This window comes from Herbaspirillum sp. SJZ099 (assembly GCF_007828355.1).
Classification (GTDB): Bacteria; Pseudomonadota; Gammaproteobacteria; order Burkholderiales; family Burkholderiaceae_D; genus Herbaspirillum.
This window is the reverse complement of sequence record NZ_VIUO01000001.1, coordinates 1-55,926: the sequence shown is the minus strand read 5'-3', so window position 1 is coordinate 55,926 and position 55,926 is coordinate 1. Positions and strand designations below refer to the sequence as shown.

Sequence of the window (55,926 nt, the reverse complement as noted above, 5' to 3'; positions counted from 1 at the left end):
CGGCGCAGGATCGCCAGGTACTCGTCGGTGCGCGCATAGCGCTGGTCATGGTCGAGGTAGTCGCCGTCGCGCCGCTGCTCGGCATCCGAACCGCCGGAGATGATGTGCACGCCCAGCCGCCCGCCGCTGAACTGGTCGAGAGTGGCAAGCTGGCGCGCGGCCAGCGTGGGCGCGACGAAGCCGGGACGGTGCGCCAGCATCAGCTTGATGCGGCTGGTGGCGGCGGCGGCCTGGGCGATGGTCAGGATGGCGTCCGGCCCGGTCGAATGGTAGGGCACCAGCACGCGGTCGAAACCGGCGTCCTCATGCGCCCTGGCAAAGCGCAGCAGGTAGTCGTGATCGATGGCGGGGCCGGTCGAGAGATGGATTTCCGAGTTCTTGTGGCTGGTGATCATGCCGATGAAATTGACGCTCATGATGTGCCTTTCCGTAGATGATGCGGTTTCTCAGACATTGACGATGTAGTCGGTGACTTTCACTTTTTGCGGCAGGATCTTGCGCTCCGAGAGCCAGTCCGCCGCGCCCTGGAAGGTGGCGATGAATCTGGCGTCGCCGGCGCCGTGGAACTCCCAGCGGCGCTGCAGCCGGATCAGCGAATCGCGCACGGCGTCGGAATAGCCCGCGTCCTTCTGCACCAGTATTTCCGCCTCCTTGGTGTTCTTTGTGATCCATTCCCCTTCGGCACGGTAGGCGGCGTTGACGGCGCGCACGATGTCGCCGTTCTCTTCGGCGAACTTGCGGTGCGTGACGTAGGAATTGAAGTCGATCAGGAAATCGAGGTCGCGCCCTTCGAAGAACACGTCATGCGCCTTGTATTCCACGCGCGCGATGTCCACGCCCGGGCTCCACATCGACCAGGCGTCGACCTTGCCCTGCGAGAATGCCGGGCCGGCATCGGGCGGGTTGAGATAGACGAACTTCACCTTGCTGCGGTCGATGCCATGCTTCTCCAGCGCCGCCACCAGCAGGAACTCTCCCAGGCCGGAACGGTTCACCGCCACGCTCTTGCCCACCAGGTCGGCGACCTTGTCGATGCCGGAACCGTCGCGCGCGATGATGGCGGTGCTGCGCGGTTCGACCACGGCGAACTGCGTAAATACCAGCGGCGATCCGGCGATCATCGCCGCCAGCGCCGGCGTGGTGCTGCCGCCGAAACCGAAATCGGCGCTGCCGCCGGTGACCGCCTGCAGCGACGGCGCATGGTTGGGGAACGGGCCGATCCATTGCACCTTGATGCCGTCCCTGGCCAGGGTCTTTTCAAATTCGCCGCGGGTGCGGGCAATGCCGGGCAAGCCGCCCTTGCCCCATGCCAGGCGCACGGTGTCGGTATTGCGCGACTTGCCCGCTGCAGCCAGCGCCGTGCCGGCAAGGCCGGCGGCGCCAAGCGCGGCGCCGGCGAAGGCGGCCTGGATCAGGTGGCGTCGTTGGGAATTGGCAGGCTTGTCGTGTTCGCTCATGATGAATGCTTGGTTGAGAAATGAATGGAAAAGGAAGGCCCATGCCGTCGCTCGAGCGGCGACACGAAAACACCCGGCCGGGAAATGCGTTCAGGCTTCGGCCGCCACGCCCAGCTCGGCCAGCAACTGCGCGCGCAGGGCCTCGGCGGCCGGATGCGAACGATTGTGCGCGGCCTGCGGCGCGACCGTGTAGTCGCTGGCGATGGCGCCGTCGCGCATGACCAGGATGCGATCGGCCAGCACGATGGCTTCGTCGACATCGTGCGTGACCAGCAGCACGCCGGGCCGGTGGCGCGCCAGCAATTGGCGCACCAGCGCATGCATGCGGATGCGCGTCAGCGCGTCGAGCGCGGCGAAGGGTTCATCCAGCAACAGCAGGCGCGGTTCGCGCACCAGCGCGCGGGCCAGCGCCACGCGTTGCGCCTGGCCTCCGGACAGGTTGCGCGGCCAGTCGTCGATGCGCGCGCCCAGGCCCACTTCTTCCAGCGCCGCCTTGGCCAGCGGCTTGCCAGCCCGGTCGTCCAGCCCCAGCGCGACGTTGCGCCACAGCGGATCCCACGGCACCAGGCGCGGTTCCTGGAACACTACCGCCGGTTGCGCCGGGCCGTCGATGCGCCCGCCGTCGGTGGCATCCAGCCCGGCCAGCGCACGCAGCAGCGTGGTCTTGCCGCAACCGCTTTCGCCGAGCAGGGCGACGAACTCGCCGCGCGCGATGCGCAGGTTCAGCCCCTTGATCACGCTACGCTCGCCATAACGGCGCTGCAGGCCGCTGACGGTGACGGCGGTTTCCTCGAAACCCGCCGGATGCATGGTATGGGTGGGGATCGTCATCATCGGCCGCCCTTGGCGTAGTTGGGATGCCAGGCCAGCAGCCGGCGCTCCAGCGCCCGCGCGATGCCGTCCGAGACGACGCCGATGCCGGCATAGATGACGATGGTCAGCACGATCACATCGGTCTGCAGGAACTCGCGCGCATCCATGGCCAGGGAACCGATGCCGACATTGGTGGCGATGGTTTCGGCGATCACCAGCGCCAGCCAGGCTACCGCCAGCGCATAGCGCACGCCGGCCAGGATCGACGGCAAGGCGCCGGGCAGGATGATGCGGCGAATCAGCGCCCAGTCCGACAAACCCATGACGCGGCCCAGCTCGACCAGCTTGGGGTCGACCTGGCGGATGCCAAGCACGGTATTGATATAGATCGGGAACAGCACGCCCAGCGACACCAGGAACACCTTGCCGCCCTCATCCACCCCGAACCACACGATCACCAGCGGCAACGCCGCCAGGAAAGGGACGGCGCGCACCATCTGCACGCTACGGTCGAACAGCGCTTCGGCCAGGCGCGAAAAACCGACCAGGGTGCCCAGGGCGAAACCGATGCCGCCGCCGATGACAAAACCGGAGACGGCCCGCAGCAGGCTGGCGGCGAGATCGCTCAGCAGACGGCCCTGGCCGACCAGGTTCCAGGCGGTGACGGCAACCTTGCTGGGCGCAGGCAATACCTGGGGCGACAAAAAACCGAGGCGGGCGAAAATTTCCCACGCCACCAGCGCGACCACCGGCGCCAGCCATGAAATGGCCAGCAGCGCATGGGGATCGGCCAGCCGCGATAGGCGCGCCGCGCTTGTCGACGGCGGCGGCCCGGCCGCTGCCGCCTTGGGCAACGACAGGCGATTGACCACTTCTGGCATGGGTGCATCCTCCACATTGGCTGGCGGCGAAGTGCCGCGATGTGGAAAATCCTAAACAAATCTCATGAATTATTTAAATAATTATTTCGATCTAACATATCTGGAACTCATTTCATCAATAGGCGTGAGTGCGCGACGCATCGCGCAATCGGTGCAACAGGCGCTACACCAGCCCGGTGCCGCATGCGCCCACCCGGATAAGCCATACGGACGGCGAACCGACTCATCCGTGGACAGCGACGGCCCCACGCATCAGCGCATCAACGCAATTCTGACTCCGCCACGCCCGGCACGCCCTGCCGGATGGCCTTCGAATAATCCGCAGCGTGCGCTGCCGCCAGCGCACGCTGCGTGATGCGGCCTGCGGCCTTCAGTTCATCGAAGGAGCGGCCCGGCGCCAGGCCGCCGTGGTCGTAGGCATATTGCGCGAAATATCCCGACAGCAGCAGACGGTAATCCAGCGGCAGCGAGGGCGACAACCGGCGCGCCAGTTCGAACACCATGGTGGTGCAATTGCTGGTGAGCGTATTGTAGAAACGGGGCTCTTGCCGCAACTGGGCAGCCCGCTCCAGGTAACCGAGGAAGACCTTGCGCAACTGCTCCGGCGCCAGCCGCAGCCGGTACAGGTAGACGTCTTCGCCGCGCGCATTGGTGCGGGTGCGGATGATGTCGCTCTCGTCGGCCGCCACGATCACTGTTTCAAACCGGCGGAAGAAGCCGCCGATGGCGGAAAAGCTCTCGCCCCGCTCCTTGCGGATTTCCAGCGAGAACACCAGGCGCCGGCCGTCGTCGAAACCGAACGACACCAGCGTGTGCGCGATCGCCGGCCCCATCCAGTAAGACAGGAGCAGATCGGCCGAAACCAGGTGCGCCAGGTCGTAACGGCGGGTCTCCCAATGCACGTCGTAATCGGTTTCGCTGCGCCAGCGGAAGTTGCGCACATTGGCCAGCGTCACCTGATCGCCCTGCACCTGCGGCTCCAGCATGCGCGCGACATCGTCGGCCCAGATCCGCTCATGCGACGGCCGGATGCCATGCCACCATGCCAACAGCGCCACCGCGCACAGCAGGAACGCCGCCAGGCACCAGCGCCAACCGGCGCCGGCCACACCGGCCAGGGCGGCCAATGCCGCCAGCGCCAGCAACGACCACGCGGCAATCGCCGCGCCGCGCGCCCACGGCGGCGCCGGCAGCTGGAACCACAACGCGCACGCGCCCCATGCGGCCAGGCCGGCCAGCACGCAAACCGCCAGCAGCAACAAGGGCCAGCGCAGCCACAGGAAGGAAGTCAGGAACGCCATCAGGAAATCGCATTCACAAAGAAATGGAAAAAAGCGGGAGGTCGGTTCCCCCTGCGCCAAACGGCATTGTAGCTGCCGCATACGTATATGTTTATGCAGATTTATTCGTGGCCGGCGCCGGGGCCGCGGCACAGAATCTTCCGATTGCCATCCCGAGGAAATGCCATGAGCCGCGACCTGTTGCTATTGCTTGAATACGGTTTCACCGATCCCGCCCATCCGGGCGAACGTTTCATCTGCCCCGACGGCGCTCCCATCGAAGGCTTGCTGGCCGGCGGCCCGGAACGCGCGGCGCAGCTGGACATCAAGCGCCTGCCGTTCGCGCGGCCGCGCGCCGAAGTGGTGGCGGCGCTGGATGCGCAACACCAAAGCCTGCCGGTGCTGATCCTGGGCGACCGGCTGCCGCCGCCGGACGATGCGCAACGCCTCGACGGCAAGCGCTTCGTCACCGATACGCGCCGCATCCTCGAACTGCTGGCGCAGCGCCACGGCTTCCCGCGCGTGCATTGAGGCGGCGCCAGGTTCCCCGATGAGCGTGCCCCCTCGCCAGTTGCACCTGAACGTCAACATCCTGCATTCCGGGTTCATCCCTTCGGCATGGCGCCTGCCCGATGCCGACCCGCTGGCCTTCATCGACGCCGCCCACTACGTGAAGGTGGCGCAGATCGCCGAAGCCGCCAAGTTCGATGCGGTGTTCCTGGCCGACAATGCCGCCATCATCGAACAGATCGACTTCCGCCCGATCACCGCGCTGGAGCCCACGGTATTGCTGGCCACCGTGGCCGCCGCCACCACCCGCATCGGCGTCATCGGCACCGCCTCCACCAGCTACAACGAGCCCTATAACATCGCGCGCCGCTTCGCCACGCTGGACCATGTCAGCGGCGGCCGCGCCGGCTGGAATATCGTCACCACCGCCGATGCCGGTTCGGCGCGCAACTTCGGCCTCGACGCCACGCCCGACCATGCCGGCCGCTACGCGCGCGCCGACGAATTCACCGAAGTGGTCAAGGCGCTGTGGAACAGCTGGGACGACGGCGCCGTCATCGGCGACAAGCAAAGCGGCCGCTTCATCGATGAAGCCAAGGTCAAGCCGATCGCCCACCGTGGCCGGCATTTCAGCGTGCAAGGCCCGCTCAACCTTCCGCGCACGCCGCAGGGCCAGCCGGTGCTGGTGCAAGCCGGCGGTTCCGGCGACGGCCGCGAGCTGGCCGCGCGCCACGCCGAAGCCGTGTTCTCGGCCGCGCATACCCTGGAAGAGTCGCTGGCCTACAGCCGCGCCATCAACGAACGCGCCGCCGCGCTGGGGCGCGGCCCGCACGCGGTCAAGATCCTGCCCGGCCTGGCCACCATCATCGGCGCCACCGAAGCCGAGGCCCTGCGCCGACGCGACGAGCTGGTCGACATGATCCCCTGGCGCTACAGCCTCAAGCGCCTGGCGGGCACCCTCGGCATCCCGGCCGAACGCCTGCACCTCGACCAGCCACTGCCCGCCGACCTGGCCTTGCCGGCGGGCGGCAATGGCAACCACACCTTCTTCCACGCCACGCTGTCGCTGGCGCAGGGCCGGCAGCACACCGTGCGCGACCTGATCCGCGCCCTCTGCGGCGGCGGCGGACATCGCGTGCTGGTGGGCACGCCGGAACAGATTGCCGGTGAGATCGAAGCGTGGTTCAAGGCCGGCGCGGCCGACGGCTTCAACCTGATGCCGGACGTCTTGCCAGGCGGCCTGCAGGACTTCACCGATGGCGTGGTGCCGATCCTGCAACAGCGCGGATTGTTCCGCAGGGAATATGCGGGGCGCACCTTGCGGGAGCATTTCGGGCTGGCGCTCCCCGGCGCCGACGCCGGCCAGCGCGCGCGGGTTGCCTGAGACGCTATGGCGCTATGGCGCTGCGGCGTCATGCGCCGCGCGCCGGATCCGACAGGGTGATCAGTTGCGCTTGCCGGTAGCGGCAAAGTAATCCGGCAAGGTAAATCCATCGTAAAACCGATCGCCCCGGATCGCCTTCTGGAAATTCTCCGAGCGGTACGCCTCCGCCAGGTCCCGCGCATAGGCATCGGACTGGCGCGTCTTCTTCACCGCCACCACGTTGATATACGGCGGCTTCATGTCTTCCAGCGCGAACGCATCCGACAGCTTCAGCTTGGCGAAGATGGCGAAGTTGCCCTGGACCGCGGCGAAATCGGCATCGTCCAGCGCCCGCGGCCCCTGGGCATTCTCCAACGGCACCAATTTCAACCCCACCTTGTTTTCCACCACATCGAGTTCGGTCACATCGACCGGCTTGTTCTCGCGGATGCGGATCCAGCCCAGCCGCTGCAAGATCCACAAGGCCCGTTGCAGGTTGACAGGGTCGTTGGGCACGGCCACCGTAAAGCCCTTCCTGAGGTTGTTGAGATCCTTGTGCTTCCTGGAATACAGGCCCATCGGCGGCGTGGGCACCTGGACGATGCCGACCAGGTCGGTCTTGTTGCGCTCGTTGTAGGAATCGAGAAAGACCGTGTGCTGCATCACGTTGGCGTCGATGTCGCCCTTGAAGACGGCGCTGTTGGCTTCCAGGCCGGTGGTGAATTCGTAGAAGCGGATCTTGTAACCCTTTTTCTCCAGCTCCGGCTGCACGCCCAGCTTGAATTCGTCGATGTAAGGGCCGGGCACGAAGCCAATCTTCAGCTCGCGTTCCTGTGGCGCGGCATGGGCAAGGCTGATGGCAAGGGCAGGCAACAGCAGCAAGGAGAAAATTCGTTTCAGCATGGTCGATATCGCTTCCGGCAGAGTGGTGGAAAAATCAAAAAACGCTGCCGAAAGTGTATTGACCGTGCCGCCTCAGTTGAACGAACGAATACGCATGAGGATATTTGCTGCCTGGTGGGATCAGGCGTAGCCGTTGCCGAAACGCTCGTCATGCGGCCGGCCGTTGAGGTGGTAGTTGCCGATGGCCGCCTCGCGCTGGATCGCCGGATTGTGCGAAGCCAGCGTGCGCGCGTTGCGCCAGTGGCGGTCCAGCCGGCGGGTTTCGCTGGTGGCCGAGGCGCCGCCCACTTCGAACAGCAAGGTGGTGGCTTCCAGCACCTGGCCGATGACGATCTGCTGCGCTTCGAAGGTCTTGATGTCGAGCGCGTTGTAATCCTCGGTGGCGACCGTGCCGGCGCGGCGCGCGGCATGCAGCGCATCCTGTTCGCGCGCCACGGCCAGCGTCAGTTGCTCGGCCGACCACGCCAGGCTGGCCAGGCGGCCGACCACACGATGCACCAGCGGATTCTCGCGCGGGCTGGAGTTGCCTGGCACGCCGAAGGTGCGGGTGCGCGGCTGGGTGAATGCCACCGCATCGCGCAGCGCGGCGCGCGCGATGCCCGACAGCGCGGCCAGGTGGAACGTCTGGTAGAAGGAGGTGATGATGGTGTTGCGGCGCGGCTGCGATGCATGGTAGCGATCCAACACCTGGGCGTCGTCGACCAGCACGTTGTGGAAACGCGTGGTGCCGCTGCCGGTCAGGCGCTGCCCGAAGCCGTCCCAGTCGTCGACGCGTTCGACGCCCGGCGCGTCGGCGGGCACCAGCACATTGAAATCGGATTCATGGTCGTGCGCGCGCACCAGCACCCAGTCGGCATACAGGGTACCGGTGGAATAGTACTTCTCGCCGTTGAGGCGCCGGTGGCCGTTGCCGTCCTTTTCCAGCAGCACGGAATTGCCGGTGGCGGCATTGCGCTCGGACGTGGCCGCGCCGAAGGTCTTGCCGCTGCCGATCACATCCAGCCAGCGGCGCGTGTCGGCGTCGTCCTTGCGTTCCAGCAGCAGCTCGGTGAAGCCGGCGTTCACGCGCAGGATCTGCGGCAGGTTGGATTCGGCCTCGCCCAGGCGGATCAGCAGGTAGAAGTAATCCTCCAGGCTCACGCCGGCCCCGCCGTGCGCGACCGGTACGCGCAGTGCGGAAAATCCCGCTTCCTTCAACTGGCGCACTTCCTCGAAAGGCAGGCGGCGCTCGGTCTCGCGGGTGATGCTGTCTTGCGCGATCAGCGCAAACAGGTCGGAAAAGCGTTGATGCAGCGCGTGAGCGGATGCGTTGGCGGATGTGCTCATGATGTCCTCGGATGATAGATCCCGAGGATTATCTGGCAGCCGCCCCATCCTGCTGAAGGAAGAAAAACGGATATCGATATGCGGCCGCGAGTCAGCCTGCGGCCACCGCCGGCACCACCAGCGGCACGCTCTTGCGAATGGCCGCGATCATGTTCTTTACCGCCGGCGAACGTTCGAAGCGACGAAACACCGCGGCCACTTCGGAACCGATGGCCGCGCCCGCCAACGGCCGGTAAACCACATTGGGCAAGTCCACCACCTGGGTCAGCACGCCCGGCACCACCGCCACGCCGGCGCCCACCGAGACTTCGGCCAGCACCGCCAGCAGGCTGCCGGGCCGGCTCTCGCTGCGCGGTGTAAAGCCGCCGCGGCGGCAGACTTCATGCGTGCCCAGTTCCTGCTCGGGCAGGATAAAGGCTTCGTCCGCCAGCGACCTGGCCTTGACCGCCTGCCCCGCCGCTGCCGGCTGGGCCAGCGCGTGGTCGGCCGGCAGCGCCAGGCAAAAGCGGTCGCGCAGCAGCACATGCGTTTGCAACGACGGCGCCAGCGCCAGCGGCATGCGCACGAAAGCGACGTCGACGCGCCCTTCTTCCAACGCCTCGGACAAACGGTGCATCGGCCACTCCCGCGCCTGCACCTCGGCATCGGGCCACTGGCGGCGAAAGGCGCTGATCTGTTGCTGCAGGATTCCGCCGAACACCGCCGAACCGACATAGCCGATCTCCACCCGGCCCAGTTCGCCGCGCCCGGCACGGCGACCGACATGCAAGGCTTGCTCGAATTGCGCCAGCACGCCGCGCGCTTCCTCGGCAAAGGCCTCGCCGGCGGAAGTGAGCGCCACCGAACGCTTGGTGCGCACGAACAGCTGCACCTGCAGCTTGCGTTCCATTTCCTGGATCTGCACGCTCAGGGTGGGCGGGGCAATGCCGAGCATTTCCGCCGCACGGGCGAAATGCAGCTGCTCCGCTACGGTCAGGAAGTAACGCAGATGGCGCAGCTCCATGGCACACCTCTTTCATTGAATTAGGTATTAACTAATTAATTTAAAAAACTCATGTATTGAACTGAATTATAGGCACTGATTGAATGGATAGCTCACTTCCATCCTTTATCAAGGAGCAACACATGTTCAAGAACACGCTTTCCCTCGCCATCGGCGCCGCCGCGCTGGCCGCCGCACAACTGGCCGGCGCCGCCAGCCTGCCGGTGCAGCCGGTGCTGACGCTGGCCGCGGCGCAGCAAGTGATATCAGCCGCGCAAGCCAAGACACAGGCCGAGAACTGGCCGTGCGTGATTTCGGTGGTCGATGCCGCCGGGCTGCCGCTGGCGCTGGTGCGCATGGACAACGCGGCGGTGCCGGCCGGCGTCGAGATCGCACCGGGCAAGGCGCGCACGGCGGCGCTGTTTCGCCGTCCCAGCGGCGCGCTGGAAGATGCGATCAACGGCAACCGGCCGGCCGTGGCGACCGCGCGCGGCTTCGTGCTGATGCGCGGCGGCTTGCCGCTGGTGGCGGACGGCCAGATCGTCGGCGCCATCGGCGTATCGGCCGACACGCCGCAGCACGATGAGGAAATTGCCAGGGCCGGCGCAGCTGCACTGAAGTAAGAGCCCCAACGGGCGCCAATGGCCATCGACAAGGAGCCAGGAGGAGACACCATGCGCACCCTGTTTTCAAGCGCCGCCGGACGGATATTGCTCAGCGGCTCGCTGGGCTGCGCCATGACGGTGCTGGACACCAACGTGGTGGGCATCATCCTGCCGACCATCGCACGCGAACTGGGCGCCTCCTTCACCGACATCGAATGGGTGGTGAGCGCCTACGTGCTGTGCTTCGCCGCCCTGCTGCTGCCGGCCGGCTCGGTGGCCGACCGTTATGGCCGCAAGCGCATCTTCCTGTGCGGCATCGCGGCGTTCGCCCTGGCCTCGCTGGCCTGCGCGCTGGCGCCTTCGGCGCAGGCGCTGTATGTGGCGCGCGCGGCGCAAGGCATCAGCGCGGCGTTGCTGCTGGCGCCGGCGCTGGCCATCATCGGCCATGCCTTCCACGATGAAGCGGAACGCACCCATGCCTGGGCCGTGTGGGGCGGCATCATGGGACTGGCCATGGTGCTCTCGCCGCTGGCCGGCGGCGCCATCAATGCGCTCTTGGGCTGGCGCTGGGCCTTCGCCATCAATATCCCGATCTGCCTGTTGCTGGGCGTGGCGGTGCTGCGCCATATCCCGGAGTCGCGCAATCCGTCCGTGCGCCCGCTGGACCTGCCGGGCATCCTGTCTTTCTCCAGCGCTATCTTCATGCTGACCTGGGCCCTGATCACCGGACCCGAGCGCGGCTGGGGCAGCGTTGTTTTCGCCGTCCGCGCTGCGGGCGGCGTTTTTTTATTCGCATCGTTCATCGCCCTCCAGCGCAAGGGAGCACATCCCATGCTGGACTTGTCGCTGTTCCGTTCGGCCGGATTCATCGGCGCGGTGGCGGCGATGTTCGCCTATGCGGCATCGGCGCAGGTGATGGCCTCGTTGCTGCCGCTGTTCCTGCAGAATGCGCGCGGCATGCAGGCCGGCGCGGCGGGCTTGGCCATGCTGCCGTTCGCGCTGGCCATGCTGCTGTTGCCGCAAATCGGACGGCGCCTGGCGCGCACCTGGCCTGCGGCGCGCATCCTGATGCTGGGGCTCTGCACCGTGGCCTTGGGCAACCTTTTCATGGCGCTGGCCGCACATACGGGCAGCGGCGCGCTCACCATGATCGGCATGGCCGTGCTGGGCAGCGGCGGCGGACTGCTCAATGGCGAAACGCAAAAGGCCATCATGGGCAACGTGCCGCGCGAACGTGCCGGCATGGCCTCGGGCATCAGCACCACGTCGCGCTTTACTGGCGTACTGGCCGGATTCACGGGGTTGGGAGCAGTCCTGGCGGAAGGCGCGCGGCAGGCCATGGCGCGCGCGCTGGCGACGCTCGGCACAAACGGCACAAACGGCACAAACGGCAACAACGGCGCAAACGGCGCGCATGCCAGTGAATTCATCGCGCGCGCCATGGCAGGCGACTTCGGCGGCGCGGCGCAGCTCTATCCGCAGCAGCGCGAGGCCGCCGTCGCCATCGCGCGGCGGGCCTACGGGCTGGGCTTCTCGCATGTGTTCACGGCGGCGGCGCTGCTGGCGCTATGCGCGGCCGGCATCGTGGCCTGGTCGGTCAGGCGCGCCGCCCTTCCAGCACCAGCGACATCAGCCGCGGCAGCACCGATTCGGCGGACGCCGCGATCTTGAACGCCAGCAGCGGGTCGGCGCGCGTGAGGCCGCGATTGATGGCCGCCACCGGCTTGCCCGCTTGCGCCGCCATGCGGACAAAACGAAATCCCGACAGCACCATCAGCGACGATCCCACCACCAGCATGGCATCGCAAGCATGCGCCGCCTGCTCCGCTTCGGCGGCGCGCGCGGCGGGAACGCCGTCACCGAAGAACACCACATCCGGCTGCAACATGCCGCCGCACAGATCGCACGACGGCACATGGAAATCGGCATCGGCGTCCGGTTCCAATTGGGCGTCGCCGTCCGGCAAGACGGCGGCTTCGGCGTCGGCCAGCGCGGGGTTGAGCCGCTCCAGTTCGTCCTGTATCCGGGCTCGCTCATACAGGGCGCCGCAAGACAGGCAGCGCACCGCGTGGATGCTGCCATGCAGTTCCATCACCCGGCGGCTGCCGGCCTGCTGGTGCAAGCCGTCGACGTTTTGCGTCAGCACGGCAGCCACTCGCCCCGCCGCCTCCAGTTGCGCGATGGCGCGGTGCGCGGCGTTGGGCCGGGCTTGCGCCAGGCGCGGCCAACCCAGCATGCTGCGCGCCCAATAGCGCTTGCGCGCCGCTTCGAAAGCGCGAAATTCGGCGCCCTGGATCGGCAGGCGGCCGCGGCGCACGCCGTCTTCGTCGCGATAATCGGGAATGCCGGAAGCGGTGCTGATGCCGGCGCCGGTCAGCACCAGCACGTTGCTGCTGGCCAGCAGCAGGCGCGCCAGCGCCTCCAGTTCTGCCTCGCTGGCGATGTCGGTGTCGCTGTCGATGTCGGCGGGCGTTGCCGCTGGCAGTGAATCGTTCATGGAAACCGGGCTGGTGATGGGAACAGGGTGCAGCGTAAGCCATTTTCGCGCGTCTTGCCGGCCGGACGCTCCCCGGCCCTGCCGGCGGCAGCCAATACCATCACATGGTGATATATTCATGCGAAATGCCTCCCCGTACATATCGGCCGCACAAGACATCGTAACCGGGCCGACGACATTCCCCATTTCCCCATGGATATCAATCTCGCCCGCACCTTCCTGGAAGTCGCCGCCAGCGGCAGCTTCATCCTGGCCGCTGAACGGATGCACCTGACGCAAACGGCCGTCAGCGCGCGTATCCGCACGCTGGAGGAACAACTTGGCCGGCAGCTTTTCATCCGCAACAAGGCCGGCGCCAGGCTGACCGCGGCCGGCGAACGCTTCATGCGCCATGCGACGACGCTGGTGCAGGTCTGGGAACGTGCGCGCCAGCAGATCGCGCTGCCGCCGGGACGCAAGGACGGCATCAGCCTGGGCGGGGAGCTCAGCCTGTGGCATCCTTTCCTCGCCGACTGGCTGATCTGGATGAAGCACTGCGCTCCCGACATCGCCATCCGCTCCGAGGTCGATATGCCTGCCCGGCTGCTCGATCGCGTGCAAGACGGCTCGCTGGACCTGGCGGTGATGTACGGCCCGCCGCCACGCGAAGGCCTGGTGTCCGAATTGCTGCTGGAAGAAAAGCTGATCATGGTCAGCACCGAAAAGAACGGCGTCGTCGATCCCGAGCGCTATGTCTATGTCGACTGGGGGCCGCACTTTGCCATCAACCACCAGGCCGCCCACCCCGAACTGAGCAATCCCTCGCTGACGATTTCCCTGGGGCCGCTGGCGCTGACTTACCTGCTCAGCGTCGGCGGCGCCGGCTATTTCCGCGCCGGAACCGCCCAGCCGTTCATTGATGAAGGCCGCCTGCACCGGGTTCCCGGCACGCCGGAATTTTCGCACTCGGCCTATGTCGTGTATGCCACGCAGCGCGACAACGGCACCATGAACCATGTGCGCCAAGGCCTGAAAACCATCGCCAGCGGCAAGGAGCTGCCCGGACTCAACCACCGCATTGCCGCGCGCCCCCTTTTCACCGTTGCCGGCGCCGCTACCAAGGCACGGCACCGGTAACCCTATTGAGCCTATTCAGGCTATTGTCAGCTGCCCGTTACAGCCTGTAACGCCTGTAACAGGCGCAGCGTCAACTCGGCATCCGTGACCGCCGTTGGGGAAAAACCGGGCAAGATCCGCACCGCCGGATCCGCCCTTATTACCGCCGACAAGGACACGACATGACAGCTGATCAAAACCGGTTCACCACCCTGGTGTCCTCCTCGCTCATCATCAGCCTGCTCGCGCTTGCAGGTTGCAACAGAGCCGACACCCCGGCCGCCCCGCCCTCCAACGCAGCCGCAGCGGCTCCGGCCACACTCCCCTACACGCCTCCGACCGCCGACCAGTTGTCGCAGATGGTGGCGCCGATCGCGCTGTTCCCCGACAAGCTGGTCGCGCAGGTGCTGGCCGGCGCGACGTACCCCGACCAGATCGCCTCCGCCAACCAGTGGCTGGCCCAAAATCCCTCGCTCAAAGGCGCCGCCTTGCAGGATGCGGCAAACCGGCAGCCGTGGGATGTCAGCGTCAAATCGCTGACCGCATTTCCCTCGGTGCTGAACCAGATGGCCGGCAACATCCAATGGACCACCGCGCTCGGCGAAGCCTATGTGAACGACCCCGGCGATGTGATGAACGCCATCCAGGCGATGCGTTTGCGCGCGCAGCAGTCCGGCAACCTGAAGACCTCGCAGCACCTGAAAATCACCTCGGTCGCGCGCGCGGCGCCGCCGCCTGACTATGCCAGCGCGCCCGGCGAGCCGCCGGTCTATGCCGGACCGGCAGTGATACCGCCGCCGCCGCAAACGATCGTGATCGAACCGGCACAGCCAGATGTCGTATATGTGCCCAGCTATAACCCGGCCGTGGTCTACGGCGGTACGGTTCCGGCCTATCCCGGCTATGTCTATCACCCGCCGGTCTACAGCACGGGCGACGTGGTGGCCACCGGCGTGCTGTCATTCGGCGTCGGCATTCTGGTCGGCGCGGTCATCAGCAATCACGACTGGGGCTGGCATTCATGGGGCATGAACTGGGGCGGTCCCGGCCCCGGCTCAGGCGGCGGCCCCAATTATGGCGGAGGCCCCGGCGGCGGCTGGCATCGTCCCGCGGTGGTCTACAACAACACGACGTATGTCTCGAAGTCGACCACCGTCATCAACCATATCGACAACCACAACAACAACTCGCGCACGGTCAACAACTACGGTACGACCAATAACAACAACGGCACCATCAACAACACCAGCATCAGCAACAATACCAATCGCCCGGGCTTCAACGCGGCCACGCCGAACGCCAATGCGCACATGCAGGCCGGCCCCATGACGATGCCGCATTTCAGCGCCGGCGATGCGCGCCCCGGCGCGCGTCCGGCCAACGTCCCGCAAGCGCAGCACGGAGCCGGCAACGCGCCCATGCAGCCTCACGCCAATGGACACGAGCCTGAAATGACGCCGCACGCCGCTGCGCAGAAACCGAATGCCGTCCCGGCGCAACATCAGGGCGCCATGGAGAACCGCCAGCAGAACGCCGAACGGCCGCATCGGCCCGACACGCGTCTGTCCGCTCCGCCGCCGGACGCAGCACGCCAGGAACATGCGGCCAGAGAGAATATGCCGGCACACCAGAACCCCTCCGCACCGCCACGGCCACAGGCGCAACCGCCTCACGCGCAAGCCCCGCAAATGCATGCCCAATTGGCGGAGCCACCAAGGCCGCAAACCCAGCCGCATGTTCAGCCGCATGACCCGCCACATCCACAACCACATATGCCGCAGCCCCACCCGCAAGAGCATGCCCAACAGCATCCGCAGGAACATCCGCATCCGGCCCAAAAAGAAGAGCGCAGGGAAGAGAAAAGGGAATGAAGACAAGCCGGGCGATCGGTTTCGCCGGGCTTGTCGTCGCGCATGACGTCAGCGATGACGACAGAACGCCGGCGGCATTGTCCCTCGCTCCCTATCTCCCGGTCATTTCAGCCAAGTCATCTGTGCCGTCTTGCCATCGAGATAGCCTGCGTTTGCCTCGGCGACTTCCCTGGTGTAGTCCCACAACGCCCGGATGCGCGCCAGCTCACGCCGCTCCGGCGGAGCGACCAGCCACAGCGAACGCGTGATGTCCACCTTATGCGGCAACACGGGGACGAGATTGTCGGTCACGTTGGCCAGGAAGCATGGGAGGATGGCAAGCCCAAGACCGGCTTTCACGGCCTGCGCCTGCGCCACGACGCTCGTACTCCGCAGGCATCGCTTGAGCGATGCCCCCCATTTATGCAGATGGAATTGCTGCGGCGAAAAAAGCAGGTCGTCGACGAAGTCGATCCACAAGTGATCCTGAAAATCCTCCGTGCGCCTGATCCGTGGATGACGCGCCAGGTACTCGGGAGTCGCATAGGGAAGCAATCTGTATTCCCCCAGCTTCCTGGTCACAAAACTGTTGGCTCTTGGCCGGTCGAGCGCCACTGAGGTATCGACTTCCCTTTTCGAAATATTCAGTGACCTGGGAAGCGGCAGCACATCCATGGCGATGCCCGGATGACGCTGGCAGAAATTCGAAAGATGGGGCATCAGAAAGAAAGTCCCGAAAGCTTCCGTGGCGCCAATCCGGATCTCGCCGCTGAGTTCCATCCGGTCGCCCCCGGCCGCCTGGGACTCCATGACCGAGAAGGTGCTTTCAAGCTTTTCCGCATGCTCGAAGAGATGATGGCCGGCCGTCGTCAAACGCAGCCCCTGGGCGCTGCGGTCGAAGAGTTTTGAACCGACGTCCTTTTCGAGCTGCCTGATGCGGCGCGAGATCGTCGACTGGCTCATCTTCAGCAGGTGGGCCGCCTCCACTCCCGACTGGGTGCGTGCCGCGGCAAGGAATATCCTGAAATTGTCCCAATCGAAGTTGCTCATTCCGGTCTCCCTCGGCTATTCATATTTGCATAACCCAGTTTCATTTTCGTCTGTAGCAAATGCCAAATTTGCAAACTAAGATGATTATCACTTTTCAGGAAAAAGCAGCAAGCGGATTCGCACCGAAAGCTGCATCCATGATTTTCATCAGGAGACGACATTGAGCACCAGCCACGGCCATGCGGCCATCTGCCATTCGCCGTAAACCATTTCCCGCGGACGACGCGCCAGTCGTCCTCCATCGCTGCAGCCCGATTCAACGCCAACGCGCATCCAGCACGATGGCGCGGGCGGCTGCCGCCCCGACGGACAGGGCGGCCGGCCGATGGCCGTATTCCTTATCCCTCTTTTACGGAGCCCCCGTGACAACAGTTACACATCACTTTGCCGACCTGGATGACGTCAGTCTCCACTACCTCACTGCAGGAAGCGGCTTCCCCGTGGTCTTGCTGCATGGCATCCCCCAGACCTCCTACGAGTGGCGGTACGTCATCCCCCATCTGGCCAAAGATTACCGGGTCATTGCCCCCGATCTGCGGGGCCTGGGCGATTCGTCCAGGCCTGCTTCGGGTTACGACAAGAAAACGGTATCGAACGACGTATGGCGCCTGCTTGAGTCGCTTGGCATCGACAGTTTCCATCTGGTCGGGCATGACTGGGGCGGGCCGACGGCCTTCTCACTGGCCGCCCAGCATCGCGACGCCGTCAAGAAGCTCGCCATTCTCGACGTCGCCATCCCGGGAGACGGCGCCGACTTTTCTCAAGGTGGGCGGCGCTGGCACCACGCCCTCTTCCGCACCCCGGACCTGCCGGAGGCCCTGTTCCAAGACAGGGAACGCCTGATCATCGATTGGTTCTTCGATAACTACGGCCACCGGCCGAACTGCATCGGCGATGAGGATCGCAAGGAATATATGCGCACCTACGCCAAGCCCGGGGCCATGCGGGCGATGTATTCCTTCTACCGCGCGCTGCCGCAGGACGCCGCCGACAACCGGCTGATGCTGCAAAGGGATGGAAAACTGAAAATGCCGGTGCTCGCGCTGGGAGGCGCCAAGGGATTCGGCCGGGCAATGGAGACCATGGAATCCCTCCAGAGAGTCGCCGAGGATGTCCGGGGCGGGCTGGTTCCCGACTCCGGACATTGGGTAACGGAAGAGCAGCCCGAGTTTATCGCCAGGGAACTCCTGAAGTTCTTCGGCGAGAAGTAAGCAAAAAAGAAAATCGAGGAGACAACCATGAATACCAACCGACGCAAACTGATGATCACCGCCGCCAGCGCGGCCGGCGCCTGCATCGCATTGCCATCCCTGGCCTGGGGACAGGCGCAGTTCAAGATGAAATGCGCCAACATCATGCCGGCCGACCATCCGCTCAATGTGCGCCTGACCGAGGCCAGCGCCAGGATCAAGGAGCAGACCAACGGCCAGGTCGACATCGCCGTCTTCCCGTTCAGCCAGTTGGGCACGGACGCGGACATGTTGTCGCAGGTACGAGCGGGCGCGATCGATATCTTCGTCCAGTCCGGGCTCATCCTGGGTTCGCTGGTGCCGGTGGCGGCGATCAACGGCATCGGTTTCGCATTTTCCGACTACTCCAAGGTGTGGCAGGCGATGGACGGCCCCTTGGGCAATCACATCCGGGCCGCCTTCCTGAAGTCGAACCTGATCGCGTTCGACAAGATGTGGGACAACGGCTTCCGGCAGGCACTGTCTACCGGAAAGCCCATCCGCACTCCGGACGACCTGAAGGCGTTCAAGATCCGGGTGCCTCCCAGCCCGCTCTGGACATCGCTTTTCAAGTCTCTGGGCGCGGCGCCGGTGTCCATTCCGTGGGCGGAGACCTACTCCGCGCTGCAAACCCGGATGGCGGACGGCATTGAGAACGCGCTGGCGACCATCTACTTCTCCAAGATGTATGAGATCTCCAAGCACGTCTCTTACACCAATCACATGTGGGATGGGTTCTGGACGGTTGCCAACAGGAAGTCATTGGAATCGCTGCCGGCATCGGCGCGGGAGATCGTTGTCAGGGAAATCAACGATGCGGCGGTCAAGGAGAGGGCCGATGTCGAGAAGCTCAATGGGGCGCTGGTCACGCAGCTGGCGCAGAAAGGAGTCCAGTTCACCCAGGTCGACCGCGCACCGTTCCAGGAAAAACTGCGCCAGTCCAGCTTCTATACCGAGTGGAAACGCCGCATGGGCGATGAAGCATGGTCCTTGCTCGAAGCGACCACAGGCAAGCTTGCCTGACTAACCGACCTGACCGCCGGCGTGCTTTGCGGCCGGCCCTGCGGGACCGGCCCAGGCGCCGGCGTTGGCCCGGCACATCGCTGCGATTGCGCTTTTTCTATGAGGCCGGCGCAAGACCGGCAATTTGGTTTCGCGGGCCGCGGGGTATTTGCATTCCGGCTAAGTAAGGTTCAGTCCCCCGTCCGCTACCAGTATCTCCCCGGTGAGATACTGGTTATTGACCAGTGCCGCAACCAGATCGGCAATGTCATCCGGGGTTGCTGCCCTTTTCATCGGCGACCTGGTGCGCCAGAGCTCTTGTGCATGCTGCCACCCGGCCGTTAGCGGCGTGTCCACCAACCCGGGCGCAATTGCATTGACACGGATATCGGGCGCCAGCGAAAGCGCCAGCAGCCTGGTGACATGATTCAGGGCTGCCTTGGTCGCCGCATAAGGGATGGAAGCGCCCTTGGGGCGCACCCCGGCGTGAGAACTGATATTGACGACGCATCCCGCATGCCCCGTCCTTGCCGACGCGCGCAAGGCTTGCTCGGCCAGCGCAACCAGGTGATAGGGAGCGACCAGATTGACTTCGTTCAGCTCGCGCCACACATCGGAGGTAGCCGCCAGAAGATCGCTGTGCGCAATTATCCGGCTAATCCCGGCATTATTGACCAGGACATCCAGTCGGCCATAGCGTTCAAGCGCCTGCTCGACCAGATGGCGGCGATCCGCCTCAATCGAAAGATCCGCCTGGAAATAGACGGCATCGCGAAGCTCTCCGGCGATCTGCCGGCCGGCATCGACCGAGGAGCGTGAATGAACGACGACGGCATATCCCTCCCGGGAAAGTCTGCGCGCAATCGCCAGACCGATGCCGGAAGCGGAGCCTGTCACAAGTGCAACGGGGAGTTCTGAGGTCATGGGTGCGAAAGATCAGGGGCAATCCCGACAAACTATCATTTGCACGCGCCAATAGTCCAGCCGTAAATCGCAAGTCCGGCGCAAGCAGCCCGCTGGTTAGGCCGATCCTCGTCCGGCGCGTTGTGCCGTGCGGGCCAAGCCGGGGCGATGAGGCCGGCTTTCCCTTGCTCCTCAGCGTCGGTGCAGGCCGATATCGCGCTGGCGCTCACAGCATCTCCAGCGCCATGGCCGTGGCTTCGCCGCCGCCGATGCACAGGCTGGCGATCCCCTTCTTGCCGCCGGACTTCCTCAGCGCGCCGAGCAGGGTGACCAGGATGCGGGCGCCGGATGCGCCGATCGGATGTCCCAGGGCGCAAGCCCCGCCGTGGACGTTCACCCGTTCAAGATCAAGGCCAAGATCGAACGCGGCCGCCATCGGCACCACCGCAAACGCCTCGTTGATCTCGAACAGATCGATCTCGTCGACGCCAAGGCCGGTCTTCTGGAACAGTTTTCTCATGGCGCCCACCGGCGCCGACGGGAATTTTGCCGGAGTGCCGGCGTAAGCGGCATGGCCGATGATCCGGGCGACAGGTTCCAGCCCGAGCCTTTCCGCCACAGACGCGCGCGCCAGCACCAGCGCCGCGGCCCCGTCGGAAATCGACGACGAATTGGCCGCAGTGACGGTGCCGCCAGGCTTGAAGGCAGGCTTGAGGGACGGCACACGCTCCAGGTTCACGGCGAAAGGCCCCTCGTCCTTTTCCACGACGACGGCGCCTTTCTTTCCGTCGACCTTGATGGGCGCGATTTCCCAGTCGAAACTCCCATCCAGGCTGGCGTTCTTTGCACGGACGGTGGAACGGATGCTATAGGCGTCCTGGTCCTCCCGCGAGAAGCGGTAACTTTCCGCACACTCCTCGGCAAAGCATCCCATCAGGCGGCCCCGGTTCTCATCCGAGTAGGCATCCTCCAGTCCATCCAGGAACATGTGATCGAGCAGCCTGTCGTGCCCCAGCCGATAGCCGCGGCGCGCTTTCGGCAACAGGTAGGGCGCGTTGCTCATCGACTCCATACCGCCCGCCACGACGATGGATGAGGTGCCGGCCAAAATGCTGTCGTGGCCGAGCATGACGGACAGCATGGCCGAACCGCAGACCTTATGGATGGTGGCGCAGGCGACGCTGGCAGGCAGCCCCGCCCGCAACACGGCCTGGCGCGCCGGCGCCTGTCCCAGGCCTGCTTGCAGGACGCACCCCATCAGGGCCTGTTCGACCAGCCCCGGATCGATGCGCGATCGGGCCAGGGCCGCTTCGATGGCATGGCCGCCGAGCTGCGGGCCGGACAGGTCGGCGAAAGCCCCCTGGAAGCTCCCCATGGGAGTCCGGGCGGCGGAAACGATGACGATCGGATCGTGTGACATTGCTTGCTCCTGGCAATGGGCAGAGGGTGGGGAAAAGTGAAACAAAGACGGGCCATCGGGACATTACCTGGCGGCCATTCGCAGCGCGCCATCCACGCGGATGACTTCGCCGTTCAGATAGCGGTTTTCCAGGACGTGCATCACCAGCGAAGAAAATTCGGCCGGCTTGCCCAGGCGCGGCGGGAAAGGAACGGTCTTCCCGAGCGATTCGAGGACTTCGTCCGGCATCTCCAGCATCATCGGCGTCTCAAAGATGCCCGGCGCGATCGCCACCACGCGGATACCGTATTTGGCAAGGTCGCGCGCCAGCGGCAAGGTCATGGCAACGACGCCGCCTTTTGACGCCGCATAGGCGGCTTGCCCCATCTGGCCATCGAAGGCGGCCACCGACGCGGTATTGACAATGACCCCGCGCTCGCCGGATTCACCAGGGTCGTTTTCACGCATTGCCTGGGCGGCAAAGCGCGCCATATTGAACGTGCCGACCAGATTGATGTCAAGGGCGCGTACAAAGCTGTCCAGGCGGTGCGGCCCTGACTTGCCCAACAGCTTTTCGGCCGGCGCGATGCCGGCGCAGTTGATGAGGCCCGCCACTTCCCCCATCGAACGTGCGACCGCAAACGCTTGCGCTGCGCTAGTTTCGTCCCGCACGTCGGTTTGAACGAACCTGGCATGACCGCCCAGCGCTGATTCCGCCTTTTGGCCGGCGACCGGATTGACATCGGCCAAAACCACCTGGCCGCCAGCGGCAACCAGCGCCCTCGCCGTAGCTGCCCCCAATCCGGATGCGCCCCCGGTCACGACATACACGCCTGCCTTGATTCCCATTGTTGCTCCTTTGGTGCTTTCTTATGAAACGGTTTGCGCGTTCGGCGATGGCTTCGCCACAGAGCGGTCGCCGGCAAGATCGTGGTTAATGAGCATGACTGCGACGGCGCCGACCAGGCCGGCCACGGCAATGCCGAAGAAGTTCTGCTCCAGGGGAAGCCGCAGGGAGACGAGGAAACCGATCAGCACAGGCGCAATGATGGCCCCGAGCCGCCCGACCCCGGATGCGAAGCCGACGCCGGTGGAGCGGATGGCCACCGGATAGAACTCGCCGGCATAGGCGTACGCCAGCAGTTGGGTGCCAAGCGTGGATGCGCCGACGACGAAGACAACCGCGAACAACAGCCAGGTTTCCTTGGCATAGCCCATCAGCGTGAGCGACACGGCGCCCACCACGTAGAACGCCACCAGGACATGTTTGATGTTGAACTTGTCGCCAAGCCAGCCGCCGCCCACCGCACCCACCATTGCCCCGAAATTGAAGACCAGGACGAAGTTAAGCGCGGAGCCCAGGCTATAGCCGGCCATGGCCATGAGCTTGGTCAACCAGGAACTCAGCGAATAGACCATGAAGAGGCCGGTGAAATAAGCGAGCCAGATCATCAGGGTGCTGAAGCCGCGGCCGTTGGCAAACAGCATCTTCACCGGCGCATTTGCCACCCGCTCAGCGACGGGCAGCACAAATTCCTCGTTGCCGGACAATCCGAGGCCGGGATCGATCTTGCGAACGATTTCCGCCAGCTTGTCTTGGCGCCCCTTGCGATGCAGCGTGGCCATCGATTCAGGCATGGTCTTCAGAATGAAGGGAATCAGCAGGACAGGCAGACCTGCCACCAGGAACACCGACTGCCAACCGTACGCCTCGATCAGCTGTTTTCCGGTGAGGGCGACCAGCACGCCGCCGACCGAATACCCGGCGAAAACGATGGTCACGAGACGCGCACGGACTTTCACCGGCGAGAATTCGCCCATCTGCGCGGTGACCACCGGCAGAACGCCGCCGATCCCCAAACCCGCGAGGAAGCGAAGCACGCTGAAGGTAATGGGGTCATGCGCGAGCCCTGCCGCCGCCGTGAAGACGCTGAAGGTCGCGACCCCGACGGCCAGCATCAATGGCCGCCCGATCTTGTCCGCGAGCGTGCCGAAGAACATCGCGCCGAACATCATGCCGAAAAGCGCGGAACTGGCCATGAAGCCGGCCTTGGAGGCGTCGACGCCCATCTCCTTCATGATTGACGGCAGGGCCGCGCCAACGACAGCGAGATCATAGCCGTCGAGGACAAGAATCAACACGCCCCAGAACAGGATGAGCTTGTGAAACCTGTTGAATTTGGCGCCATTGGCCACCTTGATTACATCGATTTGCTGCATGTCATCCTCCTTATTTTTTGTAGGCGCTACTTGAGGTGCTACTTGCTATAGAACTTCGTGAATGAAGCGACTCCTTCCCGTTTCGTGACCAACGTGTTTTCAATTTTTTCTTTGTCTGCGTAACCGAGGCTCATGCCCACAATGAACATCTCCGTCGACGGGATATCCAGTTCCGCGCCAATGATCTTGTGGTACTTCATGAACGCGGCCTGGGGACAGGTATCCAGTCCATGGGCGCGTGCCGCCACCATGACGTTCTGCATGAACATGCCGACGTCCAGCAGGCTTCCCTGTTGCATGACGCGATTGACGGTGAAAAACAGGCCGACCGGGGCATCGAAGAACGAATAGTTCCGGCCGTGCTGAAGGTGCATGCGCTCCTTGTCGCCCTTCCGGATATCGAGCAGGCCATACAGGTTCCATCCGACTTCACGCCTTCTGTCGATATAAGGAGATATCCAATCCGTCGGGTAGTACTCCCATTCGTCCTTATGCTGGGCGGCCAACACGGGGGTGTCGTCCACTTCGCGGATGGCGGCGCACAACCTTTCCTTGGCGGCGCCTGTCACCACGTACACGTGCCAGGGCTGGAGATTCACGCCGGTCGCGGCAAACCGGGCCACGTCCAATATTTCTTCAATCGTCTCTCTTGGCACCGCGGCGGGCAGAAATGCGCGGATGCTGCGCCGCGTTGCGATCGCCCATTCGACGGCCGCGCGCAACGATTCCTCGTTCATCGGGGGAGGTCCTTCTCGGTCCATCTTCATCTCCTGTGTGTTTTTAATTCGCCGATGACCGTTCGGCGCAGTGACGGAGATTAGAGGCGATGATGGATGCGCGCTGTCCTGTTCAAGACATTGTCCTGTTCAAGACAGTCAAGGCAGAGAAGCGGCAAATGAGGCGCAATGTCTCGTTCAGGACAGTCTTGCGCCGTCGTCCGCACCTACAGTAGCCCCTGAGACGGAGGCGCTTCTGCGTTTGGAAAAAGTGCAGAAATCGCCGCATCCAATAAATCTAAATAATTCAGGAGACACCAGATGCAAAACTCCATCTATGGGAAGGGGCTTTCCCGTACGCCGGCCAATCATTTGCCATTGACGCCATTACATTTCCTCGACCGCAGCGCCGAACAGTATCCCGACCGGATTGCCGTAGTGCACGGCAGCTTTGAGCAAACCTGGCGCGAAACGCGCCTGCGCTGCCGCCGCCTGGCCAGCGCACTGGTCAAGCGCGGCATACAGGCCGGCGATACCGTCTCGATCCTGGCGCCCAATACGCCGGCCATGCTGGAGGCCCACTTCGGCATACCGCTTAGCGGAGCGGTTTTGAACAGCATTAACTGCAGGCTGGATCCGGACGGCGTCCGATTCATCCTTGAGCATGGCGAATGCAAAATTCTCCTGGTCGATCGCGAGTTCTCGGATCTGGTTTCGCAGGCTGTAGCATCCCTTCCCGGCAAGCCGCTGATCGTCGACATTAACGACCTGGAGGCGCCTCCCGGCAATGCGATCGGGGAACTGGACTACGAGGCCTTATTGGCGGAAGGAGATCCGGATTTCCCCGGGGTGTGGCCGGCGGACGAATGGGATGCCATCGCCCTGAATTACACCTCCGGGACGACATCCGATCCGAAGGGCGTCGTTCCCAGCCACCGCGGCGCCTATGTGATGAGCATGTTGCAGCTGACCGACTGGGGCATGCCGCGCAATCCGACCTACCTGTGGACGCTTCCCATGTTCCACGCAAACGGCTGGTGCTTTACCTGGGCGGTCACCGCCGCGGCCGGAACCCATGTGTGCATGCGCAAGGTGACCGCGAAGAATATCTTCGACGCCATTGCCGACCATGGCGTCGATCATTTCTGCGCGGCGCCTATCGTGCTGGCCTCCATCGCCAGCGCGCCCGAATCGGAAAAACGGCCGCTGCCGCGCACCGTCCGCATTCGGACGGCGGGTTCGCCGCCGCCGGCGGCGGTACTGAAGGCGGTGCTGGCGCTGGGCTTTGAAGTGGAGCACGTATATGGGATCACCGAGGCTTCCGGCACCCCTGTGAGCTGCTACATCCCTCCCGAATGGTCGGCGCTGGACAAGGATGAGCAATCCCGCCTGATGGCGCGGCAAGGCAATCGGTCGGCAGCGCTGGAGGCCTTGATGGTGGCCGATCCGGAGACGCTCGAACCGGTACCGTTCGATGGCCGTACGCAAGGCGAACTGCTCCTCAAGGGCAACATCGTCATGAAGGGCTACCTGAAGAACGAGGAAGCGACGAGGAACGCCTTTGCGGGAGGCTGGTTCCACACTGGCGATGTCGCCGTGGTTCATCCGGACGGCTATGTCCAGATCACCGATCGCGCGAAAGATGTGATCATCTCGGGCGGAGAAAATATCTCCTCGGTCGAAGTGGAGGACATTCTGCACCGCCACCCGGCAGTCCTGATCGCCGCGGTCGTATCCCAGCCAGACGCCAAATGGGGCGAAACGCCGTGCGCCTTTATCGAACTCAAGGAGGGCGTCCAAAAGCCGACAGAAGAAGAAATCATCGAATTCTGCCGAGCGCGCCTGGCCCGCTTCAAATGTCCGAAACGCGTAGTGTTCTGTCCGCTGCCCAAGACCGGAACCGGCAAGATCCAGAAGTTCAAGCTACGGGAACAAGCCGGCAGCAAGGCGGCAATCACCGAATTGGCCAAGGCCTGATGACGAACGGCGCCCACAGGCGCCGTTTCATTTTCATGGAGGCGATGCGCTCCCGCATCACTCGTCCTGGCGCGCAAACTCCCGCAGCCGGGGAAGGTCGAGGATGACGACGGAGCCGTATTCCACGGCCAGCATCTTTGCGTCCGCCAGTTCACGCAAAGCCCGGTTGGTGTTTTGGCGAGACAGGCCGGAAAGGCGCCCGATCTCCTCTTGGGATAACCGCAGCGTCGGCTCGGTCGATGGATACAGCTGGGGATTGAACAGTTCCGAAAGGCAAAATGCAACGCGTGCGGGCGCCTCACGCAACCGCCGGTTCTCGATCAGGGCCACGTAATAGCCGCAGCGCCAGTTCAGCTGGTCGATCACGAAGCGGCTGAAAGAAGTGCTCTCCGCCAGCAGCCATTCGAATGTCGTTCGCGGCACAAAGGCCAGCTTGCTGTCCCGGATGGCCACTATCGAGTAAGGGCGCGGTTCATTCTTGAGCACCGCGCCTTCGCCAAACCAGGCGCCGCCCGGGACGCCGGCGAAGGTGGTGGACCTGCCATCGGGCGAAACCGTATCCACCTTGATCATTCCCTCGATGAGTCCAAACCAGTGGTCTGCCAGGCTCCCGCGGGGGAAGATGATGGCTCCGCTAGGATAGGCCCGTTCGTAAATATCCTGACGCAGGCGATCCATCTGGCCGGCGGTCAAGGTGGACGGCCAGCGCGACTTTTCCAGGAAGGCGACAAGTTCAGGAGACAGCGGCATTCGACGTACGATTCATGGCAAAGGACATGCGCCAGTATGCATCAAGACACACCGCAATGAATGGGCATTTTTGCCCCATCGCGACAGCGGGCGCCGGCGTTGTGCTGGCCCGGCAGCAGGAATACCTGCAAGGCCATGGCAACCATATGATGCCCGCGCCGACCAAGCTCCAACCTTCAAGCAACGCTAGTTCAAAATATTTTTTCCAATTTCACCCATCCTGCTTTTCAAAAACATTTTTTTGATAATAAACCGAGGTATTTTTCATTATCCAGCCCGCTTCGCCGATGGGATACTGCTGCGCGCAGTCGTTGGAAAACTTTCCCTCGAATAAGGTATGGCGCGCCGCGCCGCCCTTCTCTTTATTGCGCAAGGTGGAACCGTCATGAAAACCGTCCTGGCGCTACGCCATACGCCCTTCGAAGACCTGGGAGTCTTCGAGCCGCAATTCAGGAAAATGGGATTCGCCGTCCGCTACCTGGACGTCGGCGTCCAGCCGCTGTGCGCCGAGTCGCCGCTGGATGCCGATATCGCGGTCGTCCTGGGCGGCCCGGTGTCGGCGCGGGACATCCCGCGCTACCCGTACCTGGGCGAAGAGATCGCCTGGCTGCGCGCCAGGCTCATCGACGACATGCCGACGCTGGGCATCGCGCTGGGCGCCCACCTGATCGCCATCGCCCTGGGCGCCGGCATCCAGCCCGGCGCCGGGGATATCGGCTGGACCACGCTGGCCGCGGGCGCCGATGCCTGTGCCGGCTACCTGCGGCCCTTGCTGGAACCGGGCATCCGCGTCATGCAATGGCATGCGGACCGTTTCGGCCTGCCGCCCAATGCGCGCCATCTCGCTGCTTCCGCCCACAACCCCGACCAGGCCTTTGCCTGGGGCCGCAATTGCCTTGCCCTGCAATTCCACCCGGAACTGGATGCCGCCAAGATCGAACGCTGGCTGATCGCCGGCGGCCCTGAGATTGCGCGCATGCCGGGTTTCGACATCGCGCGCTTCCGCAACGACAGCGAGCGCTATGGGCCGCCCCTGCGCAAGGCGGCGCAAGAATTCCTGTTCCGATGGATCAGGCAGCTCGACAGCGATCCGCGCCACAGCATGACGGCCGCGGCCGCCGGCATCGATCGCCTGGCCAGCCTGCCATAGCGCCGCCGCGCGATCCCGGGCGGCAGCATGGGGCTTGCGATGGGGCTTGCGATGGAGTTTGCGCACTGCTGATAGAATCTCCACTCCCTCCCCTGCCAGCCCTGAAGACGAGCCAAATGGACGCCCTATTCTTTATTCCCGTCGCCATCATGCTGGCGCTGGTTCCCGGCCCGAACAACTTTTGCGCGTTGAACAACGGCATCCGGCACGGTATCGGGGCGGCCTTGCTGGCGACATTCGGCCGGGTGGCCGCATTCGCCATTTTCCTGACGGTTTCCGCCGTCGGCCTGGGCGCCATGCTGCTGGCCTCGGAGACGGCGTTTACGGCGGTCAAGTGGGTGGGCGCCGTCTACCTGTTCTATCTCGGCTGGCGCGCCTGGCGCAGCCGCGAATTCCAGGGGCTGGAACTGGCCGACGGCATGGCCTCATCGACCGCTGCGGGAAAAGCCGGCCAGGCGCATAAAGGCGTGCGCGCGCTGGCCATGCAGGAATTCCTGCTCGGTATCACCAATCCCAAGGCCATCATGCTGTTCGCGGCGATCTTCCCGCAATTCATCAACCAGTCCCGGCCGGCGGCGCACCAGTTCCTGGTGCTGGGATCGATCTACCTGGGCGCCGAATTCGTTTCCAGCACCGTCTATGCCGCTTGCGGCAGGCAGATTCGCCATTTCATCCGCACCTCGCGCGGCGTGGCGCGCCTGAACAAGGCCACTGGCGGCTTCTTCATCGGCGCCGGCGCATTGCTGCTGGCGGCGCGCCAATAAGGTCCCGCCCAGGATCTGCCAGGAATCTGTTTCACTCCCCGGCCACACGCACCACCAGCTTGCCGAAATTGCGCCCCCGTTGCAAACCGATGAACGCGGCGGGCGCGTTCTCCAGACCATCGACGATATCCTCTCGCAGCTTCACCTTGCCGGCGGCATGCCATGCCAGCATGTCCCGGCGGAAGGCATCGAAGCGCGTGGCGTAGTGGTCGAGGATGATGAAGCCCTGCATGCGGATGCGCCTGGCCAGCAGGGTCGCCATCCATCCCGGCAAGCGATCCGGTCCGGCTGCCGTCTTTTCGTTGTAGTGCGCGATGAAACCGCAGACCGGCACGCGCGCATTCAGGTTGAGCAACGGATGCACGGCATCGAACACCGCGCCGCCGATGCTTTCGAAATACACATCGATGCCGTCCGCGCAGGCGGCCGCGAGCTGCTGCGCAAACTGCGGATCGCGATGGTCGAGGCAAACGTCGAAACCGAGTTCTTCCACCGCATAACGGCATTTGTCAGGGCCGCCGGCGATGCCGACCACGCGCGCCCCCTTGAGTTTGGCGATCTGGCCTGCCACCGCCCCGACGGCGCCGGTGGCGGCGCCGATCACCACCGTTTCGCCCGGCTTGGGTTCGCCGATATCGAGCAAGCCGACATAGGCCGTGAACCCCGGCATGCCGAGTCCGCCCAGCGCCAGCGAAGGCTGCCCAAGATCGCCCACGGGCATCAGGTCGCTGCCGTCGGAGATCGCGTAGTCCTGCCACCCGGCGTTGCCGACCACCAGCTCGCCAGCCTTGAAACGCGGATGGCGCGATTGGACGACCCGGCTGACCGTGCCGCCGACCATGGTCGCGCCCAGGGGCATGGGGTCGGCATAGCCCGGCCCGACTTCTTCCATCAGGTTGCGCATGTAGGGATCGAGCGAGAGCCATAGCGTGCGCAACAGCACTTGCCCTTCCTGCGGCGCCGGAAGCGGGGCTTGTTCCAGGCGGAAATCGGCGGGCACAGGCACGCCGCGTGGACGGGCCGCCAGGACGATGCGGCGGTTGACGGAAAGATCGGTTGGCATGATATGCGTGTCAGTCGTCGGTGAAAGAAATGTGGCGCTCGATGCCGGCCTCATGCGCTTCCAGGCGTTTCAGGCGTTCTCGATACGCGCCGGACGCGGGCCGTAACGCAATGTCAGCAAGGTGCCGAGCATGATTGCGATGGCCGCGAAGATCGGGCCGCCCAGCGCGCCGACCTGGTCGACCAGGATGCCGCCGCCGATGGCGCCGCTGGCGATGGCTATCTGGAAGGCCGCCACCAGCAACCCGCCCGCGCCTTCCGCATGGTCCGGCGCGGCACGCACGATCCAGGTCTGGAAACCGACCGGGAAGGCGCCGAAGGCAAAGCCCCACAGCGCGATCGACACTGCCGCCACCGTGGACGAGGCGCCGGCCACCCACAGCGCGACGGCCAGCACGGTAATCAGCGCGCCGCCGAACACGATGGCATGGCGCTCGCTGCGTTCGGCGATGAAGGCGCCGGCGAAGTTGCCGAAGAAACCGCCGATGCCATAACCCAGCAGCACCGCCGAAATAGTGGCCACCGACAGGTGCGTGATGTGTTCCATCAGCGGACGGATATAGGTGAACCCGGCGAAGTGGCCCGAAATCACCAGCAGCACGGCCAGCAAGGCGACCCGCACATGGGAACGGCCCAGCAGCTCGAACAGCACCTTCAGGTTAGGGTTGTCCTTGGGCGGCAGCTTGGGGATGGCGAAGATCTGCACGGCCAGGGTCGCCACGCTCACGATGCCGGCGGCGACGAAGGCGCTGCGCCAGCCCCACAGGTTGCCCATATAGGCGCCGATGGGGGCGGCGCAAACGGTCGCCACGGACACCCCGGTAAGGATCAGGGACATGGCGCGGGCGAACACGTTTTCCGGCACCAGGCGCATCGCCAGCGCGGCGGCCATCGACCAGAAACCGCCCAGCGCCACGCCCAGCATCACGCGGGAGACCAGCAGCACCGGAAGGTTGCTGGCGGTCGCAGCCAGCACGTTGGACAGCACCAGCAGCATGGTCAAGGCCAGCACCACCCGCTTGCGGTCGAAGTTGCGCGTCAGCACCGGGATCGTCGGCGCGGCAATGGCGCCCACGATTGCGGTGGCGGTCACGGCCTGGCCGGCGGCGCCATCGGACACGCCAAGGTCGGTGGACATGGCCGTCAACAGGCTGGCCGGCAGGAATTCGGCGGTCACCAGGCCGAACACGCCCAGCGCCAGGCTGGCGATGCCGAGCCAGTTGGCGCGGCCGGCCGCGCCGGCGTCGGCGTCAGGCCCCCCGGCCGGAGTGGCCGGAGTGGCCGGGGTGCCCGCATATTGCGAGTCGGGGCATTCGATGCAGATGGATTCAGGCATAACGGATCTCAACAGAGTATGGGAACCGCAGTTTATGGGGAATGGGCTGGACTTTCCATGCCATTAACGTCTATTCTCATGACTATTCGTCCAAGACCGACAAACCTGAGCAAGAGGCGCCCACATGGCCGACAAAGACATCCCCGATACCCTGACCGACATCCTCCTGGGCCTGCGCCTGGACGGGGTGGAATATGGCCGCTGCGTGACGCACGAGCCTTGGGCGGTGGCGTTTCCGCCCAGGCCCGAGGCCACTTTCCATTTCATCGCCCAGGGCAATTGCTGGATGCGCACGCAAAGCACCGACTGGATGCCCCTGCATGCCGGCGACGCCTTGCTGTTGCCGCGCAGCACCTTCCATGTCATGGCCAGTTCGCCGGAAGTGCCGTCCGTGGATATCGATACGCTGGCGCGCAAGGTGCTGTCGGAGAATCTCTACCTGGTCAATGACGTGGGCCATTCCAGCTCCTGCGCGCGTGATGCCGGGGCCGCGGCGGCCGTGGAGAGCGCCGCTGCTGACGCGGAACCGTCGCACATATTGTTCACCGGCACGATGCGCTTCAACCTCGACCCCTTGCACCCGTTGCTGGCGATGATGCCCGACGTCATGCGCGCCCGCGACCTGCAGCAAAGCGACCCGGCGGTGCTGTCGATGCTGGAGGCGATGGAACGCGAGGTGACCTTGAACCGCATCGGCGCCTGCGGCATCCTGGCGCGCCTGGCCGATGTGCTGGCGGCCAGCATCATCCGCGCCTGGGTCGAATGCGCCTGCAGCGACGCCACCGGCTGGATCGCCGCGGTGCGCTGCCCGCAGGTCGGACGGGTGCTGGCGGCGGTGCATCGCCAGCCCGAACGCGAATGGTCGGTGGCGGAGCTGGCCGATGTGATGGGGACGTCGCGCTCCAGCTTCATCGAGAAATTCTCCAGCACTGTCGGCGAGACGCCGGCCAAGTACGTGGCCCGCGTCAAGATGTTCCAGGCGCGCCACTGGATCGCGCGCGAAGGCATGCGCGTGGCGGTGGTCGCCAACCGGCTCGGCTACGATTCGGAGGCCTCGTTCAGCCGCGCCTTCAAGCGCATCATCGGCCATCCGCCCAGCGAGGCGCGCTTCGGATAGCAGATAAGCAGGCTAGAATCCCGCCACCCAATCTAATCCAATCCAATTCATCCCACCGACACAAAGGATTTTTCCATGACAGACAAGGTTGCCCTGATCACCGCCGGCGGCAGCGGCATGGGCGCCGCCGCCGCCAAGAAACTGGCGGCCGACGGCTACAGGATCGCCATTCTCTCCTCCTCCGGCAAAGGCGAGGCGCTCGCCGGGGAGCTGGGCGGCATCGGCGTCACCGGGTCGAACCAGTCGACCGACGACCTCAAGACGCTGGTCGAGCGCGCGGTGGCGCAATGGGGCCGCATCGATGTGCTGGTCAACAGCGCGGGGCACGGCCCGCGCGCGCCGATCCTGGAGATCAGCGACGACGACTGGCACCGCGGCATGGAGACCTATCTCCTGAACGTGATCCGCCCGGCCAGGCTGGTGACGCCGTTCATGCAACGGCAACAAGGCGGCGCCATCATCAACATTTCCACCGCCTGGGCGTTCGAGCCCAGCGACATGTTCCCGACCTCGGCGGTGTTCCGCTCGGGCCTGGCGGCGTTCACCAAAATCTTCGCCGACACCTACGCCAGGGACAATATCCGCATCAACAATGTCCTGCCGGGCTGGATCGACAGCCTGCCCGCGCGCGAAGAGCGCCGCGCCAGCGTGCCCATGCAGCGCTACGGGAAAAGCGAGGAAATCGCCGCGACCGTCGCCTTCCTCGCTTCCGAAGGCGCGGCCTATATCACGGGACAGAACATCCGCGTGGATGGCGGCTTGACCAGGTCGGTCTGAAGCGCCGGAGGCGGCAGGCGCGGCGGATCAGATCACGAAGAAACCGTGCGTGCCGTCGCGCCCCAGTTGCTCGACCAGGCCGAACTCCCAGTCGAGATAAGCCTGCATGGCGCTGGCCGCATTGTCGGTGCCCTCATACGGCCGGCGATAGCGGTCGATGCGGGCCGACAGCAAGGTCTCCTCGCCGGCGGCGAAACCGAAGCCGGCACGCTCCCAGGCCGCATTGCCGCCTTCCAGCAGGTACACCGGCTGCGCTACCAGCGCCTGTAAATCGGCCACCGCGAACTGCGCCAGCAAGGACGTGCCGCAGGTCAGCACATAGCGCGAAGCCGATGGAAAGTTGCGGGCCACAGCTTCAATCTGCGAGCGCAGCACGAACCACGCTCCCGGGATATGGCGCGCCACATAACGCGCGCTCAGCGAGACGTCCAGCAGCACCGTATCCCGGTCCTGCTCCAGCCAGGCCTTGAGTTGGGCCGGCGCAATGCGCTGTTGCGGCGACACCCCGGACTCGGGCACCGGGCGCGGCGCCTCGCCGGCAACGGCAAAGTCGGCGGCCGCAAAGCCATCGGCGACATACACTTCCCACGCCATCTGCGCCAGCCAGGAGGCGGTCATGTTGGCGCGCACTCCGTCGTCGTCGGCCAGCACGATGCGCGCGCCGCGCACCGGCGCGTTCATCTCGGTCTCCTGCACCAGTTGGCCGCCGGGCGCGGACAAAAAACCCGGCAGGTGACCGGCGCGGTATTGCTCGGGCGTACGCACATCGAAACGGTAGACGGTGCGCCCCGGCGTCTCCAGCTCGGCCAGGCGGCCTGCATCGATGCGCCTGACGCCGGCGCGGTCGGCCACTGCGCGCGCCTGCTCCCGGGCCTGGCGCACCAGGGCATCATCCACGGCCTCGGGAAAGCGCCGCTGCTGGCCGTGCTCCAGCGCCTGTCCCGCCAGCGTCCAGCCGATGGTGCCGTTGCGCAGCGCATGCACCGGATTGGCGATGCCGGCGTTGACCAGCGACTGCGTCCCGATGATGCTGCGCGTGCGGCCGGCGCAATTGACGATCACGCGCGTGGCCGGGTCCGGCGCCAATGCGCGCACGCGCAGCACCAGCTCGGCGCCGGGCACGCTGATCGAGCCGGGGATGTTCATGTTCTGGTATTCGTCGAAGCGGCGCGCATCCACCACCACCACATCTTCCTGCGCATCCAGCAAGGCCTTGACCTCTTGCGCCGACAAGGAAGGCGTATGGCGCTGCGATTCCACCAGCTCGCCAAAGGCCTTGCTGGGCACGTTCACATCCTGGAACAGCTCGCCGCCGGCCTCGCGCCAGCCGCTCACGCCGCCTTGCAGCACATGCACATCCGTGTAGCCCAACGCGCGCAGGCGCTGCGCCGCGCGCACGGCCAGGCCTTCGCCATCGTCCAGCGTGACGATGCGGGTGTCGCGGCGCGGGATGCGGGTCCAGGCATTGAGCTCCAGGTGGGAGAACGGGAAATTGGCGGCGAACAGCGGATGCGATTGCGCATGCGGCGCTTCTTCGCGCACGTCCAGCAGGGCGATTTCTTCCCGGGCCAGCAGCGCGGCGCGCACCTGGGCCGTCGAGATGGCGGGAATGGGAAGGGAAGCGGAGGAGATGCCTGTGGTCATGGATGATGGCTTGGTGATTGTTGTTCGGATGAGAGATCCCAGATGTTGGGAAGCGTGCTGTTGGAATAGCCCGAGATGAACGGCTTGCGCTGCCCGTCCGGCTGGTAGGTGGAGCGCCGTACCGCGCCGATGTTGGCGCCATACACATGGATGCTGATGGAGACCCGGTCGTCATAGGCGTTGCTGACCTGGTGCACGTCATGCAGCCCTGCGCCGTTGGGCGAGACGGCGTCCACCATCCCCGGCGCCAGCCGCACCGGCTGGCCGATCTTCTGCAAGCCGCCGGCCGCCGGCGCATAGGATTGCGCATGCTCGGCGCCGCGCAGCATGCCGATCAGCCCCCATACGGTATGGTCGTGGATGGGGGTACGCTGCCCCGGCCCCCAGACAAAACTGACGACGGAAAAGCGCTGCGCCGAATCGGCGTGCAGCAGGTATTGCCGGTAACGCTGCGCATCGGGCTGGGCGAATGCCTCGGGCAACCAATCGTCATGCGACACCAGTTCGCGCAGCAAGCCGCTGCCGGCATCGAGGATGACCGGCTCCGGCGGCGCCTCCGACAGCAGTTGCGCGAACTGCGTCACGAAAGCACGCAGGCGCCAGAGCTGGCGGGCTTCCTGCGCTGGCTCATGTGCTGGCTCATTCACTGATTCCTGCACGGGCGCCGCTGTTGAAATATGGGGTGCTGCCATGTCCCGCTCCTCGATCAAGATTGTTAGGGCCTGTTAACATTTAATTTGCGAGATGCGTTGCCTGCCGTTGTTGCGGCTCCTTGCCGTAGCACCGCTACGACGCGTCGCCACGCCTAGGCAGACAACGCTTGCTGGACACTCGCACTCGCAAATTAATTGTTAACAGGCCCTAGTCTGCGCCAACACCAACGCAGACTATAAGCAAGTTTTTCCATTCCTGCCGGCGCGCAAGCAAAACGGCACGCCGGCGACCGTGAAGCTGCCGGCGTGCCGCTTGGCCTGGACGGATTGCTAGACGATGGCGTCTTCCACCCCGGTGCGCGACTCCTGCGCCTGCGTGCGGTGGTAGCGGATCTCGGCGCGGATCTCCTGCGGGTTCTTCAGCAGGTTGAGGATGGGGCAACTGGCCTCCACCGCCTCGAACAGCGCCTTGACGTCCTCGTCCGGTGCCGGCGAATCCAGGTGCACCACATAAGCGATGTCGTGCGGCCAGATGGGGATGTGCTCATGGCCGGGACGGCCGCCGCGCGGATCGATCTTGCCGCTCACCTCCACTTCCAGCGAATCGATCGGCACCTGGCGCTGCGCCGCCTGGATCAGGAAGATATGCGTGACGCAGGAGCCCAGCACGCCCAGTTGCAGCTCGGGCGAACTGGGCCCCAGGTTGTAGCCGGCGAAATCCGGCGGGCTGTCGCTGATGACCTGGTGGTCGCGGATGCGGATGCGCCGCACGCCGCTGCGCCCTTCGGCCGACACGCGCGCCTGCAGGGCATTGGGGCCGGCGTTGCCGGCTTCGATCAGCGCTTCGCGCGCCAGCACGGCGCTGCGTTTTTCGCTCAGGTAGTGGTTCAGTGATGTCATGGCGTCCTCGTTGTCTGCGGTCTTGTCTGCGATTGCTTGTTGGCGATTGCCCGTTGGCGGCTGGCCGCGACAGTTTCCCGCCGCGCGCGGCGCCGTCGCAACGAAGCAATCCGCATATGGATATGCCATGCCCGGCACATATGCTTGCTCGCTCTTGTTCGTTTGCTTGCGTTCGCGGTTGGTTCATATTTCACATCTTGCGGCCGCCACGCCTGCCGCTTTCCTGCATTTCCTTCGACCTCAGTGGAGCCATGACCAAATGAAAAAAGACCTCCCTTCGCTTGAACAAGACACATCCGCCTCCTGGTCGCGCCGCGACATCCTGCGCGCCGGGGGTGCCGCCGCACTGGCCGGGATCGGGGGATCCCTGGCCGCCGGCAGCGCCTGGTCGGCCGGCGCGCCGCACAAGCTGACCTTCGCCTGGAGCGCGGTGGCTTTCTGCCTCTCGCCGGTGGTGGTGGCGCAGGAAAAAGGCATCTTCGAAAAGAACGGCCTGCAGGTCGAACTGCTCAACTGGGGCGGCTCGACCGACCAGTTGCTCGAAGCGCTGGCCACCGGCAAGGCCGACGTCGGCGTGGGCCTGATCCACCGCTGGCTCAAGCCGCTGGAATCGGGTTTCGACGTCAAGGTGATCGGCGCCGCGCACGGCGGCTGCCTGCGCATGGTGGGCGTCAAGGACGCCGGCATGAGCAACTGGAAACAGCTCAAGGGCAAGACCATCGGCGTGTCCGACCTGAACAGCCCGGCCAAGAATTTCTTCGCCATCCACCTGGCCAAGCGCGGCGTGGATATCGACAAGGATGTGCAATGGCGCGTCTACCCGGCCGACCTGCTCGATGTGGCGGTGAAGAAGGGCGAGATCCAGGCGATCGCCGATGGCGACCCGAACGTGTACCTGATCGAAAAACGCAACCAGGGCGTGTTCACCGAGATCGGCAACAGCGGCACCGGCGAGTACAAGGACAAGATCTGCTGCATCACCGGCGCGCGCGGCGATTTCGTGCGCAACAACCGGCCGGCCGCGGCGGCCGTGGTGCGCTCCATCATCCAGGCCTCAGAATACGTGGCGGAGAACCCGAACGAGGCGGCCAAGCTGTACGCCAAGTATTCGCCCAAGGTGCCGGTGGCAGACCTGCGCGCGCTGCTCACCGACCTCACTTACCACAACCACCCCACCGGCAACGCCCTGCGCTCGGAGGTCGAGTACTTCGCGCGCGACTTCCACACGGCCGGCGTGCTCAAGAAGGGCACCGACCCGGCGCGCTTCGCCAGCCACGTGACGGTGGACGTGCTGGCCTGACATGGCCGCACGCCGCAACCATGAAAGGAACCTGACATGACGACCACCAGCGTGATCCCGAATGTGACTGCGACCGTGACTGCGCCTGCGCTTGCTCCGCCGCAGCGCCAGGCGGCGCCGTGGCGCGCCGGTTTGCTGGCGGCTTTTGCCTGGCTGGCGCTGGGCCTGCTGACGCTGGCGTGGCCCAACAAGGAAGTCGGCTTCAGCGACTGGGCGTTCACCGCCGAGTTCGGCTACGCGGCGACGGCAGTCGCGCTGCTGCTGGCCGCGCTGTCGCTGGGCGCGGCCAGCAAGGCGGCCGCCCGCGCGGTGCGCCTGCTGCGGCCGGCCGGCCAATGGCTGGTGGCCCTGCCGGTGTTGCTGGGCGTGTGGGAAGTGCTGACCGCCAAGCTGGGCGTGCTGCCCTCGCCTTTCTTCGCTCCGCCGCAAAGCCTGATCGAAGTCTATGCCGAAGACTGGCCGCGCCTGGGCCTGTCCACCGCGCATTCGCTGCGCCTGCTGGTGCATGGTTTCGCCAGCGGCGCGGCAGTCGGCTTCCTGGTGGGCGTATGGATCGGCTGGTCGCGCATTGCCGGTTACTGGGTGCATCCGGTGCTGCGCTTCCTGGGGCCGGTGCCGGCCTCGGCGCTGCTGCCGCTGGCGTTCTTCTTCGCGCCGTCCAGCTATGCCGCCGCGGTGTTCCTGATCGCGCTGGCCACCGGGTTCCCGGTGGCGGTGCTGACCTGGTCCGGCGTGGCCTCGGTCAACAAGAGCTACTACGACGTGGCGCGCACGCTGGGCGCGTCGGCATCCTTCCTGGTATTGCGGGTGGCGATACCGGCCGCGCTGCCGCAGGTTTTCGTCGGCCTGTTCATGGGCCTGGGCGCGGCGTTCTCGGTGCTGGTTACCGCCGAGATGATGGGCGTCAAGGCCGGCCTGGGCTGGTATTTGCAATGGTCGCAGGGCTGGGCCGCCTACAGCAACATGTACGCCGCGCTGATCGTGATGGCGGCGCTGTGCTCGGGGCTGATCACGCTGCTGTTCAAGGTGCGCGACCGCGCATTGTCGTGGCAGAAAGGAACCGTGAAATGGTGACGGCAACGCAGCAGTATCCGCAACAAGACGCGCAACCGGCAACCCCGCCGGCGGCGTCCGAAGGCGCGCGCATCGACGTGCGTCAGGTCAGCCACTGGTTCGCGTTGCAGGGCAAGAAGCAAGGCGTACTGCAGGTGCTCGACGATATTTCGCTGTCGGTCGAACCCGGCGAATTCGTCGCCCTGCTCGGCCCCAGCGGCTGCGGCAAGTCGACCTTGCTGCGGCTGGTGGCGGGGCTGGAGCCGGCCACCGCCGGCGACATCCTGCAAGACGGCAAGCCGATCGACCGCCCCGATCCTTCGCGCATCGTGGTGTTCCAGGATCCGACCCTGTATCCGTGGCGCAAGGTATGGGACAACGTGGCGCTGGGCCTGCAGGCGCGCGGCCTGTTGCAGCAGCATCGCCAGCGGGTGGACGATGCGCTGGCGCTGGTGGGCCTGGAAGAGTTCGCCAACGCCTTCCCGCACCAGCTCTCCGGCGGCATGGCGCAGCGCGTGGCGCTGGCGCGCGCGCTGGTCAACGATCCCCAGTTGCTGGTGCTGGACGAACCGCTGGGCAAGCTCGATTCGCTCACGCGCCTGACCATGCAAAGCGAACTGGTCTCGTTATGGCAGCGGCAACAATTCTCCGCCCTGCTGGTCACGCACGACATCGAAGAGGCGCTGTTCCTGGCGCAGCGGGTGATCGTGTTCGGCCCGCGCCCGGCCAGCATCCGCGCCGAAATCAAGGTCGACCTGCCCTATCCGCGCCATCGCGGCGACGCCAGGCTGGCGCAGTTGCGGCATGAGGCGATGCGTCACCTGGGGCTGGATGGAAGTTGGTGATCCCTGACGCCGGCATCGACTGGGATGCCTGCATCGGCCTGCTGCTGCAGGCGATGCAGTCGCTGCAGCAGGGCCTGCTGCATGTGCTCGCCGCGCTGGGCGCCACGCGGGATATCGATGGCCAGCCGGCTTGGCCTTTTGCACTGCGCCTGAGCGGCGAGGTCATGCTGATCGACCGCAGCGTGGCGCGCGCGCTGCTGGCGGCATTGGCCTATAGCGCGGCCGCCTTGCTGCTGGCGGCGCTGGCCTGCGCCTGGAAACGGGCGCGCATTCCGCTGCTGCTGGCCGGCGGCGCCTTGCTGCTGTTCACTCCCTGGCCGGATGCGGCCCTGTTCACCGCCCCCGCAGCGCCGACCAGTTTCCATGTTTCCCCCACCGGGTTTTCCGCCAGCGCCATCGTGCGCGGAGAACGACTCTATACGCAACAATGCATCGCCTGCCACGGCGCCGACGGCCGTGGCAACACGCCGCTGGGGCTGTCGTTGCCGGTCGCGCCGCCCAACCTGTCGAGCGGCCTGCTATGGCGGCGCAGCGACGGCGATATCTTCTGGAGCCTGCAGCACGGCAAGGGCGGCATGCCGGCTTTCGTCACGCGCATCAGCGTCGCCGACAGCTGGGCCCTGATCGACTACATGAAGGCCAATGCCGCCGGCGTGGGCATCGCCGCCACCGGCGCCTGGCCGCGGCCGGTGGCGCTGCCCGACATAGCGCTGGCATGTCGCACGCCGGGCGCAATGCGTCTGAGCCAATGGCATGGACAACGCGTGAGGCTGGTAGTGGCCGAATCCGGGAAGACGCCGCCAACCGAGGATCCCCGCCTGCAAAGCGTGCTGCTCGACGGCGCGGCCGCATCAGCCGATAGCGTCGGCGCCATCGCTTGCGCCAACAACCAGCGCGATACGCTGCGCGCCATCGCCATCATCACCGGCACCCCCGAAGACAAATTGCCCGGCACGCAACTGCTGGCCGACCGCGACGGCTGGCTGCGCGCGCGCAATGCCGGCGGCGAGTGGTCGCCGGACGACATGCTGTGCCGTTCGACAACGGCGGTGGAAGGGGCAGGGTCAGGCGCCGGCAACGCGGCCGGCGGGATGGACCAGTTGATCGCAGCCATGGATGCGGATCCGGTGCGTTTCGCCAAGGGCGGCTTCTTCACGCATCGGCAGAGGTGAGGCCCAGGTTCTAGGCCTGCAAGGCGGGCAGGCGCTGGTCGATCGCTGTGACGGCCCAGGCCATGCCGGCCGCTTTCACTTCATCGAAGTCCTCATACAGTCTTTCCTTGTCGCGCCAGGCCGGCCATGCCGGTTTCCACTCCTGCTTGATCTGCACGGCCAGGTGCCAGCCGTCGAGCATTTCGAAGCCGACGACGCTGATCTCATGATCGCGGTAATGGCAGGTGTGGATCAGGGACTGCATGGCATGCCCAGGAAGGGGAACCTCTTCAGTATAGTGCGGGGGGAAATAAAAGCGATGGCTATCCAGATAACATGCAGCATGCCCGTCTTCCCCACCACGCGCCGATTCCTGCCGCGCAAAAAACAAAACCCGGAGCCGCGTTGCGGACTCCGGGCCTGGTTCAAGAGAGAACGGCTCAGTCCCGACCGGCGGCCTGGTAGCCTTTGCTGCTCATCGGCACGAACGCCAGCAGCACGCCGAGGATGGACAGCGCCAGCACATAGTGCGCCGGGCCCTGCACGTCTTGCTTGATCCACAACGAGATCAGGATCGGGGTCAGCCCGCCGAACACCGCATAGGCCATGTTGTAGGCGAAGGACAGGCCGGAGAAACGCACCGGCGGCGGGAAGGCGCGGGTAGCGACGATCGGGGTGAGCGCGATGCTGCCCACGAACAGGCCGACCAGGCCATAGCCCCAGACCAGCGATTCGGGAGAGCCCGGCAATTGCCCATAGAACCATACGGTCGACAGCGCCAGGCCGCCCCAGCCGATGATCATGCAAGCGCGCGTGCCGATGCGGTCGCACAGCCAGCCGATGGCCAGGCAACCGATGGTCAGCATCAGCGTGCCGGCGCAGTTGGCCTGCATCACCAGCTTGGCCGGCAGGTGGTGCACGGTCTGCAGGTAAGACGGAGTCATCAGGATCACTACCACGATGGCGCCGGACAGGCACCAGGTCATGCCGGCGGTCAGGAAGCTGGCGGCGCGGTGCTCGCGCAGCACCGTCTTGAGCGGTAGTTCCCTGGACTGGGCGCGGCGCGCCGCCAGTTCCCGGAACACCGGCGTCTCTTCGAGGTAGCGCCGCAGGTAGACCGACACCAGGCCGAACACGCCGCCCAGGATGAAGGGAATGCGCCAGGCGTAACCCGTCACCTCGCCGGGTTCGAACACGCTGTTGATGAAGATGCCCATCAGCGAACCCAGCAGGATGCCGCCGGTGATGCCGGCGGTCAGCGAACCGACGCCGAAGGCGTAGCGGTTGGCCGGCACGTGTTCGGCCACGAACACCCAGGCGCCCGGCATCTCGCCGCCGATGGCGGCGCCCTGCAGGGTGCGCATCAACAGCAGCAGGATGGGCGCAGCCACGCCGATGCTGGCGTAGGTCGGCAACAGGCCGATCACCAGCGTGGGCACGGCCATCAGGAAGATCGACAGCGTGAACATGCGCTTGCGGCCGATCACATCGCCGTAGTGGGCGATGACGATGCCGCCCACCGGACGCGCAAGGTAGCCGGCGGCGAAGATGCCGAAGGTCTGCAGCATGCGCAGCCACTCGGGCATGTCGGCCGGGAAGAACAGCTTGCCGACCACCGCCGCGAAGAACACGTAGATGACGAAATCGTAGAATTCCAGCGTGCCGCCCAGGGCCGACAGGCCGAGCGTCTTGTAGTCGGAGGAAGTGAGGGGGCGATGCCGGGACTCGTGGATGGCCCCGGTATATTCAGCGGAAGTGGACATGGTTTTTCAGCACAATCGGCAAAACGGCATCCCCGGTCCGTGCGCCCGGCATTTGCCCAATGCAAATGCGGCCGGCACACCAGGCCGGAGGACCGGTTCGGTATCGTTCAAGCATTAAACGGGTGGATCGCAGACGGCGTGTCTGCGAAGGACAGATTCAGCGGAAAACGTAAAGCGAAGACCTACGATTTAGCGGCGAAACTGGGAACATGATACCTGAAAGCGGCGAAACTTTCGCATCGCAGCATTTCTTGCTGTTTTCCAACCGCGCCACAGCATCCAACGCATGACTGTCGCGGCGAGAGAATCCAGCCTCTCTCATCCGCATCGCAACAAAAAAGTGAACGCGAGCCATGCCTGAACGGTTTCATGAGCATGCTCTTCCTCCATGCCTGTTACCCTTCCCTTGCACACCGGCGATGCCAATGCCATATGCGAACCAAGGCCTCCGCTTTTTACGAGCCATGCCTTTCAGGCGTCGAGCACGATGTCCACCGCCGCGCTCCGGTGCAGTATCAGGAAACCTTCGCCATAGATGTTGCGGATCTGCATCGGCGCATCCGCGTGCGCACGCAGTTTCTGGCGCACGCGGTAGATCAGCGCATCGATGCGATGGGAATCGTATTCCTCGGCGCCGGACCTGAGCAAGTCGAACAGCTGTGCGTGCGAGACCGGATAATTGGGACTTTGCAGCAGCGCCGCCAAGGCGATGCTTTCCTTCTCGGTGAACTGCAGCGACACCGCATCGCCATTGGCCAGGCGGCCCGATTTGCGGTTGAAGGTCCATCGCTCCGATTCCGGCGGGCGCTGGTGCGGCGCGGTCTTCATCCGGCGCGACAAGGCCGTCAGCGTCGCCGATATCTCTTCCAGCCGGACCGGCTTGACCAGGTAATAATCGGCGCCTTCGCTCATGCCGCGCACCCGTTCTTCCAGACGGGTGCTGGCGGTGAGGACGATGATGCCCATCGATGGGAAATGCTGCCGGATCGAGGCAAGTTCCAGCAGGCCGGCATCGGCGATCAGGATATCGGGCTGCCGGTTTCCCAGGATATCCAGCGCTCGCGCCAGGGCCGGGCAACTGCCGGTCTCATAGCCTAACCCTCCGACATGTGCAGCAAGCCTGTTGCACCAGTCGGCCTCGCCTCCAACGATGAATACTTTCATTTAATCTAGCGTTCCGGACGAAACAGATTCTCAGGACTGACGAAAGCACTGCCGTCGCCCTTGCCGGACGCGCCTCCGGACCCACCCCGCGAGCCCCGCAATACTTTCCATATTTACAACGTTATACAGAAAATATCTTCGAATAAACTCATAAAAACTCGCAAGCAACCTGCAAACGTTTTCACCGGATCGCCATTGCCGCCGCGGACATCCGCAAGGCTCAGGACGCTCCCCGCGCTGCCTTCACCGCCATTACCTGCTAAGGTGTCAATTCCATGTCACCACCTGCCGGCCACAGGCCTGTCCATTTCATGCGCCTATTGATCCTGTCCGACCTCCATCTTGAAGTCTGGCGTGAAAACGCCCCCGCCATCCGTCCCGCATCGAGCCGGCCCGACGTCGTCATCCTCGCTGGCGACATCGACAAGCCGGCGCGCGCGCTGGCCTGGGCCGAGCGCACATTCGCCGGCCTGCCGGTGATCTATGTCAGCGGCAACCACGAGGCGTATGGAGACAGTTGGGAAGGGGCGCTGCGCAACCTGGCGCGGCCGGGAGCGGCGCCTTCCAACGTGCGCCTGCTGAACCGGAGCGAAACCGTGATCGGCGGCGTGCGCTTTCTCGGCGCCACGCTATGGACCGACTACGCATTGTTCGGGGAAGAGAAACGGCAAGCCGCGATGGCAGCGGCCGAGCCGGTGATGCTGGACTACCGCCGCATCCAGGTGGAAGACGGCGGCCTGCATCCGATGACGCCGGACGACACGGTGCGGCTGCACCGCGCCGACCGCGCCTGGCTGGCGGAAAAACTGGAAACGCCGTTCGACGGCCGCACCGTGGTGGTCACCCACATGGCGCCATCGCTGCGTTCGGTGGCGACGCGTTACGCGCAGGACCTAGTATCGGCGGCGTTCTCATCCAACCTCGACGCCCTGGTGGAACGCGCCGACCTGTGGGTGCATGGGCATACCCACGACTCATTCGACTACCGCATCGGCAACTGCCGCGTCATCTGCAATCCCTGCGGCTACCTGCGGCGCGACGGCACGCCGGAAAACGAACGCTACAACCCCGACCTGATCGTCGAGGCCTGAGGCGGGGCCGGCGTTCTGGCTTCAGATATCGGTAAACACCGCCGCATCGGCCAGCCGCGACTTCGGCAACGCGGCATTGAAATCGCCGGCGCCGCTATAGCCCAGGCCCACCAGCACGGTGCTGGTCAAGCCCTTGGCGCGCAATCCCAGCTCCTCGTCCAGCACCTTGGCGTTGAACCCTTCCATCGGCACCGCATCGATCTCGAAGGTGGCCGCGCCCAGCAGCAGCGTACCCAATGCCAGGTAGACCTGCTTGTCCATCCAGTGCTGCGCATCCTTCAGGTCGTAACGGTGCAGGTCGCTGTACGACAGGCGCGAGCCGCGCTGGCCGGCCTTGGCCTCGGCGTTGATGAAGCGGCCGTCGCGCTCTTCCTGCGCCAGCAGCACTTCCAGGTGCGCTTCGGTGATCGCGGTGCGGGTGCACAGCACCAGCACGTGCGAGGCATCGACGATCTTGGACACGTTGTAAGGGAAGCCGGCCTCGGCGGCCTTGGCCACGTGCGCCTTGCCGGCATCGGTGGACGCCAGCACGAAGTGCCAGGGCTGCGAATTGACCGAGGACGGCGCAAAGCGCAGCAGTTCACGCAGCTCGGCGATCACGCCTGCCGGGATCTTGCGGGCCGGATCGAAAGCCTTGGCGGAATGGCGTTTCTTGGCGAATTGGACGATGCTCATGAGGGGTTCTCCTTGATGATGGCGGATGGCGGATGACATATTGGTCGAATCGGGATGCAAGCGTGTTGCAGCGTTCCCCGGCCGCCATCATCGGCGATCCGCCAATATCAAAAAAGGAGATGGCAGCAGAAACATTTTCAAAAATATTTTGAAAGTAAAATGCCAGTCATTTCCTCCTTCCTTGCCGCGCCATGATCCGACTGGAAGACCTGCTCATCTTCGTCAGCGCCGCCGACAACGGCAGCCTCTCGGCCGCCGCGCGCCAGCACGACATCACGCCCGCCGTGGCCAGCGCCGCCATGAAGCGGCTGGAAAGCGAACTGGGCGCGCGCCTGTTGACGCGCTCCACCCGCAGCCTGCGCCTGACGCCCGACGGCGAACGCTACCTGCAATACGCGCGCAACACGCTGGCCGAAGTCAATGCCGGGCGCGACGCGGTGGCGCACGGTCGCCGCATCGTGGGCGGCAACCTGTCGCTGTCGGTGCCGTCGGACATGGGGCGCAACCTGATGTGCCAGTGGCTCGACGAGTTCCAGTCGCTGCATCCGGCGGTGACGCTGCAAGTGCGCATCAGCGATCGCGTGGCCGACATGTTCCGTCAGCCGGTGGATGTGGCGATCCGCTACAGCGCCCCGGAAGACTCCAGCCTGGTGGCGCTGCCGCTGGCGCCGGGCAACCGCCGCGTGGCCTGCGCCTCGCCCGACTACCTCGCGCGCCACGGCCGCCCGCGCACGCCGGCCGACCTGCGCCAGCACAATTGCCTGCGCTACCTGCTCTCAGACACGTTGCACACGCGCTGGAGCTTCATCAAGGAGGGGGTGTTGACGCACGTGACGGTCAACGGCGACCGCGTCTGCGACGATGGGGAAATGGTGCACCGCTGGGCGGCCAACGGTTACGGCATCGCCTACAAATCGCACCTGGATGTGCTGGCCGACCTGCGCAGCGGCCGGCTGGAGACCGTGCTGGACGACTACGAGGGGGAAAGCTCGCCGCTCAACCTGGTCTGCACGCACCGCACGATGGTGTCGCCGACGGTAACGGCACTGCGCGAACTGCTGGTCGAGCGCATTGCGCGCTACATGGCGGCGCGCTGACGCCGCAGGCTCGCAATCCGTTTCACCATGCAACGGGCTCTCAGGCCTTGAACGCCACGCGACGCCCGCCCAAGCCGGGCAAGGCCGGCAGCAGCAGGCCCAGGCACAGCAACCCCATGCCCAGCAGCAGGTCGGGCGAAAGCGTCTCGCCGAAGATCAGCGACGACAGCGTCAGCCCCACCACCGGCACGCCCAGCATGCACACCGACACCGTCACCGGCGACAGGCGCTGGGTCATCTGCAGCACGATCAGGAAAGTCAACGCGGTCGCCAGCGGGCCGGTGTAGGCGATGACATACCAGGAACGATGGTCGAGCAGGAAAACCGGCCCCCCTTCGAAAAGCAGCGCCAGCACGCACAGCGGCAACGCGGCCACCAGCGTCTGCCAGGGCAGCAGGCTGAAATCCAGCTTCACGCCCGGGGTCAGCTTGATCTGCAGGATATTCGCGGCCCACGACAACGAAGCGGCGCCCAGCATCAAGTAGCCGATCATGCTGTGCAGGTCGGCATGCAGCAGCGCGGGCAGCACGATCACCGCGATCCCGGCGTAGCTGCACACGGCGGCCAGCGACTGCTGCGCATTGAGCTTTTGCTTCAACACCAGCGCCGCCCCCGGCACCACCCAGATCGAAGTGGCATAGGCGATCAGCGAAGCGCGGCCGGGCATGACGAAATGCAGCGCGCCCGTCACCAGCGCGGTAAACAATCCCATCTGCAGGATGCCCACGCCAGCCACGACCGGCCATTCGGCGCGGGTCGGCAGGCGCAGCTTGCCGAGCGCGAAGGCAATCGCAAAACTCAATGCCGCGGCGGAAAGGAAACGGCTGGCGGCGAACCACAGCGGCGGAATGTAATGGCTGCCGAACTTCATCACCGGCCAGTTGCCGCCCCAGATGCAAATGGCCGCCACCACGCAGGCCAGAAACCATCCGCTCATCGGCTTGTGCCTGGCGGCGGACTGGGGGATGACGCGGGCGGCCGCGTTTTCGATCGACATGCTGGACTCCGTGGAAGACAAAAGGAGCATGCCAAGCGCGCGAAACACGGCCCGGGTCCGGCCGTCCCGACGCATGCTGCAATGCATCCAAAACGGCTCCATGGTAGACAAGAGGCGGCAAATAGTGCTGCCGTATTAGAGAAATGAAACTGGCTTTTTCGGCATTTCCTGCTGCAAAAATATTTTTTACAGATTTATTATTTTTTCAAACCTTTTTGGAGCAGCATCTTCCACTTCTTGGTGCATGACCCGGCACTACCCTGCCGTGATGCACAAGCGATGGCCGGAAACGATAACGGCGCCCACCTGGAGCGCCGTTCTTCACCACACCGCCGGCAGATCAGCGCAGCAACGGCGCCTGCTCTGTCGCCTGTTGCGCCGATATGGGCGCAGTGCGCTGGCTGCGCTCCAGCGTAAACACGCCAACCAGCGCCACCAGCTTCTGCGCCTGTTCCTGCAGCGACTGCGCTGCGGCAGCAGCCTGCTCCACCAGCGCGGCGTTCTGCTGCGTGGTCTCGTCCATCTGCGTGATGGCATGGCCCACCTGCTCGATGCCGGCGCTCTGCTCATGGCTGGCGGTAGCGATCTCGTTGACCACGGTAGACACGCCCTGGATGCTGGAGACCACCTGCTGCATGGTCTGGCCGGCCTGCTGCACCAGTTGCGTGCCGGCGTCGACCTTGCCCACCGAATCGTCGATCAGTTGCTTGATCTCCTTGGCCGCTGCCGCCGAACGCTGCGCCAGTGAACGTACCTCCGACGCCACCACGGCGAAGCCGCGTCCCTGCTCGCCGGCGCGCGCGGCTTCCACTGCCGCATTCAGGGCCAGGATGTTGGTCTGGAAGGCGATGCCGTCGATCACGCTGATGATGTCGACGATCTTGCGCGACGAGTCGTTGATGGAGGTCATCGTCTGCACAACCTGGCCGACCACGTCGCCGCCTTCGATGGCCACCTTGGACGCGCTCGCCGCCAGCTGATTGGCGTGCTGGGCATTGGCGGCATTCTGCCTGACGGTGGAGGTCAGTTCCTCCATCGCCGATGCCGTCTCTTCCAGCGAGCCGGCCTGCTGCTCGGTGCGGTTCGACAGGTCCATGTTGCCGGTGGCAATCTCGTCCACCGATGTCTTGATCGACTCGGTGGCGCTCTGGATACCGTGCACGGTATCGACCAGGCGGTCGCGCGTATAGGCCACCGCCGCTACCAGACTGCGGTTGTCGCCGCTGGTGCGGATGGCTCCGGTCAGGTCGCCGGCGGCGATCTTGCGCGCCATATCGGCGGCTTCGGCCGGTTCGCCGCCGATGGAGCGGAAGATATTGCGCGAGACCATGCCGGCAATGACCGACAACAGCACACCCAGCACCACCAGCACCGCCACTGCCTGGATCAAGGCCTTGCGGAAGTCGGCTTCGATGTCGTCCGAATACACGCTGCAGATCAGGTCCCAGTTCCACGGCTTGAAGCGCTTGACGAAGCCCATCTTGGGGCTGGGCTTGTCGGCCCCCGGGCGCGGCCACCAGTATTCGAGGAAGCCCTTGCCGGAAGACGATGCGCCGGTGGCGGCGATCATCTTGTACAACTCGTTGCCCTTGGCGTCCTTGAAGTCGATCAGGTTCTTGCCATCGAGCTTGGTATTGATCGGATGCATCACGACCGTCGAATCGGCGCCGACGATAGTCACATAGCCGTCGCCGGTATAGCGCTGGTCCTTGACGCGGGCGATGGCGCCCTTTTGCGCGTCTTCATGCGACATCTTGCCCTCGCCTTCCAGCCTGGCGTAGCCGGCGATCAGGCTGTGCGCCATCTCGGCGACATCTTCCAGCGCCCGCTGGCGTTCGGAAATCTGCAGGTCGCGGGTCTGGTAGGCATGCCAGACCGAGAGGAACAACAAGGCAACCAAGGAGAAGATCAGGGGCAACCAGAGTTTTTTCTTGAGCGAGAGATTGTTCATCGTCGATGTCGGCGTGTTGTTGGAATGGGTTCCGGGGCGCCATCGACGGCCGCCTGGCCAGCAGCACGAAACGCCGGAACCTGCCCAAGGCAGTTCCCGGCGTACTCCGGACTTGCCAGGCCGGCATGATCTTTGAGCTTCCCCTGATTCCTTTACGGCGCTGACGGTGCGCCGCTAAAGGGCTCCAAAGCACAAAAACGACAAATCTTTTTCCCGTCAGGCAGGAACCACTTTTTTGGGACGGGCCGGGTCGGGCAAGCCGCACCGGAGAAATTGCCCCCGGCCAACAGCGCCGCAAGCCAAACCGCCATCCCACACCACTTCCCCGCGCGAGAGCGTGGTCTCGGGCCAGCCGGTGACCTGCATGCCTTCATACGGCGTGTAATCGACATCATGGTGCAGCATCTCGTTGCGGATGGTGACTTGCTTGTGCGGGTCCCAGATTGCGATGTCGGCGTCGCTGCCGATGGCGATGGTGCCCTTGCGCGGATACAGGCCGTACATCTTGGCCGGATCGGTGGCGGTCAGCGCGACGAAGCGGTTGAGGTCGATGCGTCCCTTGCCCACCCCTTCCGAAAACAGGATCGGCATGCGCGTCTCCAGCCCCGGCGTGCCGTTGGGGATGTAGCGGAACGGCACTTCCTGGCCGCCCGGTTTCTTGCCTTGCGGGTCTTCGTAACGGAACGGCGCATGGTCGGACGAGAACACCGAAAACAGGCCGCTGGCCAGGCCGTCCCACACGTATTGCTGGTTGGCCTTGTCGCGCGGCGGCGGGCTGCATACGCACTTGGCGCCGTGGTAGCCGTCGTCCAGATGGTCGGCCGTCAGCACCAGGTATTGCGGACAGGTCTCGGCATAGATGCGCAAGCCGTGGCCGTGCGCCCAGCGGATCTGCTCGATGGCCTCCTGGCCGGAGACGTGCACGATCAGGATCGGCACGTCCACCAGTTCCGACAAGGCGATGGCGCGGTGCGTGGCTTCGCGCTCGACCAGCATCGGGCGCGATGCGGCGTGGTATTTCGGCGCGGTCAGCCCTGCCTCCTCCAGCTGTTCAGTCAGCCAGCCGATGCAGTCGGCGTTCTCCGCGTGCACCATGACCATCGCCCCCTCGCGCCGCGCCAGGGCCAGCAGTTCCAGGATCTGGCGGTCGTTGAGCTTCAAGTCGTCATAGGTCATGTAGATCTTGAACGAGGTATAGCCTTCCCGCACCAGTTGCGGCAATTCGTCCTTCAGCACTTTCTCGCTGGGATCGCTGACGATCATGTGGAAGGCATAATCGATCACGGCTTTTCCAGCGGCGCGGCGATGGTAGTCCTCGACCGCGGCGCGCAGCGACTGGCCCTTGGCCTGGGCCGCGAACGGGATCACGGTGGTGGTGCCGCCGCAGGCGGCCGAGATGGTGCCGCTCCTGAAATCGTCGGCCATCTTCAGTCCCACTTCCATCGGCTGGTCGAGGTGGCAGTGCGCGTCGACGCCGCCGGGCAGCACCAGCTTGCCGGCGGCGTCGATCTCCCTCTTCCCGGGCGGCAGGCCGCGGCCCAGCATGGCGACCTTGCCATCCTTGATGCCGACATCGCATTGCATGATGTCGGCGGCGGTGGCCACGGTGCCGTTGCGGATCACTACGTCAAAATGTTCCATAATGGTTTCCTGGTCGGTATCTGCAAACGCGGGGCGAAATCCGCCCTCGCCCGCCGCCTGCAAAGCAAGGCGGCGGAGTGTGCAAAGGGAATCGGGATCGGCTTACCTGACGTCGCGGAACAGGCTGCCCCAGCCGCGGATACGCGACGGGTCGGCGCCGGCCTGCCTGAGCGACTTCCACACCACGGTGGCGATGGTGTCGTAGATCGGGATGCCGGTTTCCTGCTCCAGCTCTTGCACCAGCGGCGCGCCGCGCAGGTTGGTGCAGAAGATGGTGATGGCCTGCGGCTTGTCTTGCGCCACTTCGCGCACCATGGCGCGCAGCTCGTCGGCGCCCACTTCGGAGAAGGAGAAATTGTCCTGCTTGCGCAGGTGGCGTTCGGACACGCACTCATAGCCGGCGCTGCCGTAGTTCCTGATGATGGCGGCCTGCACGTCGTCCAGGTAGGGCGTCACCAGGCCGAAACGCTTGACGCCGGTGATGTCGAAGATTTCATTCAGGGCCAGCACCGAGGTGCAGGCCGGGATGCCGGTGGCCTCGGTGATGCGGCGGCACAGGCGTTCGTCGGCCTCGAAGCCGAGCCAGCCGGAAGAGGTGCCGTTCCAGCCGATGCTGCCGACCTTGGCGTGCGACAGCAGCTCAGCCGCGCGCAGGATCTCGCTGTCGTCGAACTGGGCCAGCGCCTGGTTGGACAAGGCGATCTCGGTGACGCGGAAGCGCCCGAAGTGGGCGCTGGCCTCGGGGATATCGGCGATCATCGCGGTGGTCACCGGCTCCAGCGTGGTGTTGGAGGACGGCGTCAGCATGCCGAGCAAAGTGCGTTGCGTCATTGATATTCCTTTCACGCCGCCAGCTTGGCGGCATCGGCATGCGCCAGCGCCGATTCCTCGCGGATCAGGCTCAGCACATGGCGCTTGTATTGGTTGAATTCCTGCGTGGTGGTGTCGCGCGGGCGCGCCAGGTCGATGTCGATCAGCTCGCGCATGCGGCCCGGCCGGTGCGTCATCACCGCCACCTTGGTGGCCAGGATCAGCGCCTCGTCCACGCTATGGGTCACGAACACGATGGTACCTTCATAGCGCTGCCACAGCGCCACCAGCTCTTCCTGCATCTCCAGCTTGGTCTGCGCATCCAGGGCGGCGAAAGGCTCGTCCATCAGGATCACCGACGGGTTCTGCAGCAAGGCGCGGGCGATCCCCACGCGCTGCGCCATGCCGCCGGAGAGTTCGCCCGGATAGTGGTTCTCGAAGCCCTTGAGTTTCACGGTCTCGATGAAGGGCTGGGCCGCCGCGCGCCGCTCGGCCGCGCTCTTTCCTTGCAGCTTGAGCGAGAAGGCGACGTTGTCCCACACCGGCAGCCAGGGCATCAGGTTGGCCTGCTGGAACACCATGCCGCGGTCGGCGCCGGGACCGGCGATGCTCTTGCCGTCCACCTTCACCGCGCCGGCGGTCGGGAATTCGAAGCCGGCGATCATGTTCAACAGCGTCGACTTGCCGCAGCCCGAGGGGCCGAGCAGGCACAGGAATTCCTTCTTCTCCAGCTTGAGGCTGACGTTGTCGATCGCCAGCATATCGGTACCACGCTTGCGGTCCTTGAACACCTTGACGATGTCGTTCAGTTCGATGAATGCCATGCTCATTTTCCTTTCACGCCTTGCCCTGCACGGTGGAGACCTGCTGCCAGCGCAGCACCGAATTCATGATCTGCTTGAGCAGCCAGTCAGCCAGGAATCCCAGCAGGCCGATGCTGATCATCGCCGCGATCACCAGGTCGTAGCGCAGGAAGTAATACGAATCCCACAGCGCGTAGCCCAGGCCGCTCTTGACCGCCACCATCTCGGCCGTGACCGTCAGCATCCAGGCGCTGCCGATGCCGATGCGCAGGCCGGCGAAGATGCTCGGCATGGCCGCCGGCAGGATCACGAAACGCAGCAATTGGCCCTGTTTGGCGCCGGCCATGGCAGCCGCGCGCAGCAGGTTGCGGTCGGAAGTCTTTACGCCATGCACCGTGTTCATCAGGATCGGGAAGAACGCGCCGAGGAACACCAGGAAGATCGCCGGCTTGTTGGCGATGCCGAACCAGATGATGGCCAGCGGAATCCACGACACCGGCGGAATCGGCCGCAGCATCTGCACGGTCGGTTCGATGGCGCGCTCGACCCAGCGCCACCAGCCGATCGCCACGCCCAGCGCGATGCCTGACACGGCGGCGATCAGGTAGCCGGCGGTCACCCGCATGCAACTTGCCATGGCGTCGTAGATCCACTTGCCGCTGCTGTCCTGGGCGGCGTCGTTGATGCCGAAGATCCAGTCCATCCAGGTGGCGAACACGCGCGACGGCGCCGGCAACAGCGCCGGCGGAATCACGCCGGAACGGGAGAATGCCTCCCAGAACAGCACCAGCAGCACCGGAACCGCGAAGCGCCACTTCGCCTCCGACAGGGAACGCATCAATCCATTCATGGCGATTCCTTCCATCATCATCAATAGCCGAGCTCAGACTTCGGCTTGCCCGTGACGCTCATCAGGAAGCTGTAGTCCAGGTTCTTTTCCGCCAGTGCCGAGACGTCGCCGGAGACGTACTTCAGGTCCTTCATCATGCCGGCGATGGCCTTGGTCTGGGTCCGGTACATGCGGTAGTCGGGGTAGGCGTTGTTGAGCGCCTCGGCAGCGATCTTGGGATCCAGGCCGGTGCCCTTGACGATGCTGTTGATCCAGCCCTGCTTGTCCTTCTGCAGTCCGTCCACCAGCTTGACCACGGCGGCTACCGTCTCCTTCACCTCGGCCGGATGCTCCTTGATCACGTCCGAACGGGTCACGATCAGGTTGGTCAGGCGCCCGGCGGCCTGGTCGTACGGATAGGCGAAGTGCTTGCCCACGCCGGTCATGCGGATCTGGGAGGCGAACGGTTCGACCGAGCAGATCAGTTCAACCTCGCCGCGCGAGAGCGCCGCTGCGTGGTCGGACGGATTGGGGATATTGACGAACTGCACGTCCTTGGACGGATCGATGCCATGGCCGGCCAGTTCGCCGCGCATGTGCAGGTCTTGCGCGTTGCCGCGCGAGGCGGCGATGCGGAACGGCTTGCCCTGTGCCTTGTATTCCGCGATCAGCTTCTTCAGGCCGGCCCAGTCATCCGAAGCCAGCTTGGTATCCTTGCCCACCAGCATTTCAGAACCGCCGTTGACCTGGCCCGACACCGCCACCAGATCGAAACCCTTGTCCAGGCCACTCACATACGCGAGGTAGGTGACCTGGGCAATGTCCACGCTCTTGGACACCAGCGCGGTCAGCGCATCGCTGCCGGCGGTGAAGTTGATGCCTTCGATCTCCACGTTCTGGGCCAATGCCGGCACCATCGCCATCGACATGCAATGCGCGCACTTGGCATACGCCAGCTTGATCTTCGGCTTGGACTGGGCCGCGGCCGAACCCGCCACCATCACGCCACAGGCCAGCATGGCAGCTAGGGCCACACCCTTGAGGGACAGGCCGAACGGGGACTTGCGAACTTGCTTTTGCATCGTTTTTCTCCCTGAAATGAACAAACCACAGATAAATTGTGACAATTTAATTTTTCATTGCCACGATTTATGCAATAGGTGTGCCAGCCAGGAAAAATGATTGCGGATATCTTTCGAAATCGCCAGAAAGGCTTGCTCTACATAGAGAAGACAGCTTCGCGGGAACAAAGATTGCGGGGCGGAAAGGCCAAGGATTCGCACCAACTTGCAGCCGGAAGGCGATGCGGAGGATAAAAACCTCCCCATATGAGTGCGCCAAAATGATTTCTATCTGTACGAATATTTTTATGATTTTGTGACAAATAAATCCCACAATTTTCGGCTATGATGACGCCCAGCATGACATCGATAGCGCCACGCACCTACTGCGGGCGCACTTACGCCGAGACGACACGAGCATGAGCACCAGTACCAATACCAGTACCAGCGCGGCCCCATCCAGCCGCAAGAAAAGCATCGCCAAACCCGACAACAGCCCCTTGCCCGGCCAGGCCATCAGCGCCCGCCCGATGGCCGGCGATGCGATCTACGAGCGCATCCTCGGCGCAATCATGGAACACCGCCTCACGCCCGGCACCAAGCTGGTAGAAGAGAAGCTGGCCAGCATCTTCGGCGTCAACCGCACGCGCGTGCGCGAAGTGCTGGCGCGCTTGTCGCATGAAGGCCTGATCACCACCATCCCCAACCGCGGCGCCTTCGTCGCCAGCCCCACCCCCGACGAAGCACGCGCCATCTTCGCCGCGCGCCGCCTGCTGGAACCGGCCCTGCTGCGCCACCTGTGCGAACACACCCAACCCGCGCACATCGCGCAACTGCGCGAGCATGTGGCGCAAGAAGCCAAGGCCCGCGAAAACAACGACCGCCGCGCCATCATCCGCCTCTCCGGCGAATTCCATATCCGCATCGCCGACATGGTCGAAAACCCGGTAATGAGCAAGATGATGCGCGAACTGGCCTCGCTCACCTGCCTGATCATCGTGCTGTACGACTCGCCCACGGTACCGGCCTGCACCCACGACGAACACGGCCAGATCATCGACGCGATCGCCGCCGGCCGCGCCGAAGACGCGGTGGCCGCCATGATCGAGCACCTGCACCACATCGAGCAAGTGCTGGACATGTCAGCGCCGCCAAGCGAGGACGAAGATCTCGAGGAAATGCTGGGAATGGTTTAAGGACAACAAGAAAAAAGACAAAAAAACAGAAACAGCAAGAACAATAGCGCCCCACAACACCGAAGCCAAAGGCGAGCCGGTTACGCATTCCCCTTGCGGGCCAGCCGCCGGAGCGCGGTACGCTCGTCACTAAACGTTTCCGCATAGTGGTCAGCCGTGGTACGCGTTTGATTCCAGTATTCCGCCTCACTTATGACCGGCCTGAAACAACTGGTCCAGACTTAAAGTTAGTCTAAGCGGCAAGCCGCAGTGGTGCTGGGGTTGTTGCCGGCAGCGTAGCCTGCGGTG

General features: G+C 64.7%; 53 protein-coding genes (1 of these 53 only partly in view). 20 read left to right on the top strand and 33 right to left on the bottom strand.

Going from position 1 to position 55,926, the window contains the following annotated elements:
* From FB597_RS00260 to FB597_RS00240, 5 genes are all read right to left on the bottom strand, one after another.
* Window positions 1–416, bottom strand: the beginning of a protein-coding gene (locus FB597_RS00260) for an LLM class flavin-dependent oxidoreductase (RefSeq protein ID WP_144767510.1). 679 nt of this gene lie to the left of the window's left edge; 416 of the gene's 1,095 nt are visible here — the first part of the coding sequence; the start codon lies at window positions 414–416; its stop codon lies beyond the left edge, outside the window.
* A 30-nt stretch (window positions 417–446) separates the two neighbouring features.
* A complete protein-coding gene (locus FB597_RS00255; RefSeq protein ID WP_141911675.1) occupies window positions 447–1,457 on the bottom strand; it encodes an NrtA/SsuA/CpmA family ABC transporter substrate-binding protein in 1,011 nt (336 codons plus the stop codon).
* A gap of 90 nt (window positions 1,458–1,547) precedes the next feature.
* Window positions 1,548–2,288, bottom strand: a complete 741-nt coding sequence (locus FB597_RS00250) for an ABC transporter ATP-binding protein (RefSeq protein ID WP_144768342.1) — start codon at window positions 2,286–2,288, stop codon at window positions 1,548–1,550.
* Window positions 2,288–3,151, bottom strand: coding sequence for an ABC transporter permease subunit (locus tag FB597_RS00245; RefSeq protein WP_144767509.1), 864 nt, complete (start codon window positions 3,149–3,151; stop codon window positions 2,288–2,290). Before FB597_RS00245 ends, FB597_RS00250 begins: the two co-directional genes overlap by 1 nt.
* A 260-nt stretch (window positions 3,152–3,411) precedes the next feature.
* Window positions 3,412–4,452: a DUF4105 domain-containing protein gene (locus FB597_RS00240; protein WP_144767507.1), complete on the bottom strand. Its 1,041-nt coding sequence runs from the start codon at window positions 4,450–4,452 to the stop codon at window positions 3,412–3,414.
* Window positions 4,453–4,617: 165 nt separating this feature from the next.
* Between FB597_RS00240 and FB597_RS00235 the strand changes: the two genes are divergently transcribed.
* On the top strand, window positions 4,618–4,962 hold the full coding sequence (locus FB597_RS00235) for a DUF3088 domain-containing protein (protein WP_144767505.1): 345 nt from the start codon (window positions 4,618–4,620) through the stop codon (window positions 4,960–4,962).
* 19 nt (window positions 4,963–4,981) lie between these two features.
* On the top strand, window positions 4,982–6,325 hold the full coding sequence (locus tag FB597_RS00230; RefSeq protein ID WP_144767504.1) for an LLM class flavin-dependent oxidoreductase: 1,344 nt from the start codon (window positions 4,982–4,984) through the stop codon (window positions 6,323–6,325).
* Window positions 6,326–6,385: 60 nt separating this feature from the next.
* Here FB597_RS00230 and FB597_RS00225 read toward each other — a convergent pair whose 3' ends face one another.
* The 3 genes from FB597_RS00225 to FB597_RS00215 all read right to left on the bottom strand — a co-directional run bounded on the left by FB597_RS00225 (window position 6,386) and on the right by FB597_RS00215 (window position 9,536).
* Window positions 6,386–7,207 carry a MetQ/NlpA family ABC transporter substrate-binding protein gene (locus FB597_RS00225; protein WP_144767503.1) on the bottom strand — a complete coding sequence of 274 codons (822 nt, stop codon included), beginning with the start codon at window positions 7,205–7,207 and terminating at the stop codon, window positions 6,386–6,388.
* Window positions 7,208–7,327: 120 nt separating this feature from the next.
* Window positions 7,328–8,533, bottom strand: coding sequence for an acyl-CoA dehydrogenase family protein (locus FB597_RS00220; RefSeq protein WP_144767501.1), 1,206 nt, complete (start codon window positions 8,531–8,533; stop codon window positions 7,328–7,330).
* 91 nt (window positions 8,534–8,624) lie between these two features.
* Entirely contained in the window at window positions 8,625–9,536 is a 912-nt protein-coding gene (locus FB597_RS00215; RefSeq protein WP_144767499.1) for a LysR substrate-binding domain-containing protein, read from the bottom strand.
* Window positions 9,537–9,658: 122 nt separating this feature from the next.
* Here FB597_RS00215 and FB597_RS00210 point away from each other — a divergent pair, with 122 nt between their 5' ends.
* Both FB597_RS00210 and FB597_RS00205 read left to right on the top strand, forming a co-directional pair.
* Window positions 9,659–10,138 carry a heme-binding protein gene (locus FB597_RS00210; protein WP_144767496.1) on the top strand — a complete coding sequence of 160 codons (480 nt, stop codon included), beginning with the start codon at window positions 9,659–9,661 and terminating at the stop codon, window positions 10,136–10,138.
* Window positions 10,139–10,156: 18 nt separating this feature from the next.
* Entirely contained in the window at window positions 10,157–11,791 is a 1,635-nt protein-coding gene (locus FB597_RS00205) for an MFS transporter (RefSeq protein WP_370454618.1), read from the top strand.
* Here the strand turns inward: FB597_RS00205 and FB597_RS00200 are convergent.
* Window positions 11,718–12,617, bottom strand: coding sequence for an NAD-dependent protein deacetylase (locus FB597_RS00200; protein ID WP_144767492.1), 900 nt, complete (start codon window positions 12,615–12,617; stop codon window positions 11,718–11,720). The two genes, FB597_RS00205 and FB597_RS00200, sit on opposite strands and share 74 nt — an antisense overlap.
* Before the next feature lie 192 nt (window positions 12,618–12,809).
* Here FB597_RS00200 and FB597_RS00195 point away from each other — a divergent pair, with 192 nt between their 5' ends.
* Complete coding sequence (locus tag FB597_RS00195) at window positions 12,810–13,733, top strand: LysR family transcriptional regulator (protein ID WP_141911650.1); 924 nt, start codon at window positions 12,810–12,812, stop codon at window positions 13,731–13,733.
* Window positions 13,734–13,894: 161 nt separating this feature from the next.
* Window positions 13,895–15,583, top strand: a complete 1,689-nt coding sequence (locus tag FB597_RS00190; RefSeq protein WP_144767490.1) for a DUF3300 domain-containing protein — start codon at window positions 13,895–13,897, stop codon at window positions 15,581–15,583.
* 102 nt (window positions 15,584–15,685) lie between these two features.
* On the opposite strand, the gene FB597_RS00185 is transcribed toward FB597_RS00190, so the two are convergent.
* Window positions 15,686–16,612 (bottom strand): LysR family transcriptional regulator, encoded by a 927-nt coding sequence (locus FB597_RS00185; protein WP_141911646.1) that lies wholly within the window; start codon window positions 16,610–16,612, stop codon window positions 15,686–15,688.
* Between the two features lie 362 nt (window positions 16,613–16,974).
* On the opposite strand from FB597_RS00185, the gene FB597_RS00180 reads away from it, so the two are divergent.
* Together FB597_RS00180 and FB597_RS00175 are read left to right on the top strand one after the other, a co-directional pair.
* Window positions 16,975–17,823, top strand: coding sequence for an alpha/beta fold hydrolase (locus FB597_RS00180; protein ID WP_221628544.1), 849 nt, complete (start codon window positions 16,975–16,977; stop codon window positions 17,821–17,823).
* Window positions 17,824–17,850: 27 nt separating this feature from the next.
* Complete coding sequence (locus tag FB597_RS00175) at window positions 17,851–18,864, top strand: TRAP transporter substrate-binding protein (protein ID WP_144767488.1); 1,014 nt, start codon at window positions 17,851–17,853, stop codon at window positions 18,862–18,864.
* 159 nt (window positions 18,865–19,023) lie between these two features.
* On the opposite strand, the gene FB597_RS00170 is transcribed toward FB597_RS00175, so the two are convergent.
* From FB597_RS00170 to FB597_RS00150, 5 genes are all read right to left on the bottom strand, one after another.
* On the bottom strand, window positions 19,024–19,767 hold the full coding sequence (locus tag FB597_RS00170; protein ID WP_144767486.1) for an SDR family NAD(P)-dependent oxidoreductase: 744 nt from the start codon (window positions 19,765–19,767) through the stop codon (window positions 19,024–19,026).
* Window positions 19,768–19,972: 205 nt separating this feature from the next.
* Window positions 19,973–21,166: an acetyl-CoA C-acyltransferase gene (locus tag FB597_RS00165; protein WP_141911637.1), complete on the bottom strand. Its 1,194-nt coding sequence runs from the start codon at window positions 21,164–21,166 to the stop codon at window positions 19,973–19,975.
* 63 nt (window positions 21,167–21,229) lie between these two features.
* Window positions 21,230–21,994, bottom strand: coding sequence for an SDR family NAD(P)-dependent oxidoreductase (locus FB597_RS00160; protein ID WP_141911635.1), 765 nt, complete (start codon window positions 21,992–21,994; stop codon window positions 21,230–21,232).
* Between the two features lie 21 nt (window positions 21,995–22,015).
* Window positions 22,016–23,365, bottom strand: a complete 1,350-nt coding sequence (locus FB597_RS00155) for an MFS transporter (RefSeq protein ID WP_144767484.1) — start codon at window positions 23,363–23,365, stop codon at window positions 22,016–22,018.
* 38 nt (window positions 23,366–23,403) lie between these two features.
* Window positions 23,404–24,126, bottom strand: a complete 723-nt coding sequence (locus FB597_RS00150; protein ID WP_144767482.1) for a nitroreductase — start codon at window positions 24,124–24,126, stop codon at window positions 23,404–23,406.
* A 276-nt stretch (window positions 24,127–24,402) separates the two neighbouring features.
* On the opposite strand from FB597_RS00150, the gene FB597_RS00145 reads away from it, so the two are divergent.
* On the top strand, window positions 24,403–26,058 hold the full coding sequence (locus FB597_RS00145) for an acyl-CoA synthetase (protein WP_144767480.1): 1,656 nt from the start codon (window positions 24,403–24,405) through the stop codon (window positions 26,056–26,058).
* Window positions 26,059–26,115: 57 nt separating this feature from the next.
* Here FB597_RS00145 and FB597_RS00140 read toward each other — a convergent pair whose 3' ends face one another.
* Window positions 26,116–26,808 carry a Crp/Fnr family transcriptional regulator gene (locus FB597_RS00140; protein ID WP_141911626.1) on the bottom strand — a complete coding sequence of 231 codons (693 nt, stop codon included), beginning with the start codon at window positions 26,806–26,808 and terminating at the stop codon, window positions 26,116–26,118.
* A gap of 211 nt (window positions 26,809–27,019) precedes the next feature.
* Window positions 27,020–27,181: a hypothetical protein gene (locus tag FB597_RS20050; RefSeq protein WP_186442714.1), complete on the bottom strand. Its 162-nt coding sequence runs from the start codon at window positions 27,179–27,181 to the stop codon at window positions 27,020–27,022.
* A 12-nt stretch (window positions 27,182–27,193) separates the two neighbouring features.
* Here FB597_RS20050 and FB597_RS00135 point away from each other — a divergent pair, with 12 nt between their 5' ends.
* Both FB597_RS00135 and FB597_RS00130 read left to right on the top strand, forming a co-directional pair.
* Window positions 27,194–27,958 carry a glutamine amidotransferase gene (locus FB597_RS00135; RefSeq protein WP_144767478.1) on the top strand — a complete coding sequence of 255 codons (765 nt, stop codon included), beginning with the start codon at window positions 27,194–27,196 and terminating at the stop codon, window positions 27,956–27,958.
* Between the two features lie 116 nt (window positions 27,959–28,074).
* On the top strand, window positions 28,075–28,722 hold the full coding sequence (locus FB597_RS00130; RefSeq protein ID WP_141911620.1) for a LysE family translocator: 648 nt from the start codon (window positions 28,075–28,077) through the stop codon (window positions 28,720–28,722).
* Between the two features lie 31 nt (window positions 28,723–28,753).
* On the opposite strand, the gene FB597_RS00125 is transcribed toward FB597_RS00130, so the two are convergent.
* Both FB597_RS00125 and FB597_RS00120 read right to left on the bottom strand, forming a co-directional pair.
* Window positions 28,754–29,785, bottom strand: a complete 1,032-nt coding sequence (locus tag FB597_RS00125) for an NADP-dependent oxidoreductase (protein ID WP_144767476.1) — start codon at window positions 29,783–29,785, stop codon at window positions 28,754–28,756.
* A 69-nt stretch (window positions 29,786–29,854) separates the two neighbouring features.
* Entirely contained in the window at window positions 29,855–31,120 is a 1,266-nt protein-coding gene (locus FB597_RS00120; RefSeq protein WP_144767474.1) for an MFS transporter, read from the bottom strand.
* 124 nt (window positions 31,121–31,244) lie between these two features.
* Between FB597_RS00120 and FB597_RS00115 the strand changes: the two genes are divergently transcribed.
* Together FB597_RS00115 and FB597_RS00110 are read left to right on the top strand one after the other, a co-directional pair.
* On the top strand, window positions 31,245–32,237 hold the full coding sequence (locus tag FB597_RS00115; protein WP_144767472.1) for an AraC family transcriptional regulator: 993 nt from the start codon (window positions 31,245–31,247) through the stop codon (window positions 32,235–32,237).
* 75 nt (window positions 32,238–32,312) lie between these two features.
* Window positions 32,313–33,014 (top strand): SDR family oxidoreductase, encoded by a 702-nt coding sequence (locus tag FB597_RS00110; protein ID WP_144767470.1) that lies wholly within the window; start codon window positions 32,313–32,315, stop codon window positions 33,012–33,014.
* Between the two features lie 27 nt (window positions 33,015–33,041).
* Here FB597_RS00110 and FB597_RS00105 read toward each other — a convergent pair whose 3' ends face one another.
* From FB597_RS00105 to FB597_RS00095, 3 genes are all read right to left on the bottom strand, one after another.
* The gene (locus tag FB597_RS00105; RefSeq protein ID WP_144767467.1) at window positions 33,042–34,658 is read right to left on the bottom strand and encodes a rhodanese-related sulfurtransferase; all 1,617 of its coding nucleotides are present in this window, start codon (window positions 34,656–34,658) and stop codon (window positions 33,042–33,044) included.
* On the bottom strand, window positions 34,655–35,350 hold the full coding sequence (locus FB597_RS00100) for a cysteine dioxygenase (RefSeq protein ID WP_144767465.1): 696 nt from the start codon (window positions 35,348–35,350) through the stop codon (window positions 34,655–34,657). Before FB597_RS00100 ends, FB597_RS00105 begins: the two co-directional genes overlap by 4 nt.
* A gap of 291 nt (window positions 35,351–35,641) precedes the next feature.
* Window positions 35,642–36,211 carry an OsmC family protein gene (locus tag FB597_RS00095; RefSeq protein WP_144767463.1) on the bottom strand — a complete coding sequence of 190 codons (570 nt, stop codon included), beginning with the start codon at window positions 36,209–36,211 and terminating at the stop codon, window positions 35,642–35,644.
* A gap of 259 nt (window positions 36,212–36,470) precedes the next feature.
* Between FB597_RS00095 and FB597_RS00090 the strand changes: the two genes are divergently transcribed.
* From FB597_RS00090 to FB597_RS00075, 4 genes are read left to right on the top strand one after another with little or no spacing between them, the layout of a single operon-like run.
* A complete protein-coding gene (locus FB597_RS00090; protein ID WP_144767461.1) occupies window positions 36,471–37,511 on the top strand; it encodes an ABC transporter substrate-binding protein in 1,041 nt (346 codons plus the stop codon).
* Between the two features lie 36 nt (window positions 37,512–37,547).
* Window positions 37,548–38,585: an ABC transporter permease gene (locus tag FB597_RS00085; protein WP_144767459.1), complete on the top strand. Its 1,038-nt coding sequence runs from the start codon at window positions 37,548–37,550 to the stop codon at window positions 38,583–38,585.
* A complete protein-coding gene (locus tag FB597_RS00080) occupies window positions 38,579–39,409 on the top strand; it encodes an ABC transporter ATP-binding protein (protein WP_144767457.1) in 831 nt (276 codons plus the stop codon). Before FB597_RS00085 ends, FB597_RS00080 begins: the two co-directional genes overlap by 7 nt.
* The gene (locus tag FB597_RS00075; RefSeq protein WP_370454634.1) at window positions 39,406–40,581 is read left to right on the top strand and encodes a cytochrome c; all 1,176 of its coding nucleotides are present in this window, start codon (window positions 39,406–39,408) and stop codon (window positions 40,579–40,581) included. Before FB597_RS00080 ends, FB597_RS00075 begins: the two co-directional genes overlap by 4 nt.
* Window positions 40,582–40,591: 10 nt before the next feature.
* Here FB597_RS00075 and FB597_RS00070 read toward each other — a convergent pair whose 3' ends face one another.
* The 3 genes from FB597_RS00070 to FB597_RS00060 form a co-directional block, all read right to left on the bottom strand.
* Entirely contained in the window at window positions 40,592–40,825 is a 234-nt protein-coding gene (locus FB597_RS00070; protein ID WP_144767455.1) for a hypothetical protein, read from the bottom strand.
* Window positions 40,826–41,000: 175 nt separating this feature from the next.
* Window positions 41,001–42,323, bottom strand: coding sequence for an MFS transporter (locus FB597_RS00065; protein WP_144767452.1), 1,323 nt, complete (start codon window positions 42,321–42,323; stop codon window positions 41,001–41,003).
* A gap of 471 nt (window positions 42,324–42,794) precedes the next feature.
* Entirely contained in the window at window positions 42,795–43,487 is a 693-nt protein-coding gene (locus FB597_RS00060; RefSeq protein ID WP_141911592.1) for a response regulator transcription factor, read from the bottom strand.
* A 311-nt stretch (window positions 43,488–43,798) separates the two neighbouring features.
* On the opposite strand from FB597_RS00060, the gene FB597_RS00055 reads away from it, so the two are divergent.
* Complete coding sequence (locus FB597_RS00055) at window positions 43,799–44,578, top strand: metallophosphoesterase family protein (protein WP_144767451.1); 780 nt, start codon at window positions 43,799–43,801, stop codon at window positions 44,576–44,578.
* Window positions 44,579–44,599: 21 nt separating this feature from the next.
* Here FB597_RS00055 and nfsB read toward each other — a convergent pair whose 3' ends face one another.
* Entirely contained in the window at window positions 44,600–45,253 is a 654-nt protein-coding gene (gene nfsB, locus FB597_RS00050) for an oxygen-insensitive NAD(P)H nitroreductase (protein WP_144767449.1), read from the bottom strand.
* Window positions 45,254–45,444: 191 nt separating this feature from the next.
* On the opposite strand from nfsB, the gene FB597_RS00045 reads away from it, so the two are divergent.
* Window positions 45,445–46,350: a LysR family transcriptional regulator gene (locus FB597_RS00045; protein ID WP_141911585.1), complete on the top strand. Its 906-nt coding sequence runs from the start codon at window positions 45,445–45,447 to the stop codon at window positions 46,348–46,350.
* A 40-nt stretch (window positions 46,351–46,390) separates the two neighbouring features.
* On the opposite strand, the gene FB597_RS00040 is transcribed toward FB597_RS00045, so the two are convergent.
* The 7 genes from FB597_RS00040 to FB597_RS00010 form a co-directional block, all read right to left on the bottom strand.
* Window positions 46,391–47,347, bottom strand: coding sequence for a DMT family transporter (locus tag FB597_RS00040; RefSeq protein WP_144767447.1), 957 nt, complete (start codon window positions 47,345–47,347; stop codon window positions 46,391–46,393).
* 340 nt (window positions 47,348–47,687) lie between these two features.
* A complete protein-coding gene (locus FB597_RS00035) occupies window positions 47,688–49,298 on the bottom strand; it encodes a methyl-accepting chemotaxis protein (protein WP_144767445.1) in 1,611 nt (536 codons plus the stop codon).
* A gap of 216 nt (window positions 49,299–49,514) precedes the next feature.
* Window positions 49,515–51,002, bottom strand: a complete 1,488-nt coding sequence (gene hydA, locus FB597_RS00030; RefSeq protein ID WP_255517043.1) for a dihydropyrimidinase — start codon at window positions 51,000–51,002, stop codon at window positions 49,515–49,517.
* A gap of 39 nt (window positions 51,003–51,041) precedes the next feature.
* Window positions 51,042–51,770 (bottom strand): aspartate/glutamate racemase family protein, encoded by a 729-nt coding sequence (locus FB597_RS00025; RefSeq protein ID WP_144767442.1) that lies wholly within the window; start codon window positions 51,768–51,770, stop codon window positions 51,042–51,044.
* An 11-nt stretch (window positions 51,771–51,781) separates the two neighbouring features.
* Window positions 51,782–52,573 (bottom strand): ABC transporter ATP-binding protein, encoded by a 792-nt coding sequence (locus tag FB597_RS00020; protein ID WP_144767440.1) that lies wholly within the window; start codon window positions 52,571–52,573, stop codon window positions 51,782–51,784.
* A gap of 13 nt (window positions 52,574–52,586) precedes the next feature.
* Complete coding sequence (locus tag FB597_RS00015) at window positions 52,587–53,402, bottom strand: ABC transporter permease (protein ID WP_144767438.1); 816 nt, start codon at window positions 53,400–53,402, stop codon at window positions 52,587–52,589.
* A 20-nt stretch (window positions 53,403–53,422) separates the two neighbouring features.
* Complete coding sequence (locus FB597_RS00010) at window positions 53,423–54,463, bottom strand: ABC transporter substrate-binding protein (RefSeq protein ID WP_144767436.1); 1,041 nt, start codon at window positions 54,461–54,463, stop codon at window positions 53,423–53,425.
* Between the two features lie 398 nt (window positions 54,464–54,861).
* Here FB597_RS00010 and FB597_RS00005 point away from each other — a divergent pair, with 398 nt between their 5' ends.
* Window positions 54,862–55,638 (top strand): GntR family transcriptional regulator, encoded by a 777-nt coding sequence (locus FB597_RS00005; RefSeq protein ID WP_144767434.1) that lies wholly within the window; start codon window positions 54,862–54,864, stop codon window positions 55,636–55,638.
* Window positions 55,639–55,926: the final 288 nt, after the last annotated feature.

Excerpts from the sequence above, each read along its gene's own strand:
- FB597_RS00070 (WP_144767455.1), bottom strand. The coding sequence starts at position 40,825 with ATGCAGTCCCTGATCCACACCTGCCATTACCGCGATCATGAGATCAGC.
- FB597_RS00025 (WP_144767442.1), bottom strand. The coding sequence starts at position 51,770 with ATGACGCAACGCACTTTGCTCGGCATGCTGACGCCGTCCTCCAACACC.
- FB597_RS00120 (WP_144767474.1), bottom strand. The coding sequence starts at position 31,120 with ATGCCTGAATCCATCTGCATCGAATGCCCCGACTCGCAATATGCGGGC.
- FB597_RS00135 (WP_144767478.1), top strand. The coding sequence starts at position 27,194 with ATGAAAACCGTCCTGGCGCTACGCCATACGCCCTTCGAAGACCTGGGA.
- FB597_RS00140 (WP_141911626.1), bottom strand. The coding sequence starts at position 26,808 with ATGCCGCTGTCTCCTGAACTTGTCGCCTTCCTGGAAAAGTCGCGCTGG.
- FB597_RS00130 (WP_141911620.1), top strand. The coding sequence starts at position 28,075 with ATGGACGCCCTATTCTTTATTCCCGTCGCCATCATGCTGGCGCTGGTT.
- FB597_RS00040 (WP_144767447.1), bottom strand. The coding sequence starts at position 47,347 with ATGTCGATCGAAAACGCGGCCGCCCGCGTCATCCCCCAGTCCGCCGCC.
- FB597_RS00145 (WP_144767480.1), top strand. The coding sequence starts at position 24,403 with ATGCAAAACTCCATCTATGGGAAGGGGCTTTCCCGTACGCCGGCCAAT.
- FB597_RS00150 (WP_144767482.1), bottom strand. The coding sequence starts at position 24,126 with ATGGACCGAGAAGGACCTCCCCCGATGAACGAGGAATCGTTGCGCGCG.
- FB597_RS00035 (WP_144767445.1), bottom strand. The coding sequence starts at position 49,298 with ATGAACAATCTCTCGCTCAAGAAAAAACTCTGGTTGCCCCTGATCTTC.
- FB597_RS00010 (WP_144767436.1), bottom strand. The coding sequence starts at position 54,463 with ATGCAAAAGCAAGTTCGCAAGTCCCCGTTCGGCCTGTCCCTCAAGGGT.
- FB597_RS00055 (WP_144767451.1), top strand. The coding sequence starts at position 43,799 with ATGCGCCTATTGATCCTGTCCGACCTCCATCTTGAAGTCTGGCGTGAA.
- FB597_RS00105 (WP_144767467.1), bottom strand. The coding sequence starts at position 34,658 with ATGACCACAGGCATCTCCTCCGCTTCCCTTCCCATTCCCGCCATCTCG.
- FB597_RS00045 (WP_141911585.1), top strand. The coding sequence starts at position 45,445 with ATGATCCGACTGGAAGACCTGCTCATCTTCGTCAGCGCCGCCGACAAC.
- FB597_RS00155 (WP_144767484.1), bottom strand. The coding sequence starts at position 23,365 with ATGCAGCAAATCGATGTAATCAAGGTGGCCAATGGCGCCAAATTCAAC.
- FB597_RS00085 (WP_144767459.1), top strand. The coding sequence starts at position 37,548 with ATGACGACCACCAGCGTGATCCCGAATGTGACTGCGACCGTGACTGCG.
- FB597_RS00080 (WP_144767457.1), top strand. The coding sequence starts at position 38,579 with ATGGTGACGGCAACGCAGCAGTATCCGCAACAAGACGCGCAACCGGCA.
- FB597_RS00205 (WP_370454618.1), top strand. The coding sequence starts at position 10,157 with ATGGCCATCGACAAGGAGCCAGGAGGAGACACCATGCGCACCCTGTTT.
- FB597_RS00250 (WP_144768342.1), bottom strand. The coding sequence starts at position 2,288 with ATGACGATCCCCACCCATACCATGCATCCGGCGGGTTTCGAGGAAACC.
- FB597_RS00020 (WP_144767440.1), bottom strand. The coding sequence starts at position 52,573 with ATGGCATTCATCGAACTGAACGACATCGTCAAGGTGTTCAAGGACCGC.
- FB597_RS00235 (WP_144767505.1), top strand. The coding sequence starts at position 4,618 with ATGAGCCGCGACCTGTTGCTATTGCTTGAATACGGTTTCACCGATCCC.
- FB597_RS00245 (WP_144767509.1), bottom strand. The coding sequence starts at position 3,151 with ATGCCAGAAGTGGTCAATCGCCTGTCGTTGCCCAAGGCGGCAGCGGCC.
- FB597_RS00210 (WP_144767496.1), top strand. The coding sequence starts at position 9,659 with ATGTTCAAGAACACGCTTTCCCTCGCCATCGGCGCCGCCGCGCTGGCC.
- FB597_RS00160 (WP_141911635.1), bottom strand. The coding sequence starts at position 21,994 with ATGGGAATCAAGGCAGGCGTGTATGTCGTGACCGGGGGCGCATCCGGA.
- FB597_RS00065 (WP_144767452.1), bottom strand. The coding sequence starts at position 42,323 with ATGTCCACTTCCGCTGAATATACCGGGGCCATCCACGAGTCCCGGCAT.
- FB597_RS00190 (WP_144767490.1), top strand. The coding sequence starts at position 13,895 with ATGACAGCTGATCAAAACCGGTTCACCACCCTGGTGTCCTCCTCGCTC.
- FB597_RS00125 (WP_144767476.1), bottom strand. The coding sequence starts at position 29,785 with ATGCCAACCGATCTTTCCGTCAACCGCCGCATCGTCCTGGCGGCCCGT.
- FB597_RS00240 (WP_144767507.1), bottom strand. The coding sequence starts at position 4,452 with ATGGCGTTCCTGACTTCCTTCCTGTGGCTGCGCTGGCCCTTGTTGCTG.
- FB597_RS00110 (WP_144767470.1), top strand. The coding sequence starts at position 32,313 with ATGACAGACAAGGTTGCCCTGATCACCGCCGGCGGCAGCGGCATGGGC.
- FB597_RS00175 (WP_144767488.1), top strand. The coding sequence starts at position 17,851 with ATGAATACCAACCGACGCAAACTGATGATCACCGCCGCCAGCGCGGCC.
- FB597_RS00220 (WP_144767501.1), bottom strand. The coding sequence starts at position 8,533 with ATGAGCACATCCGCCAACGCATCCGCTCACGCGCTGCATCAACGCTTT.
- nfsB (WP_144767449.1), bottom strand. The coding sequence starts at position 45,253 with ATGAGCATCGTCCAATTCGCCAAGAAACGCCATTCCGCCAAGGCTTTC.
- FB597_RS00200 (WP_144767492.1), bottom strand. The coding sequence starts at position 12,617 with ATGAACGATTCACTGCCAGCGGCAACGCCCGCCGACATCGACAGCGAC.
- FB597_RS00165 (WP_141911637.1), bottom strand. The coding sequence starts at position 21,166 with ATGTCACACGATCCGATCGTCATCGTTTCCGCCGCCCGGACTCCCATG.
- FB597_RS00215 (WP_144767499.1), bottom strand. The coding sequence starts at position 9,536 with ATGGAGCTGCGCCATCTGCGTTACTTCCTGACCGTAGCGGAGCAGCTG.
- FB597_RS00015 (WP_144767438.1), bottom strand. The coding sequence starts at position 53,402 with ATGAATGGATTGATGCGTTCCCTGTCGGAGGCGAAGTGGCGCTTCGCG.
- FB597_RS00255 (WP_141911675.1), bottom strand. The coding sequence starts at position 1,457 with ATGAGCGAACACGACAAGCCTGCCAATTCCCAACGACGCCACCTGATC.
- FB597_RS00005 (WP_144767434.1), top strand. The coding sequence starts at position 54,862 with ATGAGCACCAGTACCAATACCAGTACCAGCGCGGCCCCATCCAGCCGC.
- FB597_RS00115 (WP_144767472.1), top strand. The coding sequence starts at position 31,245 with ATGGCCGACAAAGACATCCCCGATACCCTGACCGACATCCTCCTGGGC.
- FB597_RS00195 (WP_141911650.1), top strand. The coding sequence starts at position 12,810 with ATGGATATCAATCTCGCCCGCACCTTCCTGGAAGTCGCCGCCAGCGGC.
- FB597_RS00185 (WP_141911646.1), bottom strand. The coding sequence starts at position 16,612 with ATGAGCAACTTCGATTGGGACAATTTCAGGATATTCCTTGCCGCGGCA.
- FB597_RS00090 (WP_144767461.1), top strand. The coding sequence starts at position 36,471 with ATGAAAAAAGACCTCCCTTCGCTTGAACAAGACACATCCGCCTCCTGG.
- FB597_RS00100 (WP_144767465.1), bottom strand. The coding sequence starts at position 35,350 with ATGGCAGCACCCCATATTTCAACAGCGGCGCCCGTGCAGGAATCAGTG.
- FB597_RS00230 (WP_144767504.1), top strand. The coding sequence starts at position 4,982 with ATGAGCGTGCCCCCTCGCCAGTTGCACCTGAACGTCAACATCCTGCAT.
- FB597_RS00225 (WP_144767503.1), bottom strand. The coding sequence starts at position 7,207 with ATGCTGAAACGAATTTTCTCCTTGCTGCTGTTGCCTGCCCTTGCCATC.
- FB597_RS00170 (WP_144767486.1), bottom strand. The coding sequence starts at position 19,767 with ATGACCTCAGAACTCCCCGTTGCACTTGTGACAGGCTCCGCTTCCGGC.
- FB597_RS00095 (WP_144767463.1), bottom strand. The coding sequence starts at position 36,211 with ATGACATCACTGAACCACTACCTGAGCGAAAAACGCAGCGCCGTGCTG.
- FB597_RS00060 (WP_141911592.1), bottom strand. The coding sequence starts at position 43,487 with ATGAAAGTATTCATCGTTGGAGGCGAGGCCGACTGGTGCAACAGGCTT.